Annotated in this window: 36 protein-coding genes and 1 pseudogene; 13 read left to right on the top strand and 24 right to left on the bottom strand. The window is 55.7% G+C overall.

The window, feature by feature from the left end; genetic code table 11:
* Positions 1–57: 57 nt before the first annotated feature.
* The 7 genes from Q0802_RS23055 to Q0802_RS23025 all read right to left on the bottom strand — a co-directional run bounded on the left by Q0802_RS23055 (position 58) and on the right by Q0802_RS23025 (position 8,158).
* Positions 58–1,284, bottom strand: coding sequence for a Tm-1-like ATP-binding domain-containing protein (locus Q0802_RS23055; protein WP_298922276.1), 1,227 nt, complete (start codon positions 1,282–1,284; stop codon positions 58–60).
* The gene (locus Q0802_RS23050; RefSeq protein WP_298922275.1) at positions 1,281–2,225 is read right to left on the bottom strand and encodes a phosphotransferase; all 945 of its coding nucleotides are present in this window, start codon (positions 2,223–2,225) and stop codon (positions 1,281–1,283) included. Before Q0802_RS23050 ends, Q0802_RS23055 begins: the two co-directional genes overlap by 4 nt.
* 35 nt (positions 2,226–2,260) lie before the next feature.
* Positions 2,261–3,505 (bottom strand): aminotransferase class III-fold pyridoxal phosphate-dependent enzyme, encoded by a 1,245-nt coding sequence (locus Q0802_RS23045; RefSeq protein WP_298922274.1) that lies wholly within the window; start codon positions 3,503–3,505, stop codon positions 2,261–2,263.
* Positions 3,506–3,604: 99 nt separating this feature from the next.
* Positions 3,605–5,089: an aldehyde dehydrogenase gene (locus Q0802_RS23040; protein ID WP_298922273.1), complete on the bottom strand. Its 1,485-nt coding sequence runs from the start codon at positions 5,087–5,089 to the stop codon at positions 3,605–3,607.
* A gap of 9 nt (positions 5,090–5,098) precedes the next feature.
* Positions 5,099–6,619 (bottom strand): tripartite tricarboxylate transporter permease, encoded by a 1,521-nt coding sequence (locus Q0802_RS23035; protein WP_298922272.1) that lies wholly within the window; start codon positions 6,617–6,619, stop codon positions 5,099–5,101.
* Positions 6,620–6,626: 7 nt separating this feature from the next.
* Positions 6,627–7,163, bottom strand: a complete 537-nt coding sequence (locus Q0802_RS23030; RefSeq protein ID WP_298922271.1) for a tripartite tricarboxylate transporter TctB family protein — start codon at positions 7,161–7,163, stop codon at positions 6,627–6,629.
* Positions 7,164–7,225: 62 nt separating this feature from the next.
* On the bottom strand, positions 7,226–8,158 hold the full coding sequence (locus Q0802_RS23025) for a tripartite tricarboxylate transporter substrate-binding protein (protein WP_298922270.1): 933 nt from the start codon (positions 8,156–8,158) through the stop codon (positions 7,226–7,228).
* Positions 8,159–8,473: 315 nt separating this feature from the next.
* Between Q0802_RS23025 and Q0802_RS23020 the strand changes: the two genes are divergently transcribed.
* From Q0802_RS23020 to Q0802_RS23010, 3 genes are all read left to right on the top strand, one after another.
* Entirely contained in the window at positions 8,474–9,283 is an 810-nt protein-coding gene (locus Q0802_RS23020) for an IclR family transcriptional regulator (RefSeq protein WP_298922269.1), read from the top strand.
* Positions 9,280–10,626 carry an aminotransferase class III-fold pyridoxal phosphate-dependent enzyme gene (locus Q0802_RS23015; RefSeq protein ID WP_298922268.1) on the top strand — a complete coding sequence of 449 codons (1,347 nt, stop codon included), beginning with the start codon at positions 9,280–9,282 and terminating at the stop codon, positions 10,624–10,626. The genes Q0802_RS23020 and Q0802_RS23015 overlap by 4 nt, the downstream gene beginning before the upstream one ends.
* Before the next feature lie 404 nt (positions 10,627–11,030).
* Entirely contained in the window at positions 11,031–13,223 is a 2,193-nt protein-coding gene (locus tag Q0802_RS23010; RefSeq protein WP_298922267.1) for a methyl-accepting chemotaxis protein, read from the top strand.
* Between the two features lie 475 nt (positions 13,224–13,698).
* On the opposite strand, the gene Q0802_RS23005 is transcribed toward Q0802_RS23010, so the two are convergent.
* Entirely contained in the window at positions 13,699–15,687 is a 1,989-nt protein-coding gene (locus Q0802_RS23005) for a cellulase family glycosylhydrolase (protein ID WP_298922266.1), read from the bottom strand.
* A 281-nt stretch (positions 15,688–15,968) separates the two neighbouring features.
* Here Q0802_RS23005 and Q0802_RS23000 point away from each other — a divergent pair, with 281 nt between their 5' ends.
* The gene (locus Q0802_RS23000) at positions 15,969–17,138 is read left to right on the top strand and encodes a Hint domain-containing protein (RefSeq protein WP_298922265.1); all 1,170 of its coding nucleotides are present in this window, start codon (positions 15,969–15,971) and stop codon (positions 17,136–17,138) included.
* A gap of 59 nt (positions 17,139–17,197) precedes the next feature.
* On the opposite strand, the gene araD is transcribed toward Q0802_RS23000, so the two are convergent.
* Together araD and Q0802_RS22990 are read right to left on the bottom strand one after the other, a co-directional pair.
* A complete protein-coding gene (araD, locus tag Q0802_RS22995; RefSeq protein ID WP_298922264.1) occupies positions 17,198–18,928 on the bottom strand; it encodes an L-arabinonate dehydratase in 1,731 nt (576 codons plus the stop codon).
* Positions 18,929–19,147: 219 nt separating this feature from the next.
* Complete coding sequence (locus tag Q0802_RS22990; RefSeq protein ID WP_298922263.1) at positions 19,148–19,702, bottom strand: hypothetical protein; 555 nt, start codon at positions 19,700–19,702, stop codon at positions 19,148–19,150.
* Between the two features lie 111 nt (positions 19,703–19,813).
* Between Q0802_RS22990 and Q0802_RS22985 the strand changes: the two genes are divergently transcribed.
* Both Q0802_RS22985 and Q0802_RS22980 read left to right on the top strand, forming a co-directional pair.
* Positions 19,814–20,815, top strand: coding sequence for an AraC family transcriptional regulator (locus tag Q0802_RS22985; protein ID WP_298922262.1), 1,002 nt, complete (start codon positions 19,814–19,816; stop codon positions 20,813–20,815).
* A 199-nt stretch (positions 20,816–21,014) separates the two neighbouring features.
* Entirely contained in the window at positions 21,015–21,761 is a 747-nt protein-coding gene (locus tag Q0802_RS22980) for an SDR family NAD(P)-dependent oxidoreductase (protein WP_298922261.1), read from the top strand.
* Between the two features lie 567 nt (positions 21,762–22,328).
* Here the strand turns inward: Q0802_RS22980 and Q0802_RS22975 are convergent.
* The 3 genes from Q0802_RS22975 to Q0802_RS22965 form a co-directional block, all read right to left on the bottom strand.
* Positions 22,329–23,822 carry an aldehyde dehydrogenase gene (locus tag Q0802_RS22975; RefSeq protein ID WP_298922260.1) on the bottom strand — a complete coding sequence of 498 codons (1,494 nt, stop codon included), beginning with the start codon at positions 23,820–23,822 and terminating at the stop codon, positions 22,329–22,331.
* 15 nt (positions 23,823–23,837) lie between these two features.
* Positions 23,838–25,010 (bottom strand): epoxide hydrolase family protein, encoded by a 1,173-nt coding sequence (locus tag Q0802_RS22970; RefSeq protein WP_298922259.1) that lies wholly within the window; start codon positions 25,008–25,010, stop codon positions 23,838–23,840.
* Between the two features lie 137 nt (positions 25,011–25,147).
* Positions 25,148–26,611 carry a PLP-dependent aminotransferase family protein gene (locus Q0802_RS22965; protein ID WP_298922258.1) on the bottom strand — a complete coding sequence of 488 codons (1,464 nt, stop codon included), beginning with the start codon at positions 26,609–26,611 and terminating at the stop codon, positions 25,148–25,150.
* Between the two features lie 175 nt (positions 26,612–26,786).
* Between Q0802_RS22965 and Q0802_RS22960 the strand changes: the two genes are divergently transcribed.
* The 3 genes from Q0802_RS22960 to Q0802_RS22950 all read left to right on the top strand — a co-directional run bounded on the left by Q0802_RS22960 (position 26,787) and on the right by Q0802_RS22950 (position 29,803).
* Positions 26,787–27,827 (top strand): TRAP transporter substrate-binding protein, encoded by a 1,041-nt coding sequence (locus Q0802_RS22960; RefSeq protein WP_298922257.1) that lies wholly within the window; start codon positions 26,787–26,789, stop codon positions 27,825–27,827.
* Between the two features lie 103 nt (positions 27,828–27,930).
* Complete coding sequence (locus Q0802_RS22955; protein ID WP_298922256.1) at positions 27,931–29,220, top strand: TRAP transporter large permease; 1,290 nt, start codon at positions 27,931–27,933, stop codon at positions 29,218–29,220.
* 19 nt (positions 29,221–29,239) lie between these two features.
* The gene (locus Q0802_RS22950; RefSeq protein ID WP_298922255.1) at positions 29,240–29,803 is read left to right on the top strand and encodes a TRAP transporter small permease; all 564 of its coding nucleotides are present in this window, start codon (positions 29,240–29,242) and stop codon (positions 29,801–29,803) included.
* A 94-nt stretch (positions 29,804–29,897) separates the two neighbouring features.
* Here the strand turns inward: Q0802_RS22950 and Q0802_RS22945 are convergent, their stop codons facing one another.
* From Q0802_RS22945 to Q0802_RS22930, 4 genes are all read right to left on the bottom strand, one after another.
* The gene (locus Q0802_RS22945; protein WP_298922254.1) at positions 29,898–30,389 is read right to left on the bottom strand and encodes an Lrp/AsnC family transcriptional regulator; all 492 of its coding nucleotides are present in this window, start codon (positions 30,387–30,389) and stop codon (positions 29,898–29,900) included.
* An 18-nt stretch (positions 30,390–30,407) separates the two neighbouring features.
* Positions 30,408–31,130, bottom strand: a complete 723-nt coding sequence (locus Q0802_RS22940; RefSeq protein ID WP_298922253.1) for a haloacid dehalogenase type II — start codon at positions 31,128–31,130, stop codon at positions 30,408–30,410.
* 12 nt (positions 31,131–31,142) lie between these two features.
* Positions 31,143–31,337: a hypothetical protein gene (locus tag Q0802_RS22935; protein WP_298922252.1), complete on the bottom strand. Its 195-nt coding sequence runs from the start codon at positions 31,335–31,337 to the stop codon at positions 31,143–31,145.
* Between the two features lie 321 nt (positions 31,338–31,658).
* On the bottom strand, positions 31,659–32,534 hold the full coding sequence (locus Q0802_RS22930; protein WP_298922251.1) for a LysR family transcriptional regulator: 876 nt from the start codon (positions 32,532–32,534) through the stop codon (positions 31,659–31,661).
* A gap of 85 nt (positions 32,535–32,619) precedes the next feature.
* Here Q0802_RS22930 and Q0802_RS22925 point away from each other — a divergent pair, with 85 nt between their 5' ends.
* Positions 32,620–33,414 carry a phytanoyl-CoA dioxygenase family protein gene (locus Q0802_RS22925; protein ID WP_298922249.1) on the top strand — a complete coding sequence of 265 codons (795 nt, stop codon included), beginning with the start codon at positions 32,620–32,622 and terminating at the stop codon, positions 33,412–33,414.
* Between the two features lie 192 nt (positions 33,415–33,606).
* On the opposite strand, the gene Q0802_RS22920 is transcribed toward Q0802_RS22925, so the two are convergent.
* From Q0802_RS22920 to Q0802_RS22910, 3 genes are all read right to left on the bottom strand, one after another.
* Complete coding sequence (locus tag Q0802_RS22920; protein WP_298922248.1) at positions 33,607–33,966, bottom strand: cupin domain-containing protein; 360 nt, start codon at positions 33,964–33,966, stop codon at positions 33,607–33,609.
* 14 nt (positions 33,967–33,980) lie between these two features.
* On the bottom strand, positions 33,981–35,288 hold the full coding sequence (locus Q0802_RS22915) for an FAD-binding oxidoreductase (protein ID WP_298922247.1): 1,308 nt from the start codon (positions 35,286–35,288) through the stop codon (positions 33,981–33,983).
* Positions 35,289–35,433: 145 nt separating this feature from the next.
* Positions 35,434–36,198 carry an IclR family transcriptional regulator gene (locus tag Q0802_RS22910; protein ID WP_298922246.1) on the bottom strand — a complete coding sequence of 255 codons (765 nt, stop codon included), beginning with the start codon at positions 36,196–36,198 and terminating at the stop codon, positions 35,434–35,436.
* Positions 36,199–36,371: 173 nt separating this feature from the next.
* Here Q0802_RS22910 and Q0802_RS22905 point away from each other — a divergent pair, with 173 nt between their 5' ends.
* Together Q0802_RS22905 and Q0802_RS22900 are read left to right on the top strand one after the other, a co-directional pair.
* Positions 36,372–37,367, top strand: a complete 996-nt coding sequence (locus Q0802_RS22905) for a dihydroxyacetone kinase subunit DhaK (RefSeq protein ID WP_298922245.1) — start codon at positions 36,372–36,374, stop codon at positions 37,365–37,367.
* Between the two features lie 2 nt (positions 37,368–37,369).
* Positions 37,370–37,969: a dihydroxyacetone kinase subunit L gene (locus Q0802_RS22900; RefSeq protein ID WP_298922244.1), complete on the top strand. Its 600-nt coding sequence runs from the start codon at positions 37,370–37,372 to the stop codon at positions 37,967–37,969.
* Between the two features lie 200 nt (positions 37,970–38,169).
* Here the strand turns inward: Q0802_RS22900 and Q0802_RS22895 are convergent, their stop codons facing one another.
* From Q0802_RS22895 to Q0802_RS22885, 3 genes are all read right to left on the bottom strand, one after another.
* On the bottom strand, positions 38,170–38,619 hold the full coding sequence (locus Q0802_RS22895) for a hypothetical protein (protein ID WP_298922243.1): 450 nt from the start codon (positions 38,617–38,619) through the stop codon (positions 38,170–38,172).
* A gap of 54 nt (positions 38,620–38,673) precedes the next feature.
* On the bottom strand, positions 38,674–39,069 hold the full coding sequence (locus tag Q0802_RS22890; protein WP_298922242.1) for a nuclear transport factor 2 family protein: 396 nt from the start codon (positions 39,067–39,069) through the stop codon (positions 38,674–38,676).
* A gap of 87 nt (positions 39,070–39,156) precedes the next feature.
* A complete protein-coding gene (locus Q0802_RS22885; protein ID WP_298922241.1) occupies positions 39,157–39,696 on the bottom strand; it encodes a peroxiredoxin-like family protein in 540 nt (179 codons plus the stop codon).
* Between the two features lie 70 nt (positions 39,697–39,766).
* On the opposite strand from Q0802_RS22885, the gene Q0802_RS22880 reads away from it, so the two are divergent.
* Complete coding sequence (locus Q0802_RS22880; RefSeq protein ID WP_298922240.1) at positions 39,767–40,381, top strand: TetR/AcrR family transcriptional regulator; 615 nt, start codon at positions 39,767–39,769, stop codon at positions 40,379–40,381.
* Positions 40,382–40,766: 385 nt separating this feature from the next.
* On the opposite strand, the pseudogene Q0802_RS22875 reads toward Q0802_RS22880, so the two are convergent.
* Positions 40,767–40,859: pseudogene (locus Q0802_RS22875) on the bottom strand (taurine transporter subunit); the annotation flags it as partial.
* Between the last annotated feature and the right edge of the window lie 67 nt (positions 40,860–40,926).

The following is a 40,926-nucleotide window of genomic DNA, read 5'->3' as shown; positions in this document are numbered from 1 at the left end:
AAACGAAAACTACGAAACCCTCCTAAACCTCCTCGAAAAAATACTCAAAACAAAAACCTAAACTAAAAACGTGGTAGCCCATTCATCAAACAACGCAAGAACCGCGTCACAGAATGCGGCATCATTTATGTGAGCGTTCACTTCCGTCATCGGGCAACTCCCCGGCATGACCTTGCGCGCTTCGTCAACAAGCGCTGCAAGCCCCTCAGGATCATGCGCCTCCTGACCAACCCGGTCCCATTCTTCCACGCCTTGCACCGGCAGGAAAAAATGCACCGGCCCGCGCGCATTTTTCAGGCGGTCGGCCATTTCACGTATCCACGCGCGGCGCTCGTCAGCGTTGAAAACCGAGCTTGTGATCAACCGGTTATGTTCGTGAAAGGGCCGGTCCTTGTAGCGTTCCGGAATGCCTTGCCAACCGGGGAAATCCAGCAGATCCAGCGCACCGGGTGCCACCATTTGCGGGGTGCCCGACCGGCTGGCACCGGTCAGGCGGTCATCACCGCTTGTCACCATTGATCCCGCCAGCATATTGCCAAATTCCTGCATGCAAAAATCCATCACACAGACAAAAGCGCCTTCTGCCGCAAGCTTTTCAAAGGCCATGCCTCCCATGCCCGTAGAATGAAAGACGGCGACTTCAAAACCACGCTCTTCCAATGCTGGCGTCAGTGTTTTCATATACCGCAAACAGGAGGACCCCAGAGAGGTCATACCAATCAGGGGCCTGTCGCGATCCGGCGGCTCGGCCGCGCGGGCGGCACCAACCACAGCGCCTGCCGCCTGGCTGAGGGAGGATTTACAGATGGAGTTCAATCCGTAAAGTCCGCCCGCCCACAGGATCATCTGGACATCAGGCGCAAAGCGGTGCGGTGGGATCAGCGGGGAAAAACTGACCGTGGAAACGATGTATTTCGGCACACCCAATGGCAATGACTGCGCACAATCCAGCGCAAGATCTGTGCCCAGAGTGCCGCCGGTCGCCAGCATGGCGTCAAAACAGCCATCCTGATATTTCCGGGCAACCAGTAAAGCAGCGCCTTGCGACATGACACGGAATGCCTTGTTTTCATCTCCCTGCCCGATCACTTCGTCGATGGTCATGCCGCCAGCAGCAGCAACGTCATGCTTGCTGATGTCCGTGGGATGCTCTGGATCTCCCAGAACCGAGACATCCATGGATAACACACTCGCGCCCTGCGCGCGGATGCAACGTTCAATAAAACGCAGTTCCGGTTCCTTGGTGTCATAGGTGCCGATCACTAGGATGGTTTTCGTTGTCATGTCTCATTGCCTTGGCTTATGGAAACTGTCTCGGTCACGCGGCGCCGATTGCTCAAATAGATGTCGGCGAATATCACAGCCGTGTCGATGAAACGGCGGTTGCGGTCATGCGCCGCTTGCTCTTGCATGCGGGTGACAATCCAGCCCACATAGGATGCCGCGCGCAATCCCATGAAAAGGTCGAGCGCGCTCAGATCAATATCGCGAACCTGAAGGTATCCTGCGATCAACGCCTGCTTCAGCTGATCGAAATCTCGCCAATCGTGTTTCTTGATCAGGGCTCCCGCGATATCGAACAGTCGATAACCAAAGCCGCCATCATCGAAGTCGATAAGCTGGGGTTGCTGGCCATTGAAGACAATGTTTTCGTCAACAAGGTCCGCGTGGATCAATCCGAAATCCAGACCAGCCGACGGCTTGTTCAAATCTTCAAGGGCCGCATCCCGCAGGTGCCACAGCAAGGCACGCTCAGAGGCCGTTAGCGTCGGGTTGTCCCAGAACCGCCCCCAGATCGGAGCTTCCCCCAAGAGACCTTCTGCGTCCCATGCCCAGCGGCAGAAGGTTTCAGGTGGGGTCCAGGCATCGGAGATTTCGTGCAATTGCGCCATTGCGCGTCCTATCGCGCGATACGTCCCTGAGCGATCAATGGTGCCGCCTTTTCGCGCCATGGCACTGAGTGTTTCACCCTTCAGCCAGGTCAACATGTCGACCTGGATACCATCAACAACATGCAGAAAAGCACCCTCCGACGTGGGAACCGGATTGGGAACCTGCAAGCCGCCCTCGTCAGCCGCTGCCATCCATTGCAACTCAGATTGCAATTCTGCATCCGTCCGTAAACCGCGCCGATGCAAACGCAGCGCATAGAGATCACCCGCGCGATCCACTTTGTAGACGTGGTTTTCCCGGGTCGCCACCAACTCGGTGTGCGCATCTTCCATTCCCCATAGCACCAGGGATTTTTCGGGGATTCCGGTCATGAATTCAAAGGGATTTCTGCGAGAACCGCGTCGAGTGTGTCGAAAAGCAAATCCGCATCCTCCATTGCAAAGGGCATAGGCGGTCGGATTTTGAGGGTATTTTTATGTCGTCCGAGTTTGGAATGAAGAATCCCTCTGTGGCGCATCGCATTGACCACGCGATCCGTGAAGGCTCCGGCCGGGTCCTTTGTGGTTTTGTTGGTGACCAGCTCAGCGCCAAAAACGAGGCCGGATCCGCGAACATCTCCGATGACCTCGTATTTCTCTTGCAGCGCATTTAGCCGTTCCAATGCGTAATCTCCGACTGATTTGGCATGGGCGATCAGATCACGGTCCTGCAACTCGTCGAGTACAGCCATTGCAGCGGCGCAACTTACCGGATTGCCGCCGAATGTATTGAAGTAGCGAAACTGCGAACGAAATGCGGCCATTGTATCGTCACCGATCACAACAGCGCCGACCGGATGGCCGTTGGCCATCGGCTTGCCCAGCACCACGACATCCGGTGTCACACCCTGCTTCTGATGCGCCCAGAAATGCGTGCCCGTGCGACCAAACCCGGACTGAACCTCGTCGCAAATCAACAGCCCGCCCGCTTTGGCCACCACCTGCGCTGCCGGTTTGAGCCAGCCCGGCTTTTGTGTCGGAAAGCCCTCATTGAGGAAGAAGGGGCACACCACGAGGGCCGCAAAGCCATGGGGTGTTTGTTCAAGTTCGGCGATCTTTGCCGCCACTTGCTCGGCGAACCGCTTGCCGTCCGGGTCCGCGAGGCGATAGCTGTCAGGCGCTTCGACAAATCGGAAGAACTGATCCAGACCGAACCCGACTTCAGGCGGATTGCTGCGGCTCAGCTGGCTGACCAGTGCCGTGTTGCCGTGATAGGTGGCATCGGTCGCGATGATCCCTCTGCGACCCGTAACCGCCTCGGCCATGCGCAAGGCAATGTCATTCGCCTCCGACCCCGTACAGGTCAAGATCGCCGACGACAGGCTCTCCGCCATTGTGCCCGTCAGACGTTCGATATAATCCAGAATGCCATCGTGAAGGTATCGCGTATGGGTGTTCAAGGTGCCAGCCTGACGCCGTATCGCCTCCACGACGCGCGGGTTGCAATGCCCCACATGGGGCACATTATTGTAGCAATCCAGATACTTGCGCCCGTCCGCGTCCCAAAGCCACACGGCTTCGCCGCGCACGATGTGCACCGGGTCTTCATAGAAGGTCGATACGTTTGGGCCCATCAACCGTGCGCGCCTTTCCACCAACTCAACATTTCTATGCAACGACCGGTCCCCCATGCTGGAATCCGACAGAACAATCGGGCGGCGCGATAAATTCTCTCACAGCTGAATCCACGCGGTTTTCAGATCGATGTATTTTTCCAATGCGTGCAGCGACTTGTCATGACCGTTACCCGACTGCTTGACCCCGCCAAGCGGCACCGTCAGATCGGCGCCACCATAGGTGTTCACATGGACGACACCTGATCTGATGGCCGCAATCATGCGGTGAGCCTTACCCAGGTTTGACGTCCAGACCCCGGCCGACAACCCGTAAACTGTCGCATTCGCCAAGGCCACCGCGTCAGCTTCATCCTTGAAGGGGGTCACTGCAAGAACCGGCCCGAAGACTTCCTTCTGAAACAGGTTATCCGCGGATTTCACGCCCGTCATGACTGTGGGTGCCATGTAGTAGCCGCCGGTTTCGGTCAGAATCCGCTGGCCCCCGATGCGACACTCGGCTCCTTCTGTCTCGGCAGTCCGGACGAATTTGAGATTCGCATCCAATTCGGTCAAGCTATGAACCGCGCCAACCTGCGTATCGAGGCATAAGGGGTCGCCCACACGGATTTCGCGCGCATGACGGCAAACCTCAGCGACGAAATCGTCGTGGATATCCTCCTGTACCAAAAGCCGCGATCCTGCGACACAGACTTGACCCGAGTTTCGGAATATTGCTGAAGCAGACACTTTGGCCGCCTGCCCCAGGTCCGACGCATCCGCAAACACGATGTTGGGAGATTTCCCCCCCAGTTCCAGATAGCAGCGCTTGAGATTGGAGCGCGCGGCATATTCCAGCAGCCGACGCCCCGTGCTCCCAGACCCGGTAAAGGCCAGAACATCGACGTCCATTGACAGCCCCAGCGCCTCTCCGACCACACTGCCTTTTCCGGTCACCACATTTAAGACGCCATCCGGCAGCCCCGCCTCGGATGCGAGCGCTGCAATCTTCAGCAAACTCAGGGAGGCGCTTTCAGCCGGTTTCAGGACCAGTGAGTTTCCCGCAGCAAGGGCCGGCGCAATTTTCCATGCGCCAATCATCAGCGGGAAATTCCAGGGCACGATGGCGCCGACAACCCCCACAGGTGCATGATGTACCAACCCCAGAACATCCGCTGCTGTGGGCGCGATGTCGCCATAAATCTTGTCAATGGTCTCACCGTAGTACCGAAAAGTACCTGCCGCTGACATCGCTTCGGCCTTTAGGGCCATACCAATCTCGGTGCCATTGTCGCGCACGCCAAGCACGGCAATTTCCAACGCACGCTCTTCGATCAGATCGGCCAGCTTCAGCAGGATTTTCTTGCGTCCGGAGGGTGCCATGCGTGACCAGCGACCATCCTCGAAAGCAACGCGCGCATTGGCCACAGCGCGGTCGATGTCCTCCGCGGTGCCATCGGCGATCCGGGTCAGCAGGGTGCCATCAATCGGCGACACGACATCAAGAAGTCCGCCGTCAGCGGCCGCTTGACTGGAGCCATTGATAAAGTGTCCCTGGATTGGAATATCCTCGACGCGCAACCTGTCTATGGTGGCCTGATCCATGGCGTGGTTTCATCCTTGTTGGGTGGGCTCGTCACCGCCCACCGGTTGCGGGGTGATCCGGTTGCGGTGCTCTGCAATCAAGGTTCGGATATGCAGCGCGATGATCCCGAGGATGGCAATGAACAGCAGCGCCGCGATCGGGCGATCAACGAAATCCAGCGGGGTTTTGACCCGTGCCATGGCGCTGCGCAGCTTCACCTCCATGATCGACCCCAGAACCATCCCCAATATGATCGGGACAATCGGCAGGTTGAGCCGTTTCAGGATCAACCCGAAGACGCCGAAGCCCCCCGCCAGCGCACAATCGGTCACTGAATTGCGTAACGAGTAAACACCAACGAAAGACAGGGTCAGGATCATCATGCCCAAAAACCGGGTGGGTATCTGAATGATCTTCAGCAGCAGGTTGGTGGAAAACAGCAGGAAGATCAGCACAAAGACATTCAGCAAGATCAGGGCGATGTAGAGCGCCATGACGAAATCGAGCTGGGTTTGGAACAACTGAGGCCCTGGGATCACATTGTGGACATAGAACACCGACAGCATCATCGCAGTCAGGGCTTCACCTGGAATACCCAGTGCCAAGAGCGGGATCATTGCCGCGCCTGGCACGGCGTTGTTCGCAGCTTCGGAGGCGACAAGACCTTCGGGCGATCCATCGCCGAACTTTTCGGGGTTTTGGGAGGTTTTCCGGGCATATGTGTAGGACAGAAATTGCGATGTGAACTCACCGACACCCGGGATCATACCCATCATCACGCCAATGCTGGAAGAAACAGTGGCGATCCGTTTGATCCCGATAAGTTCCTTGAGGCCCGTAAAGATGCTTCCCTCCACATGCGCCTCGCCCGGTGTGTGATCCTTGTCCACCAGCAGCAACAACGCCTGAGAGATCGCAAACAACCCCAGAACCACCACGATCAGATCAACGCCTGACGTCAGAAAGGTCTGATCGAAAGTAAATCTTTTGGTGTATTTCACCGGCTCCAGACCAACGGTACTGAGAAAAATACCGAAACAGGCCAGCATTGCCGCAGCGAAGGTTTGACCGCGATGGGCCAGCACCACCAGAAGTATCCCCAGAAATGCAGCGAGGAAAATCTCGCGACTGCCAAAATGTGGTGCGATCAGTGCCAGAACGGGTGACAGGATGATCAGGCAAAGTACCGAAAAAATCCCGCCGAAAAATGACGCCGAGTACGCCAGCGACAAAGCACGGTGTCCTTCACCGCGTTTGGTCATCGGATACCCGTCATAGGTGGTCAGCGCATTGACTGCAGTGCCCGGCGTGTTGATCAAAATGGCCGGGATTGCGCCGCCATACATGGACGATCCGTAGATGCCGAGCAACAATGTCAAGCCAACGATGGGTTCAAACGAAAAGGTGGCAGGCAGCAAAATCGCGATGGCAACCGGGGCGCCGACGCCTGGAAGCGCGCCAATGATAACGCCCCCGATGGAACCGATCAGCAAAGCAATCAGCACATTCCATTGGGCCAGGATTGAAAAGGCTGAGGCTAGGGTTTCCACAGACACCTCACAGGTAAGTCAGCGCAAAAACGCGAATGCTGTCAGGCAGGTAGTCGTAAAGCCGACCCGCCGGGATTTTGACCTGCAAGAGCCCGCGGAACAAAACCGAGACGCAGAACGCAAAGAGTATCGCCAGACCTATGTTGGCTGTGCTGTGAAAGCCGCAACGCAGTGTCAGAAAAACGGCAAAAAGGACTGTTGATGGGAGGTACCCCAGCATGGGCACCGTAACCACATAGATCAGAAAATAGGCCACAAACTCCAGCGAGCGCAGCCAGAATGCCACCTCGCGCCCTCGACCCGGAATTCTGGGTGATAAAACGGAACTCAGATAATGCAGCGCCCCAAAGAACACCATTCCGCTGATCGAGATTGTCGGCCAGAGACCCGGTTGAGCAAACCACTTCGTCCGCTTTGTGATTTTGGTCTGTTCGCCAATCTGGCTAAACAGAAAAACGGCGAAAGTCAGGAAAACAAACGCGAAAACAATATCGCCGGGGCGTCTGTACCTTTTGAAAAGGTCCTGAAGTGTGCGTGCGAGCATCAGCCCCTCCCGATCTGCCGGACCCGCACGTCGCATTTTTGGACGTGCGGGCGGATTGCAGATTACTCGCCGATCAACTCGGCGACCGCTCCGATGACAGCGGCGTCCGCAGCGATCTGCGCCTTAGAAGCTTCAGCGTCTTGCCAATAGATCAACACCCCGGTCTCAGCGATCAGGCCTTGCGCCTTTTCCGACTGAAGCGCCTTTTCCGCAGCTGCTGCAATCTTGTCGCGGGCATCCTGCGGCACGTCCTTGTGCACAAACAGGCCGTTCCACAATGCGAGCGTCAATTCCGGGACAATTTCGCTGACGGTTGGCGTGTCGGACGTGATGGTGATCCGTTCATTGCCAATGCTGGCCAGAATTTTCACATCATCCTTGCAGGGGAAAATCTGTTGCAGCGTTGTGTTGATGACATCGACATCGCCCGACGCCAGCGTGTTGCAGTTCAGTTCGTCAAACGCGGCTTCGCTGGCAAAATCAAATCCGGTTTTAATGGCCGCCGCGAAAGTGATCTGGGTGGGTGGCAGGAATGAACCGAAATGGCCGAGCGCCACGTCATTTTCTTTTCCATAAGCTACCAATTCGTCCCAGTTGGCGTATGGCGCATCAGCCCCAGCCGCGATCACAAAGGGATAGGTCATAAATATCCCGATGGGTTCGAATGGATTTGGCGATAGCTCAGGTATCCCGATTTCCGGGCCGCCAATCGGCACATCAGTCACGAAGGATCCGATCGTGTAGCCATCGGCAGGCGCGGTGGCGACTTCCACGGCACCCGGAAACGGCCCGCCACCGCCGCCGGGTTTGTTCACAACTGCCGCCGGAACGCCATACATGGCCTGGAACTCGTCGGCGATAATTCTTGTCAGGACGTCTTCGAGGTCGCCCGGAGGCCACGGCACCACAAAAGATACCGGTTTCTCAGGATACTCTGCGATTGCCGTTGACGCCATGAGCGCAAAGGCAGCGCAAGTAAGTGCAGGTTTGAACATGATTTCCTCCCATTTATCCAACGGCCTGCGTGCAATTGGATTTTTTATTTAACATCTTTATTGTTGCGTTGTTAAGTTACTCTGTCAAGTTTTGCTCCTTGAAGACCCTTCGGCTTTCGCCTGGTGCCTGACGCACACCGCTGATGCTCGACCTCCCAATCAACGCAAAACGATTGCGATTCAGTGCTTCGAGCACGCGGACAAGTTTCTCCTGTTTCACCGGTTCATATAATGAACCGTCATTTCATATTAAAGATTGTCTTGTTAATTACCATCAATGCCGCTATTTGTGAAGACAGTTTCGAAAGGACAAAAATGACCTCCGCGGTGAAGACGCTCGAACTCTTGACTTTCTTTTCGGCAGCAAGGCCGGAAATTGGCCTGTCGCAGTTCCGCAGACTTACGGGGCGCGACAAGGCGACAACTTACCGACACTTACAAGCCCTTGAAGACACTGGATTTGTTGAGCAAAATCCGGAAACAAGACGTTATCGCCTCGGGCCAGCAGTGCTGCAACTGGCGCAGTTGAGAGAGAGAACTGTCCCTCGCAAAACCTCGGTCGAAATCCCTTTGCGCGCTCTGGCGGAAGCCACCGGAGAAACCGCCCACGTCTCGGTCTTGTCCGGTTCAAACCTTCATCGTCTGCATTCAGTCGAATCACACCAACACAGCACAAGAGTTGTTATTGACCTTCAGATCCTGCCGTTACATGCGACGGCATCGGGTATTTGCGCTTTGGCTTTTGGCCCTGAGGACCTCATGGAAACGGCCCTGCGCAACCTTGAGCAGTTTACCGATCACACGTTGACGACAGCAGAGAGCCTGATCACCGCGACGCGACGTGCGAGAGACACAGGTTTCGGCGTGGCCGACCGCAGCCTCGAAGAGGAGGTCTATAGCCTGTCTGCACCGATCTTTGACCAGAGCGGGCTTCTTGCCGGCGCGGTTTCGGTGGCCAGCGTCGCCACCCGGATCACCGCACGCCTGGAGCGTGTCATTCAAGAAAACCTGATCGCGGCCAGCCGTCAGATCACACTGAACTGGGGTGGAGCCACACCCGAAGACCTGGAGACCCGTTGGGCAGAGACCCTGTCCACGTCCCCTCAGATGGAAAGCGCAACATGAAAGATTCCAACTTTCTGAAAGAACACAACGGTCGCCTGATGTGGCATCCGATGACGTCACCGCAGGACAGCATCGACAACCCGCCAAAGATCATCACCGAGGCACATGGAGTTCGCATCACTGATATCGATGGCCATAGCGTTATCGACGCCGTGGGTGGATTGTGGAACGTCAACCTGGGTTATTCATGTCAGCCCGTCAAAGATGCGATCTGTGACCAGCTTGCCCGCCTGCCCTATTATTCCACTTTCAGGGGGGCTTCAAATGATGCTGCCATCGAATTGTCGTATGAACTGGGTCAGTTCTTTGCGCCGGATGGGATGCATCGGGCCTTTTTCACATCAGGCGGATCGGATTCCATCGAGACAGCCCTGCGTCTGGCGCGCCAATATCACAAACTGCGCGGCGATCCCGGAAGGGTTAAGTTCCTCAGCCTCAAAAAAGGTTACCATGGCACCCATATGGGCGGCGCCAGCGTAAACGGTAACGCCAATTTTCGAACGGCATATGAACCCTTGCTGCCCGGGTGTTATCATATCCCTGCGCCATATAGCTATCGCAATCCCTTCGATGAAACGGACCCCGAACGATTGGCCCAGCTTTGCGCCTCGGCTTTGGAGGATGAAATCGCATTTCAGGGAGCGGGCACGATTGCAGCAATGATCATGGAGCCCATTTTGGGCGCTGGTGGCGTAATCCCGCCCCACAAGTCCTTTGCGCCGATGGTCCGCGAAATATGCGAGCGCAACGGTATCCTTCTGATTACCGATGAGGTGATTACCGCCTATGGCCGCACCGGTGCCTGGTCCGGCGCGCGCCTCTGGGGCATTCAGCCCGACATGATGTGCACAGCCAAGGCCATCACCAACGGGTTTTTCCCCTTCGGAGCGGTCATGCTTGGTGAAAAAATGTCGGACGTGTTTGAAAACAATCCATCCGCAAAGATCGGTCATGGCTATACCTATTCCGGCCACCCGGTTGGTGCCGCGGCGGCGCTTGCCTGCCTGGCGGAAACCAAGCAGCTGAATGTTGTGGAAAATGCCGCAGCCCGGGGCACTCAACTCTATGAAGGGTGCCTGTCCCTGATGGAGAGACATGACATTATCGGAGATGTACGTGGCGGGCATGGCTTGATGACAGCGCTTGAAATGGTGAGCGACCGGAAATCCAAATCACCCATAGGGGGTGCCATTGCGGCACAGGTTCAGGAAGTTGCGTATCAATCGGGTGCCATGATCCGGGTCTCTGGCCCCAACATCATTCTCTCCCCGCCTCTGGTGTTGACCGCAGAAGATGCGGCGTCGATCCTGTCGGCGTTGGACGCTGGATTTGCCGCAGTGTGAAAGGCAGGCTGACGGCAATGAGTGTCAGGTCACCTAAGACTGGCGCCTTTTCGACCTGCGCGATCTAAGTGGTGTTCACAGCCTCTCAACCCTCTTGGCTTTGGCGCATGGTGTGGCATTAATAGTGTCGTTTATAGGGTTTGGCGTTGACTGTCGCAGAGTTCGGATCGCCCCACCGGTTCCACGCTCGCGCAGCCTCCGCAAAGCTCGACCAGTCAAATTATTTCTATTTTCAGCGCAAAAACCCGCAATTGTTAGGGATTTGTAGGGAAATCATACGTCCAAATCAGCATTTGCGGACAGGTCTGATTCGTCCGGCCTGATCGGCTTTGCCCAGGCAAATATCAAAACAGCCACGATCGCCCAGAACGGTGATCCAGTGGCTCGGATTTAAGGAAATGACCATGCTTTTTAGCAAGCTCAACAAGGCAAGCAATCGTGTGGACAGAGACGCCATCGCCATCAAGAATGCTCTCGATAACGTGCAGGCAATGATCTGGTTTAACCTCGATGGAACAATCCTGGACGCCAATGACAACTTCCTTGCAGCCCTTGGATACGAGCTGGATGAAATCAAAGGTCAACACCATCAAATGTTTGTTGACCCCAGTGAGGCCGCCAGCGCCGAGTACAAGGCGTTTTGGGAAAAGCTGGGTCGCGGCGAGTATCATAGCGGCGAGTTTGCGAGAATTGCAAAGGATGGGAACACGGTTTGGATTGAGGCGTCTTACAATCCGATCTTTGACGATGCTGGCAATCCGGTGAAGGTGGTGAAATTTGCCATCGACGTCACCAGTGCCAAACACAAGGCGGCGGACGCCGCGGGTCAGCTTGATGCCATATCGAAGTCGCAGGCGGTCATCGAATTTGACCTGCAGGGAATAATACTGACTGCGAACGACAACTTCCTCTCGGCGCTTGGTTACGAAATCGACGAAATCAAGGGGCAACACCACAGGATGTTTGTTGAAAACGAGCATGCCGCGAGTGAAGAATACCGTAGCTTCTGGGCTGATCTGGCCGCGGGCGAGTTTAAGTCCGGCGAATTCATGCGAATTCGGAAGGACGGCAAGGAAGTGTGGATACAGGCCACCTACAATCCGATCTTCGACGCCAATGGCAAGCCGGAAAAAGTGGTAAAATTTGCTTCAGATATCACGCAACGCAAACTCGCAACCGCAGACGCCAATGGTCAGTTAGCAGCGATCTCGAAATCGCAAGCCGTCATCGAGTTTGACCTCGAAGGCAAGGTGCTGGTGGCAAACGAGAATTTTCTCTCGGCACTGGGCTACACCCTAGACGAGGTGGTGGGTCGGCACCACCGCATGTTCGTGGAGCCTGAAGAAGCGAAGAGCGAAGAGTACACCGCATTCTGGAAAGACCTGAGCGAAGGAAACTTCCATTCGGCGGAATACAAAAGACTGGCAAAGGACGGCAAGGAAGTCTGGATTCAGGCAAGCTACAATCCGATCTTTGACCCCAACGGCAGACCCTACAAAGTCGTCAAATATGCCACCGAGATCACTGACAGAAAACAAGCCATGGTCGCCATGGTTGAAGGTCTCAGCGCATTGGCTGAAGGAGACCTGACCGTTCGGCTGCCTGATAGCCTGATCGGTGAATTCGCCGAACCCCGCATCGCCTTCAACAATACCTTGGGCCGTCTGGACGAGTTGGTCAGGGGAATACTGAAGTCCTCACAAGCAATCGCTGATGAAACCGGCGCTATTGCCTCCAATTCGACGGATCTAGCATCACGCGGGGAACGGCAGGCGGCGGCGCTGGAAGAAACATCTGCGGCGATGGAGGAAATCACAGCTGCTGTCAAAAGCACGACATCCAACGCAAAAACCGCCGCCGACGCCGTCGATGTCGCCGCAAACAAGGCGGAAAGCGGTGGAAAGATCGTCACGCAGGCGGTCGACGCCATGGCGCGGATCGAAGCCAGCACGCAGGAGATCAGCAAGATCATCGAAGTGATAGATGGGATTGCCTTCCAGACAAACCTGCTGGCATTGAATGCTGGCGTTGAAGCCGCGCGCGCCGGGGACGCCGGCCGCGGATTTGCCGTCGTGGCCTCCGAAGTTCGCGCTTTGGCGCATCGGTCATCTGAATCCGCACGTGAAATCAACGAGCTCATTACCAAAAGCAACAATGAGGTTTCGGAGGGATCAAAGCTGGTCAACAACAGCGGCGAAGCGCTGGACGAGATCGTCGCTGGCGTGACGGCTGTTGTGAACAATATCAATGATATTTTGACTGCCAGCGAAGAGCAGGCCAGCGGGATTACGGAAGTGACCCAAGCCGTCTCTGAAATTGACCGCACAACACAGCATACCGCCGCGTTGGCCGAGGAAAGTGCCGCGGCAGGCGTTCAGTTGGCCGAGCGCGCCGCCACTCTGCGTGAACTCGTCAGCTTCTTTCGCCATGGGGAAGACACAGGGGCGTCGAATGTGCACTATTTTGAAGACACTGCGCCCGCTGCTCCAGTTACGGCAGCCCCCACAAACGTGGTTACGAAAAAGTTGGCGTCAGCAGGTCAAGCTCATGCGGAAGGCACGCAGGACTTTGGCGATGATGGCTGGGATGAGTTTTAAACGCTTGAGAATTGCCTCGCCGAAGGTGGGGCATTCTCGGTGCTTTGGTGTGTATTGATGAGGTACAACCGTTGATCGACACCTTTACCGGCGATCCCTCGAAAGCTAGATCCATGAAGTCGGCACTCTACCATCAGACAAATGTTGGAACCCGATTGTAGTGCGGACGTAGTTTGGCGCGGCGCTCGTTGCCGCGCAGATAATTCCCGGTAATACGCGCCATTTCTTGATGCTGAACACCAAAATCCATGTCCTCCAAAAACCAGTTGGCTTTTCCCACGCGGAGAATTGTGGCCCACCGACGATGACGCAAGAATCGTCGCATCACCATTCAACGGCTGACTGAACCTACGACCCACATCACCTTTGTTCGAATGCGCCCGCAGCGTTAGGTATCACCTGAAGGGGGCTGCATCCGTCAAGCCGTGCCGATCGTCCGAAGGCCGAAACCTTCCCGAGTTGTCAGGCCTACGCGTCAGAACTTACCCAACCTTATCCAGCGAAGGTTTGAAATCTCTTCGAGGTCGATCACATACCAACCCTCCACTCTCTTGCTGGGAAGAGGATTCCCCTTCAGGTCTCTCAAGGTCAACCCAGGTGCTGCACGTACGCGAAGCTCTCCCGTGAGAGGTTCGAAAAGAAACAGAGGATCATCGTCGTTAGCGGGTTGAATGCGCGCAGAGAAGGAGATCAGCAAATCGCCAGATTGTTCAATCGCAACGCTGTCCAAGCTTTGCAAACTGACAAAGGCAAGAGGTTGCCCGATCTGCACGGCCAATGCGTCGAGCACGATATCGTGCCCCGCCATTGCACCGGCAATCAGCTGAGAGTTTTCCGTAATAACGCTGAAAACCCCCTCGGAAAAGTTTCGTGAAAAATCACCTGTATCGGCCTCAACAATGCCGGCATCCACATCCAGAAAACTCTGACCCAAATCTTCAACGGGGATCGCCGAAGAGGCCGCGCGGCGAGGTTTCATCCACGTTAGTTCTTTGACCTCCGGCAGTTCGATGACCACGGCGCTTTGCTCATAAAGCGTCCTGAGAGCCATCGACGTATTAGGGGATACCTCCTCGTCAAAAAGCGCATCTGCCGACAGCCGAATGGCATAGGTTTTCCTCGCCGGGCGGACATGTCCCTGGCGAAAGAGCAACGCACTCGCCGGTAACGAAGCCAGAATCGCAGGATCGCTGGCGACGCTCCAGTTACTTGGTTGCAATGGGCCATTCAAGGACTGCTGGGAATACCCGTAGATGATCGGGGCATCCCACCCGTGATGGGCGGCCAGCGTGGCCATGCGCAAAGGTGCAACAAAGCGGTCTTCGACGGGAAACTTGCCGATGTTCCATTCCGAAATGGTCAATGGCATGTCGGCCACCTGCCCGGATGCGATCCAGGACAGCAGATCGCTTTCGACGTGGGGATTCATTCCAAGCCCTGCGTTCGCGCCGTAGGAGTGCACATCTATCATCGACCCCTGCGACAGGGAGGGCAGACTTGACACAGGCATCTTGCCCCAGAAATTGGTCGGCGCGATCAGACCGTCAAAACCTGTCTTTCTCAAATCGGCCGACATTCCATCAAAAAACCGCCGCTCAAGATCATTCAGAAATATCTTGGACGGACCATACTCCCATGATTTCCAGGTTCGTCGCTGACTAAGGCCATGCGCTTTTGCAAAGGCTTTTGCCTCTGACATATACAGCTGGTTGTGTTCAGGCACCTGCTTGTCGGGCAGCAGTCTGTTTCCAAAATGGTGCGTCAGGTCATTCTCGTTGGAAACAAGCACTGCAATGATTGCCGGATCGTCAGCATAGCGTATTCCGGTAAGGTGATTTCTGTAGCCAAGATACTGACGCTGAAACTCCAGCATGCGGGCTTGGATGCTCTGCGAAATGAAGTTGAAACCGCGGACATCGGCGTGGCCATCCTGCGCGATTTCTTCAAACCATGTGATCTGGTCATTCGCGACCATGCGGCGCCCGACGTGCAGATCCAGCCAGATGTAGATGCCTTCCGCTTTCAGGGCTTCAAGCCAAAGGTCGAGCCGCTTCATTGAACTGATGTTCAGGGTGCGCGTGTTTTCGGCAGACGCATCAAAGACATTTGGCTGAACCCAAAGGGAATCGTGGTGGTGGATTCGAACAAGGTTGAACCCAAGTGCGGCAATCCGCTTCGCTTGAGCCTTGATGTGGCGTGGTTCGGTGGCGAACAGCGCGTATGCTTGCAGGTTTGCGCCCCAGAATTTGACCGATGTTCCGTCCTCAAAGGCCAGCTCAGCCCGCTTGGCAATCACCCGACCGCGCTGACCGGAAGGCTTTTCATTCAAGAAGCTCAGGTCCGGAACACTGGAATACGGGTTATGTTGATAACGATGCCAACCTTCCATCCCGTCAGCTTTAGCGGGAGACACCACCATGGCGAGCAGAGACGCGAAGAATATGTTAACTACAACTGATCGCATTATGTCGCTCCGTCGCACGTGTGAGAGGTTCACTCTAAACCGCTACTATCGGTCTTCAAAGCAGCGCGTGTGGCCAAGGTGCTTCTTTCTATCTGGTCGAAAGAACACCGTAGTCCGAAGTACATTCGGAAAATTCGCGTTAGCGGGCTGGCAAAAATGCTGAATCACAAGGAATTCTTGACGGAACCTCGACAAATCTAGGTAAATAGATCGTAGGGTTTTGGGCGAAATTAAGGCCCTTCGCCGCATAGTGCCGTTCGGTTTCACGACGGAGTTTGCGGATGGCTGGATACATCTCCGAGTTTCAATACTACGGCAACACCTCTCAGGAGTTCATTGAGGTCGCTCTGCCTGCGGGCACCGACCCGTCAGGGTATGCTGTCCATATTTATGGCAACGACGGCTCAATCATCCACTCTTTCCCCATCGGGACGTCAACCGGCACCATGGGGGGGCATGATGTCTACGTGATAGATGCCGCGACGCCAGGGTTCAACGACGGTGGATCAGATCCGACCGGCAACATGTATCCTGATGACGCCCTGGCGCTTGTCAATGGAAGCGGCGATGTCGAACAGTTTGTTTCATATTGGGGCAACACGGTCACGGCGACTCAGGGGCCCGCCAGCGGCATGACCAGCAGTGATGTTGGCACCGCCGGCCCCGGGGAATCGCTTCAATCGGACAACGGTGGATCAAGTTATTACACTCAAAGCTCTCCAAATTCAGGCTCAATACCAGCATGCTATGCCCCGGGCAGCCTTATTTCCACCCCAGCAGGTGCCAAGCCCGTAGAGGCTTTGGTCCCCGGTGATCTGGTTTTGACAACAGACGGTGCAGTGCGCCCCATCCGCTGGATCTGGTCCGGCACTCAACCTCTCGAGCAACTGGACCGGGATCAAAAGCCGGTCTTGATCCGTGCGGGCGCTTTGGGACCAGACCTCCCAAGTCGCGACCTGATCGTGTCGGCCCAGCATCGGATCGTTGTCGGGGCTTTTGGCCAGCTGCAAGATATATTTGACGGACCTTATATGGTGCCCGCGAAAGCGCTCACCGGCATGCCAGGAATTCGCTTCATGCCCGGAAAACGCTCGATCGTATGGCATCATTTCCTTTGCGATGATCATTGCATCGTTTTTGCGAATGCGCTGGCGTCTGAATCCTTGCTTCTCGGCGCCGGGATCGTCGGGGCGCTGCGCCCAAATCAATTGGAAGAGCTATCGCAGTTGCTAAGCCGCCCGATAACGTCCGCCACCCGCGAGCAGCCCGCCCTACCCTGCCTGACCGTAGGCCAGACCAAAAAAGCTCTCGCGCGCCGAAAACATATCCATAACTTGGCAGGCGGCCAGCGACATCAAATATTAGCAATGGGCGGCAGGTTAGAATCACATCCTCCTTTGCCCAAAGGTTGCACCCGCCAGAGATTTCTCGATCGAGCAGACGCAGGTTAGTGGTCGAAAAGATCAACGTGAAGAAACAAATATGGTTTACGGTACGCCCTGGCCAACGCTCAATTGATCTCTGGCTCCGAGACGGGCGCGCCGAATTCCGTCCCAAGAAAATCGAAATCGCAACCTTTGTCGGCCTGCTGAATATGCTGGGCGAACATCCAACCATATCCGCGCTCATAACGTGGTTCAGGCACCACCCATGCGGCGCGACGCTCGGCCCACTCGGCGTCTGACAGCCGAACATTCAAGGATCTGTTTGGAACATCCAGATCAATAACATCACCGGTGCGGATCAGAGCCAAGGGCCCGCCCATATAGGCCTCCGGTGCGACATGCAGAATACAAGCCCCGTAAGACGTCCCCGACATGCGCGCATCCGAAAGACGCACCATATCGCGCAGACCCTGTTTCAGCAGCGCTTTCGGCATTGGGATCATCCCCCATTCCGGCATCCCCGGACCGCCCTTCGGCCCGGCATTGCGCAACACAAGGACGCTGTCGGCGGTCATTGGGTAGTTCTCGTCATTGATGATGGCTTTGAGCTCATCATAGCTATCCGCAACAATGGCCGGACCGGTATGTGTCTGGAATTTCGGGTCCATTGCGGCTGGCTTGATCACGGCACCGTCCGGCGCGAGATTGCCGCGCAGAACGGCAAGCGAACCTTCTTCATAAACCGGTTTGTTCAAGGGGCGGATAACGTCCTCATTGTGATTTCTGGCACCGCTTATGTCTTCTGCAAGCCTCTTGCCGGAAACCGTTCTGACCGACAGATCCAGCTTGTCGCCAAGCTCTTTCATCAAGGCCGGCAATCCTCCCGCATAGTAGAAATCCTCCATCAGGTATTCGCTTCCCGACGGGCGTATGTTTGCGAGGACCGGCGTGTTGCGGCCAATCGCGTCAATCTCGTCGAGGCCCAGGGGAACCCCTGCCCGGCGCGCCATCGCAATCAGATGAATAATGGCATTGGTGGAGCAGCCTGTTGCCATCGCGATGGTCACCGCGTTGCGCGTTGCAGCCGGCGTCATTATTTTCTCAGGCGTCAGATCCTCCCAGACCATATCCACGATCCGTCGGCCGCAGGCTGCCGCCATACGTTTGTGACTGGCATCCGGCGCGGGAATGGATGAAGCCCCGGCCAAGGTCAGCCCAAACCCTTCGGCAATCGACATCATTGTTGATGCCGTTCCCATGGTCATGCAGGTTCCGTATGACCGCGCGATGCCGCCTTGTACGCCCTCCCACTCCGATTTGCCGATGGTTCCAGCGCGACGTTCGTCCCAATACTTCCAGACATCCGTGCCGGAGCCCAGCTTTTGTCCGGCGTAGTTTCCGCGGAGCATCGCGCCAGCCGGCATAAAAACGAATGGCAAACCCATCGAAACCGCCCCCATTACCAACGCTGGGGTGGATTTGTCGCATCCCCCCATCAACACAACACCATCCACCGGATGGCTGCGCAGCGTCTCTTCGACCTCGATAGCCCCCAAATTTCGATAGAGCATGGAGGTGGGCTTGAGGAATTGTTCGGCGAAGTCATGAACCGGCAATTCTGCGGGCGTGCCGCCAGCCTGCAAAATACCCCGTTTCACCCATTCCGCCCGGTCTCGCAGGTGGTGATGACAAGGCGAAAGATCAGACCAGGTATTGATGATGGCGATAACCGGCTTGCCTTCCCAATCTTCCGCTGTCCAGCCCATCTGCATCGCGCGGCTGCGATGGCCCATCGAACGTAAGTCATCTGGTGCGAACCAGCGTGCAGAGCGAAGGTCTTCTGGTTTTTTGGGCATGGTCCGACTGGTCCGGGCAATTGATTGGTGCAGGTTCGGAGGTTAGCCTAGCACCTCGCATGCACGCACGCCACAATCAGCAAGCCATATTTGGCACCGCAGCCATCGAGAACTGAATGCGCACGGGTGGCCATTTCGAAGAGGTCGTAACCTTCGATGAAGAGCTACTCAGCCGCGGCAAGAGAGCACCCTCTACGGTCCCCTGTACAACCAGCAACGCTAGCCCGGAATGTAAGGCTCGACAGCAGGTTCCTGGGCTTTCCACAGCGCTTCGAAATCTTGCAAACCAAGCGTCGCAACGGTCTCGTTGTTTGGGCCGAGAATTTCATAAATCATGCCGTCGGTCCCGCGATTGCTGAACCACGCGATGCAATCGACATCGCCCCCGCCTTCGGTGTGCGGTGCGCCGCCGCCCGGTTTTTCCACAAAACTCGCCGTAGGACGTATCTCTGTGAGATCGCCATTCTCATCGTAGAGCCGTAGCTCGCCCTGAATGATGAAGGTGCTGTAATCCGCATGGTGCCGGTGCAGAATGATCTTCTGATTGGCCGAGAATTTCAGCAGCAGGTCAACCACTTTCGCCTCTGGATCAACCTTCAATACGTGGTACCACACATGGTCGATGCCCTCGAGCGTGTTCCATTTAACGTTGGATTGATCAAAAGTTGCGGCCGCTGCAGCTGCCCTGGCAGCGCCAGTCCCCAGGCCCGCAGTCGCCGTTGCGGCCCCCAAGCCTACAAGCCCCTCGCGACGCGTAAGTGATGGCGTTTTCATAGATTTCTCCCCTCGTTTTCAGAACCATATCTTCGTGGCATTCTCTGCTAGCACATCGCGCCTTTTGCTTCTTGCCATTTGGTGCCATCCTCACTGTGGCAAGGAGGCGGGATGACAGGGTACACGCGTGCAAGCGCCCTTGGGCCGATAACAGAGTTTGTCGAGACCCGCGGCGGGTCGATCGAGCGGGTTTTCGATCGCGTTGATTTGCCTTTGGCTCTGCTGGATAACCCAGATCTTCCGTTACCATTGACAGAACAGTTCAAAGTGCTCAGCGAAGCGGCCCATGAAATCGGTGATCCGTTTTTTGGCGCGGCTATCGGGCGTCTGGTAAGAATGGAGAAGCTGAGTGCCTTTGGTGCGTGGGTCACCGGTGCCCCGACGCTGGCGGGCGCAATTGATCGCTCCCACCGTGGATTGAACCGTTTTTTGCAAACGGCAACCGATCTACAGTTTCGCGTTATTGATACGACCGCGCGCTGGTCAATCGAGTTTCAGGATGCAGGCGCTCACGGGCGTTTTCAAAACGAACTCTTGGGGGTCAGCTATCTGATTGACGGTGTGCGCAGTTTTGTCGGGCGATCGTGGACACCAACGCTGGTCAGGTCCACCTGCACCGGGGCAGCACAAGCGGCTGCATTGGAAAAGGTGTTCGAAGCGCCTGTGATGCACAGCGCACCGGTCTCCGCGGTGGAGTTTGACGCAGCCCTCCTGTCAGCGCGGGGTCGACGGCAAACACACGCAGAGCCCGGGATTGAACCGCCTATCCCCTTGCTGCCGGGTTTTCGGGAAGATGTTGCGGCTCTGTCCGCGATTGCCCTGCTTGAAGGACGTCCAAAAATTGACTGGGTGGCGTCCAAACTGCAAAGAAGCCGCCGCTCTTTGCAACGGTCGCTTGACGCAGAAGGCGCGAGCTTCTCACACTTGTTGGACGGTCTTCTGAAGGATCGGGCCATCGCATTGATCACATCGACGAACCGCAACGTCACCGAGATCGCTCATCAATTGGGCTACAGTGATGCTGCGCATTTTTCTCGGGCATTCCAACGCTGGACGGGGCTTGTTCCCTCACGGTTTCGAAAAATAAATCACAACCTGGTTCTGCCAACCTAGTTGAACGCCCATTGTATGCAATTGGTACGGCTGCGAACAACGGACAGGTTGCGGCAAGAATGCGCCACGGTCTGGCCATAGGCATATCACCTTCCAACATAGCGAATTTCAGGCTGGTGCCGCGCCATCACGCATAGGGTTTGACCCGGCCTGTCGATTGTTCGAAACATAAGCCTCCAGACAAGGATATGAGAAACCGATGAATAATTTCGATTTTGAAGGCCGGACAGCCATCATAACCGGTGGCGCCCAAGGCATCGGCAAGGCCGTCGCGGAAGTGTTGGCGAGAGGCGGTGCGCGCGTGGCCCTTTGGGACACCGACCAGCCGTTGGCCGATGATACGGCCCGTCAACTCGGCAACAGGTCACTGGCGGTTGAGATCGACATCGCGGACTGGGACAGCGTGGATGCGGCATATGCACAGACCAAGGACGCCTTTGGACATGTCGACATCGTGGTAAACTCCGCTGGCATCGCAGGCTCGAACAGCCCGGTTTCCGACTATTCCGTCGAGGAGTTCCACCAAATCGTCGCAGTCAATCTGCTTGGAACATTCCACGTCAACAAAGCGGTCGCGGCGGATATGCGCGCGCAGAACTATGGCCGGATCATCAACATCGCCTCGGTGGCTGGCAAAGAGGGCAACCCGAACGCAGCCGCCTATTCGTCGTCCAAAGCGGGTGTGATCGGCTTTACCAAGTCACTCGGCAAAGAGCTTGCCGACTGCAATATTGCGGTAAACTGCGTCACGCCAGCCGCCGCGCGCACGCGCATATTCGATCAGATGAACCAGGAACACATAGACTACATGTTGTCGAAAATCCCGCGTGGACGGTTTCTGGAGTTGAAAGAGGCGGCTTCGATGATCGCCTGGCTGGCTTCTGCAGAAAACAGCTTCACAACTGGTGGCGTGTTCGATCTGTCCGGAGGGCGGGCCACATATTAGGCAACCAAACAAATGCGGCGGTGCTGAAGAACTCTGGTGCTTCAGGCTGGTCTTTTACGCAAGTCTCAATGACCAAGGCAGGCTTATTCGCCCGGTCGTTTGGTTTCGATGCCCCAGATATTGACTACTTCTTCGAACCCGACCCTTTTGTTCGATGAAGATTTGCAAACCGCGTTGCCTTTGCCAATCAGTGCCTGGCGCATCATCAAATTCTATTCGGTTCCGCATTTTCATCCGCTGCTAGTCGCGCAGCAAGGAATGGGTGACCTAGAAATCACAACAATTTCCAACGTGAGAAGTCAGTTTCTAAAAAATAGTCCAGGACGGTGACCTGACGGCAGATTCAACACCCGTAATGCGGCCTCTAGCTGTCCCGCAAATCGCTGACACGTAATATCGAAACACAAGTCTAAAGCGCCGCCATATGAGCTTACACTCATGGCGCACGCGCGACTGTGCACAATGCAAGGTAAGACCAGCACAAGCCGCCCAATTGCCTGCATCTGCTTGATCACCCTGATGAGCCAAAGAATTCAGGTCGGCGTGGGCCGCGCGTATCACGCACGTTCAACCTACTGCCGTCTGCACCCATATCGTTTTGGTCTGGAGGTACTGCTCCAGCGCTTCGGTGCCATTATCGCGGGCGAGAGACCCCGACTGCTTGTACCCTCCAAAAGGCGTTTTGATATCCCCTTCGGAAAATCCATTCACCGATACGGTACCGCATGGCAAAGACCGCGCCATGTGCAACGCGCGATCAATATCCTGGGTGAAGACTGTTGCATGCAGCCCGTAGTCGGTATCACTCGCGACGGTCAGCGCTTCCTCCGCGCTTTTCATCGGCATAATTCCCAGAACCGGCCCGAATATTTCTTCGCGCGCAATCTTCATGTCAGGCGTTACGTTCTGAAACACGGTTGGCGCGATGAAGTAGCCCGGCAGATCGCTGTCGCCGCCTGCTATCATCTGCGCGCCATCATCCATGCCGCTTTGAATATAGTCCATCACCATGTCTTTATGATCCCTGGTGATCATCGACCCGATGTCGGTTTCAGGATCCAGCGGGTCCCCGAGTTGGAAGGCTTTGACCCGGTCCAGGATTCGCCCGGTAAACTCTTCGACAAGGGGGGCGGCAATCAACTGTCGCATATTGGCTGAACAATTCTGACCGCCGTTCCAGAAAGCCGACATGGCGGCATGTTCGATGAGATCGTCGGTGAGCCTGGCATCCTCCAGCACAATGAACGGACTTTTCCCGCCCATTTCCAGACCAACCCCTTTGAGATTGCTGTCCCCGGAATAGCGCATGAACATGCGCCCGACCTCGGTAGAGCCTGTAAACGAGACTGTATCGATGTCATTGTGCAGGCCAATCGCCTTGCCAGCCGTTTCACCGAAACCCGGAACGATGTTGATCACACCATCCGGCACACCTGCTTCCTGCATCAATTCCGCCAAGCGAAGTGTCGACAGGGGCGTCTGTTCGGCGGGTTTGATCACGGCCGAGCAGCCAACCGCCAGCGAAGGCGCAATTTTCCAGGCCGCCATGACAAGCGGAAAATTCCACGGAAGAACAGCACCGGCCACGCCCGCCGGCTCCTTTGTGATCAGGGCCATTGCCCCCGGTCCGGTGGGCGCGATCTTGCCAAATGTCTTGTCGGCAAGCTCTGCATACCACTGAAAGAAATTGGGAACCTCACCGCCGATTTCGTCCAGACAGTCGCTGATGGTCTTGCCGGTGTCGAGACTTTCCAGCACCGCCAGTTCATGGGAGTTTTCGCGCACCAGCCGCGCCACCTTCAGCAACACCTCTTTACGCTCTTCAGGCTCCGCACGTGACCAGATTCCAGCGTTAAAGACCCGTCGCGCCGCGGCCACCGCGCGGTCGACGTCTGCGGCTTTACAATGTGCTACCGCTGCCAGAACCTGCCCGGTTGCAGGGTTGACCGTTTCAAAGACCGACCCATCGGCGGCCTCACAGAACTTCCCGTCAATGAATGCCTTGCCGTTTGGCTTGGTCTTGGCTGCGAGTGCCTGAAATTCGGCGTGCGAAAGCGTCATTGATATCTCCGTCTGTTATCTGCGCAGGGTGCGAGCAAATTTTCGAATGTCATTCACCAGCATCTCGGGCTCCTCCATCGCGGCGAAATGCCCTCCCCGCGGCATCTCTGTCCAATGGGTGATGTTGTAGATGCGATCGGCATATGATTTTGGCGGCCATCGCAGCATTTCTGCCGGAAAGACCGCGCAGCCGGTTGGCACCTCCACGCGCCTGCCCTCGGCGGACAAAATCCGCCCGCCCTCCTCGCGGCGCCCGTAATAGATCCAGGAGGCTGAGTTGAAAGAGCGCGTCACGATATAGATCATGATGTTGGTGAGCAGCTCATCCTTGCTGTGCGCGCTTTCGATCTCTCCCACCGGCACATCCGACCAGTCATGAAACTTTTCCACCAGCCACGCCGCGATCCCGACAGGGCTGTCCATCATAGCGTAGCTGAGCGTTTGTGGACGTGTGGCCTGTTGTGTGCGGTAGCCGTTCTGCATGATCTGATCTTCATCGAATTGCCGCGCCCAGGCGATCTCCTGCGGTGTTTGCGGCCCGTCGGGGTGGCGCATGGTCAGCACATTGATGTGAATGGCGGAACAGGCGGGCGCATGTTCGTACCCAAGCCACGAACAAATCGCGCCCCCCCAATCGCCGCCTTGCGCAAGATAGCTTTCAAAACCCAGATGCCTGGTCATGAGCGATGCAAGAACGCCCGCCATTTTTCGCGGCCCATAAGGGCGCGGCGGCCGTCCGGAGAATCCAAACCCGGGCAAAGACGGGGCAATGACGGTAAAGGCATCCCGGATATCGCCCCCGAAACGCTCAGGATGCGCGAGAGGTTCGATCAGATTGAGGAACTCGGCCACCGATCCGGGCCAGCCGTGACTGATCAACAAAGGTATCGGATTGGGTCCGCTACCAGTTTCATGAATGAAATGCAGATCGATGCCATCCACTTCGACCATAAACTGCGGAAAGGAATTCAGCCGCTCTTCCTGCGCGCGCCAGTCGAATTCATCGACCCAGTAGGCGCAAAGTTCCCGCATGTAATCCAGATTGGTCCCGTAATCCCAACCCCCGTCATCGGGCATCTCGTGCCAGGGGAACTGAGCGACCCGGGTCCGGATGGTGTTCAGCACGTCATCAGAAACCCGACACGCAAACGGGCAAGCCGCATTTTCCCCATGCTTTCGATCTTTCACAGAGAGTTCTCCCGACATGACTACCCCTGTAAGCTGATGCATTCCCGACCCGTCGTTCAATCCAGTTAACTATCTCATGCCAAAAACACCGAGAGACAGGTCACGCAATTCGAAGGGACAGATGGCCCGCCGATGCGCTACAACAGGCGTTTTACTTCTTTGGCGATGATCTGCACGCCGGTCTCAAGCTTTGAAACGGGCACATAGGCAAAGCCCAACCGGAAACTCCGGCAATCATTTTCGTTGAGGTAATAGTCCTGACCGCGGTCCACCAGCACACCTTCGGCCCGCAAGCGCACAGCCAGTTCTGACGCGTCAAAGCCATCCGGCCCCGTCAACCAGAAAGATGTGCCGCCTTCAGACTCTGTACGCTGCAACATGCCCAGGTGTTTGGTGAGCGCACGGTTCATGGCATGCCAGCGCTTGTTGTAGCGCCGCTCGATGTTGCGAAGATGTGAATCGTAGTGGCCCAGTTGAAAGAAAAGCGCGACGATTTCCTGCACAATCGTGGGCGGATGGCGCATCATGACCCCGCGCGCGATGCGCGCCTCGCGAATAATGTCACGATGTGCCACGATGAAGCCAAGCCGGATACCCGGAGAGACGGTCTTGGACAGGCTGCCCACATAGATCACACGTCCTGTCTGGTCGATGGAGCGCATGGACGGAGAAGACTGGGCCACGTAGTTCATCTCGGCTTCATAGTCATCCTCGATGATCAGGAAATCCTTGGACACCGCCGCTTCCAGCAATTCCTCGCGCCGCTGCTGGCTCATGGTGACCATAGTCGGAAACTGATGGCTCGGCGTCGTGAAGACTAACTGACAGCCGGCGGGAATAGCGCTTGGAATGATACCATCACCGTCGATTGCAACACCGATCAATTCGCTTCCCGCCAGACGAAACGCATTGCGGGCACCGAAAAAGCCGGGGTCTTCCAGCGCAATGGGTTTGCCAGACTGTGCAAAGATGGTTCCGAGAATATAAAGGGCGTTCTGTGATCCAAGGGTGATCAATATCTCGTCGTCATCGGCATAGATGCCTCGGGTATTCAACAGTCTTTGGCGCAGTTGCTGAATCAGCTGAGGGCTGTCGCTCTCAACCGAGTCGCTTGCCCAGACCGGCATCTGTTTGCGACCCAAAGCCTGACGGGTGCATTCCCGCCAGCCGTCGACAGGAAACAAGTCGGGATCGATCTGATTGTAGATGAATGGATATGGATAGGCGTTCCAGTCCAGCGGGTTCACCACTGGCATCAGGTTGTTGGGTTGAAATGAGACCGGGCACGCAACGGCCCGTCTGGTCATGCCGCTCTTGCGCGACTGCGCCTGCTTTAGTGCCGCCACCTGCGGTGCCACAAAATATCCCGAACGATCCCGGGATACCAGAAGCTCCAGATCAACCAGACGGTTATAAGCCGCGAAGACCGTGTTGCGGGATACATCCAACTGCTCCGCAAGCTCGCGACAAGATGGCAACGGACGGTCATGCGCAAGAGATTCCGATGTGATCGCAGCACTGATGAGTTCGCAAATCTGGTCCCGAAGACTGAGTTGCGACTTCTCCGGCAGTTTCGGAAATCTGGGTGTGACCGAAGCCATGCGCCGCTCCCCTGTTGACCCCGCGCTTGCACAAACGGAACACTAGCGGCGATGGGGACAGATTGTCAGACCCAAACCGAACTGTCCCCTTCTTTCAAACCATCTGTCACTTTCTTTGCCCCGACCCGCGGTGAAAGATGTTGCCAATCAAGATACAACGATGGGAGTGGAGAAGATGAATCTATTGACGATGGGAAAAGCATTTTGCGTCGCAAGCGCTCTGGCCTTGTCGGCGCAAACCGCTGCCGCCGAAAAAGTTCTCAAGCTGGGAACGGTTGGGTTTCTCGGGATGCCAATCGGTGACGCCATTGACCAGGCGTTGATCCCGACACTCGAAGAGGTCTCGGGCGGTAAGCTCAAGATCGAGCCGCATTACCGCAAATCGCTGTGCAGTGAACAATCCTGCGGGGAGCAAGCCAATCAGGGGCTGTTGGCTCTCTGGACCAGCTCGACCGCAAATTTCGGCAATTTCGGAACAGCTCTGGCGATCTTTGATCTGCCCTACATCTTCAAAAGCATCGAAGATGCCGATCGGATCTCCTCGGAATGGCTGGCCGAAAAGCAATGCCAGGTAGCAGCGGAGGAAGCCGGACATGTCTGCCTGACCGTGTATTCCAGCGGCGGATTTCGCCAGTTGGGCAACGCCCATGGTCCGGTCCATGTACCGACCGATATGGAAGGCATCAAATGGCGCGTCACCAAAAGCCCGATTGAATACACTCTGGTCAAGAACTGGGGCGCCGTTCCGGTACCTTATGACTGGGCTCAGCTCTATCAGGGTCTGCAAACTGGCGTCGTCTCGGGACAATACGTTGCAACGCCTTGGCAACACGTGGCCAAGCTACATGAGGTCGCGCCCTATTTCACCGAAATCGGCGGATCATGGTCCGGCAATCAACTGTCGATCGACAAACGTCAATACGATGCGCTGAGTGACGAAGAAAAGGAATGGCTTCACACTGCAGCAAAGGCCTTTGGTCAGAAAGTACAGGATCTGGATCGCGCCTGGGTCGAGGCCGGTGAAACCGAGATCAAGAAGACCGCCAAGGAATGGTATGTGCCCACCGAAGACGAACTCGCCCAATGGCGCGCGGGCGCAATTGACGCCTGGCTGAACGCAAAAGGCACCTATGATCCGGCGACAGCACGCCGCGTCCTGGAAGAACAGGGCATGGCCGGTTTCATTGCTCAGCTTGAGGACGCCGGCGCGCTATAAGAGACGCAGGCCATTGGTTGACCAACGCAGGCGCGGAATGATGTTCCGCGCCTGTGCATGACGAAATACAAAAAAACGACAAAGCTCACCGGGGGCATTCTGAATGGAAAGCGTTGCGCTACTGATCATACTGGTCGTGCTGATTATGCTGGGCGCGCCGGTTGGTTTCACCATGATCCTGATCCCGGTTGTGTACATCCTGATCACCGATGCCGCGCCAATGATCCTGATCCCAAGCCAGATGTTCAGCGCCATCGATTCCGTACCTCTGACGGCTATTCCCTTCTTTATGCTGACCGGCGAACTGATGACCTCGGCGACGATAACCGACCGTCTGGTCGATCTCAGTCAACGGATCATCGGGCGGATGCGCGGCAGCATGGCTCAGGCGAATGTCCTGGTCAGCATGTTTTTTGCCGGTATGAACGGATCGGTTGTTGCGGATACGGCAACGGTCGGCTCGTTACTGGTCCCGGGTATGAAGAAGGCAGGATACCCGCCTGAATTCGCAGCCGCCATCACCGCTGTCAGTTCGACCATCGGCGGGATCATCCCGCCGTCGATCATGATGATTGTTCTGGCCAACGCTGGCGGCATCTCCGTTGGCGCGCTCTTCGCAGGCGGGATCATCCCCGGCCTCATGATCGGCGCGCTCTTGATGGTGATCAATTACATCATTGCCCGGCGCAACAATTTCGAACGCAGCGATGAGCCCTTCAGCCTAACGGGCATCGCGGTTGCCGGCTATAAATCATCTTTCGCCCTACTGATCCCCATTGTGCTGGTGGGTTCAGTTGTTTTCGGTATCGCGGGCGTTGTCGAGGCCGGAGCACTGACAGCTACAATCGCGCTGTTTGTTGGTCTTTTCATCTACCGCACAATCACCTGGGGGAACTGCAAAAGCGCCTTTGTGCGGGCGTTTCGCAATTCTGCCATGGTGTTCATCATCATCGCCGCCTCCGGCCCTTTCAGTTGGCTTCTGACATCGCTTGGCGCCATCGGGCAGCTTGAGGAATGGTTGCTCGGCTACACCTACAATCCGCTGATCTTTGCGCTTGTGCTTGTGCTGTTCATCTGTCTTCTCGGGATGGTTATGGATTCAGCGGCCAACATCATTGTTGTAGGCCCGGTTCTTGTGGATGTCATGGTTCAAGCCGGATACGCGGATGTGCAGGCCGCCCTTGTCGTCGTTGTTGGCTTTTTGATCGGATCGGTCACCCCGCCTGTGGGTGTCGCTTTCTTTACCGCAGGCGCAATTGCCGAAGTCCGGCTCGAGAAAGTCGCCATCGCTATGCTGCCCTATCTGGCGGCATTATTCGTATTGCTGTTCGTGCTGATCGTCATACCGGACATCACCATGTACTTGCCGCGCGTTCTGGGCTTTGCCGGATAACGGATCGGAGGGATTTGGAATGATTGCAACAATCAAGTTCATCGACAGCGCCGTCAAGAAAACCCTGACGGCCTTCTGCGCCACGTTGCTATTGATGATGGTGGCCTTCACGATCTACTCGGTCGTGATGCGCTACGTTTTCAAAAACCCACCGATTTGGGGCGACCTGCTGACGGTGCTGAGCAACATCTGGCTGGTGTTTTTTGCCCTGGCGCTCACCGTGCGCGACAAAGATCACATCGCGCTCGATCTGATCTACAACTGGCTCCCTTTGAAAGTCGCCTTTTTCATTCAGCAGTTCTGGACGGCGGTCATATTCTGTCTTGGGCTTGTGATGATCATCTGGGGAATTGAGGCCGTGGCAACCATGGGCGGCAAGTATTGGGAAATGTGGCACTTTGCCTGGGAAGAAAACGGTATCGTTTTCAAACCAAACTACATGCCCAAGAAATATGCGGTCGCCATCGTTCCCATCTCTGGCCTTCTGGTCTGCGTTGCCGCCCTTGCCTCGATTGCTGAGGACAGTTTGCGGTTTATTGCCGGTACATACAGGCAGGCAAAAGATCTCGAGCTGAGCGAGTAGCGACGCGCGGTGCGGCTGGCAATCATTTCACTTATCGACAGAGCCATGCCGCATTACCGACAGACGCCACGCATTAGATTTTGACAGCTACTCTTCAACCCCGCTCCACAAGGTCACGTATCGGAACACTATGCCGGCTAACGACCGGTTTGATCGCGACATATGAAAAATACTTGTCGATCCCGAGGTTGCGGTCGAGCAGATCTTCCATGATTTCCTGGTACTGCGAAACGCCGCGTGCAACGAATTTCACCAGATAGTCGTAGCCGCCACTCAAAAGGTGGCACTCCATGACATTTGGGTGTTTGCGAATCTCGATCTCAAATTTCATGAAGTCTTTGCGGCGATGATCCGAGAGGGTGATTTCGGTGAACACGACCACATGTTCAGCGAGTTTCTTGAGATTGATGACGGCACGATAACCTTCCACATATCCCGCTTTTTCAAGCCGTTTGACACGCTGGAGGCAGGGGCTGGGCGACAAGCCGACGGCATCGGCCAGAGCAACATTGGTAATATTGCCCTGTTCCTGAAGAGTGGACAGGATATTGATGTCGATCCGGTCAAGCTTTGGCGAACCCGTCATCTGCCCTCCCCTCGTGCCCTAGCCGCCCAATTCGGCCTGATGCGCTTTGACCATGTCGATCATGCTATTGAATTGGAAGTCATAGCTCGGCATGTCACCAGGATTCATCGTGGCGCCAAACCCCTTTTTGTCGTGGCGACGATATATCCAGCAGTTGGTAAGCCCATGTTTGTTAGCGGGCGCATGATCGTGGAACATGCTTTCAGCTGTATGCAGGATGTCACCCTTTTCGATGCCTTGACGCTCTAACATCTCAAGCATGTAGTCAAAATTGCGATCAAACGGCTTGTAGCTGCCGACGTCTTCGGCGGTATAGACACCATCAAAGAACACACCCAAACGGCGGTTCGCGCCTGAGAACGTCAGGTTGTCTGTGTTCGTCAAAACAATCAGCTTAAAGTGCTTCTTGAGGTAGGTCAGTGCTTCGATCGTATCATCGAAGGCGGGCCAGTGGCGCGCAGACTTGCCATAGGCATCACATTCTTCCCAAGTGACCTCAACGCCCCATTCCTCTGCCAGGCGGCGATACACCACGGGCAACAATTCATAATATTTTTTTGCAGGCGTATAACGTTGTGTCGTGCTTTCGTAATAGGCATGTGCCTCAAGAATATCGTCGCGCGACAACGCGCGGCCCACCCGGTCGGTCAGCGGCTTTAGACCGGTGATCATTCCGGTTTCCCAGTCAATCAGTGTCCCGTAGACGTCGAACGTCAGGGCTTTGTAGTCGCTCAGTTTCATCAGGCTGTCCTTTTACTCTACGGAACATGTGTTCGATGTCGCACGGCGGCGGGTGATCGACAGGTTGATTTCAAACTCAGAAACGCAGATGACGCTTTCCATAGTGTCGGGCCAGTTCTGCGCGATCACCGGGCGAATGCAGTGGGCGGTATTGTTTTCAATATGCGAGCGTGACGACATCGGCATTGCTTCCTTCCAGATATACATCCAACTCTACCTGATTTCCTCAAATGAAAACTGCGGCTTTGGATCGTTTTCAGCACGAAAGACCAAATAAGCTCAAGCTGGCAGCATAAAATGCTGCTGCTATCCATCTGTATTGTAAAGGGCTAAAGTAGATTCTTCTCAAGAAGTTCAGTAGCGCAGCATTTCATAGGGGTACCTGCCATGCCCGTGCCTGTGGTTTTTGTCAGCGTCGCGCGCGTGACGGCTTCGCATGATAACCGAACGCGCTTGGTTTGGTGAGGTTAGTGAATGGCCACCACGCCCTTATCTAGCAAGCGACCCAAATGACCCAGCTTTCCCGCCTCACAGTTGGGACAACGCGTCCAAAACTTCGGAAAAGCGTGGCTCAGGGTTGCGCAGCTCAGACCAAATCAAAGAGATATCCGCCGCAGCCTCCGCCGTGGATATCGGCACCGTAACTATTGGCTTGCCGTCATAGCTGACGTCACCGGGCGGTCGGGCATAGCTGATACCGACGCCCGCACCATGTGCTGCAAGAGATCGCATCAGTTCCAACGATCGGACACGTTGCTTGATGGTCGGACTGAGGCGCAGTTTGTCAAAGAGGCCCCGGACGAAATGCTCGGACAGATCCTCGTCAAACAGGAGGACGGGATGTGTGGCCAGCTCTGCCAGTTCCAGGCTCGACCGGCGGGCAAGTGGGTGATCCCTGGACAGGAACGCGACCGGAGCGATGGTCTGAACGACACGGCGGTCAAACCTTCCTTCAAAACCAACATCATAGGAAATTGCGAGATTCACCCGCCCTTCGGAGAGATCATCGGCAAGATCAGAAAACCGCCCCTCGCGCGCCTTGAAGCGCATCGTCGGAAATTGAAAATGCATTCTTTCCAATGCAGGCGCCAGATACCAAGGCGCAATATCCTCGAAAAACCCGATCACGAAAGGAGGCGCTTTCGCTGGTCCCCGCTCGATCTCTTCAGCCTGTTGCAGAAGCGCGCGGGCGCCCTCGATAACTCCATGGCCATAGGGCGTGATGTTGACCGATGACCCTTTGCGACGCAGGAAAACAGGTTGCCCCAACTGCGCCTCCACCCGGGTGATCGCAACCGAAAGCGAAGGCTGGGAGACGTTCAAAAGGGACGCTGCCCCTGTCAAGCTGCCTGTGTCCGCCACTGCAACGATGTATTCATATTGCCGAAGTGTATTATATAGCATCAAGCTACTAATAATATGAATATCCATTATTAGAAACTATTTTATGGAAGTGATACTCTGGATGAAATCGCAGAGGGGCGCAGCAATGCACGCACTTATCACTCAAGAGCATGTCGATACGTTTCAACGTGATGGAGTTGTCCTGATCAAGGGCCTGTTCGCAGATCATGTGGAAACGATCCGCGCCGGGATTGAACGCAACATGGCGACACCTGGACCATACGCGGCCGAAAACCTCAAAGACGGAGAAAGCGGTCGGTTCTTTGACGACTATTGCAACTGGACCCGCTTTTCAGAATTCGAGGAGGTGATCCGCCAGTCGCCGGTCGCGGAAGTTGCCGCCGATCTGATGAAATCACAGCGCGTTCAGGTTTTCCACGATCATGTTCTGGTCAAGGAACCCGGAACGTCCAAGCCTACGCCCTGGCATCAGGACGGGCCATATTACTTTGTCGATGGCGTCCAGAACGTAAGCTTCTGGTCACCGGTGGATCAGGTAACCTCTGCCAGCCTGCGCTGCGTTGCTGGCAGCCATGCCTGGGAGAAACCCGTGCTACCAACAAGGTGGTTGGCCGAGACCAGCTTTTTCCCGAACGAGGATGACTACATGCCCGTGCCGGACCCGGATGCCGAAGGGATGGAGATCAGGGAGTGGGAAATGCAGCCGGGTGATGCGGTCGCGTTCAACTATGCGACGCTGCATGGCGCGCGGGGCAACACTTCCACCTCTCGGCGGCGCGCATTTTCTTTGCGACTGGTTGGGGATGATGCGCGATACGTTGAACGACCCGGCCCGACCTCGCCGCCGTTCCCAGGTCACAATATGACACCCGGCCAACCTCTGCGCGATGACTGGTTCCCGGTGATCTATCAACGCTGAAAATCTGCGGGCTCAAATTGCGGTACCCCTTGCCGCTTTGGCGGCTCCTCAGACCGGTCGCTCGTCGAGCACGCTGCGTCTCCATACTTTGGCCAGCTGACAGAGAGGGCAAAAAAGGATTGGTTCCCGCCAGGAAACTCTAGGTCGGCAGGTGCCCGGCAGAGCCATGATCAAAAGCACTCCCTCAGTGCACTACGCTTTCGGCTCAACTGCCAAAATAACATAATGCTTACGGACATAGCTTTTGACATGCCAAACGGGTTGCAAACCGTTGTCCATGACAAAGGCATCCCCTGCTTTGACAGTTCTTGATGCACCGTCAGCAGTTTCGATCCGCGCTTCGCCTTCAAGAATATGGCAAAACTCGATCTGGTCGTTCATCGGGCCGCGAAAAACACCGGCTGTGCTGTCCCACATCCCGGATTTGAACGTACCGTCCGCGCCAACAAAATAGCTCCATACATTCTGTTCGGGTGCGCCTTCCAGAATGTCCTCGGCAAATTCTTTTTTGAAGGGTTTTGTGTCGAGTTCCGCGAAGTTCACAAATTGCATGCTGAATCCCTTTTCTAAGACTGTCCGGATCGTGTGGCGCGATCCCAGATCATGCTGGCCTCGTCCTTGGCTGACATCGCAGGCGCCATGAGCGGGACCGCCAGGCGAGATAGAGAATGGAACGGAATAGGCGTCACCGAGGTGACCGGAAAAGAAAGGTCGTTGTTGCTGCCACCCAGAACCTTGCGCGCAAGACTGCGCCCCATCACGGAGGTCATGGCAATGCCTCTGCCGCTAAACCCCAGTCCGGCGATAACGCCTGGAGCAGGTTGATGCATCCTGGGCATCATGTCTTGTGTGACGCCAATGCGCCCCGCCCACGTACATTCGATTTCAATGCCATCGAGTTGTGGGAACACCGCTTTGAGACCTCTTTTCAAGCGCCCGTGCCCACCCAATGTGCCAACATTGTCGCTGCTACCAACGCATCCGAAAATTAACCGGTTATCCGCATCGTAGCGCGCAAAATATATGGCCAGCCTGGTGTCTGCGATGGTTTTCCTGCCGGGCAAAACACTGGCTTGTTGTTCTGCGCTCAGCGGCGCGGTAGCCAATGCAATACTGTACATTGGCAAAAGGGTTTGACGCATCTTTGGCCACAGATCATCCGTGTAGGCATTTGTTGTCAGGATAACGGTATCGGCGGTGATCTCTCCACCCGGCGTCTTGACCCTCCAGCTTTTGCCATTTCTCTCGATACCGATTGCCGGTGTTCTCTCAAACAGGCGCGCGCCCGCAGCCCGAGCGGTCCTGGCAAAACCCCGGGTCAAGCCAAGCGGTTGCACAAACCCGCCTTTGGCATGGTGTAGTGCAAAACCGTAGGCGCCGGACCCGACACCCTTTTGGGTTTGCTCTTTTGAAAGAACACTTATTTCGGCGCCTTCCGCAGACCAGGCCTTGTGTAACCGTTCCAGCCCACGCTTGGCGTTGCGGGTGTGTGCGGCCTGGATCCAGCCATTCTGTTCTGCTTCACAATCGATGCCGTAACGGCGAATATCGTCAAAGAGATCATCAGCGGCCGTGAGCGTCGTCTGGATCAGGCGGTCGCCCTGCCCTACACCGTATTTCTTGCGCAACTCATCCGGCGTCGCACGCCAGATCGGGTTGCACTGGCCGCCGCTGCGTCCAGACGAACCAAAACCGATTTTCTGCGCATCAATGACAATGGTGTCCGTGCCTGCCTCTGCCAGCGAAATTACGGTTCGAAGTCCGGTCAGACCTGCGCCGACAACCAGCACATCCGCATTGTCGCCCCCCTCAAGAACGCCGCACTCGGGAGCAGGTGGTGCTGTTCGATCCCAGTGAACTTCTTGCTTGATCACAAACTTACCTCGGTTATTTCACGACACTATCGTATCGCAATGCAACACATTAGTTTTACATTGCATGACAACGCTTTCTTTGCCAAGGTTATTCTCGGTGATGTCTAGAAGTTCTTGCCAACAGGATTGCGGCTGCTGGCTTGCCTCAGACCATCTGACCAAAACGCGCCGAAATGGCTTCTGTTTTGGCCAGAAGCAAAGGCGTTTGCTTCAACAGATCGGCGAAAGTGGCATTACGCAACGGGACCCAAAGACTGATCGTTGCAAGAATGCGTTGGTCATAATCCAAAATGGGCGCGGCGATACCCGCCACCTGATAGAACTCCTCCCTATCAGAAACTGCGTACCCGTTCTTTCGAATGTTTTTCATATCCTTTTCCAACGCCGCGCGCGTGGTGAGCGTAGTTTCGGTGAATTTTTCCAATTCGGCGACAGCAAAGTAGCTATCAAGCTCCTCCTCGGTCATATGAGCCAAAAAGACCTTGCCTGCCGCTGTATTGTGAAGCTCCGACTGACCGCCCGTTTTGACAGCCAACCGGTAAGGGTGCGGGATACGGGTGCGGACGAATGTGACTGTATGTTCAGTGCGAACAGACAGCGCCACATTCGTGTTGGTTTCTTCAGACAATTCGATCAGGTCCTGATCCTCGATCAGGCTCAAATCCATCTTTTCCCAGGCCGCGTGCGCCCAGTTCAACAATCGTGGTCCCGTGGAATAAGTTCGATCCCTTTCGTCATATTGGACAAGATCCTGCCCCAAGAGAATTGAAAGAATGCGGTGGGTGGAGCTTTTGTTGAACCCAGTGGCCAGCGCAATTTCGGTCTGTGTCAAACGTCCCTTGGTATGCGCCAGCAGATCGATGACCGCGACACTCTTTTCCACGATGGAGCTTTGAACTTCACGCACCATATCAGCTTTCCCGTACTTTCTGTTCCCCTTTGCATCAGACCTCGAATAACCACGCTCGGCAACATGATTGTTGACACTCGGCATCAACAGAAATATTCCGCAATAAGAAACTTATATTCTGCATTGTGAAACACCTGTTCTACCGATCAATTGCGTAAGGGAGGAACCACCTGATGAAAAAACTGATCAACAAACCCGAGAACTATGTCGATGAAGTGTTGCAGGGCATGACCGCTGCTCACCCTGAAACCTACAAGATAGACGGCGCAACCCGCCGGATGCTGAGACGCCCGACAGCGATAGCAGGCAAGGTTGGCGTGATTTCGGGCGGCGGTTTTGGCCACCTTCCGGTTTTTGCCGGCTATATCGGCGATGGCTTGCTTGACGCGTGTGCTGTCGGTGATGTTTTCGCATCTCCCGATATGAACCCGATGCTTGAAGCCATCCAGTTCGCTGATCAGGGAAAAGGTGTGCTTTGCGTTGTTGGAAACTACGGCGGAGACCGCATGAACTTCGACATGGCGTGCGAAATGGCCGAGATGGATGATATCACCGCAACAAAAGTCATCGTTTCCGACGACGTCGCCGCCGCAGGCCCCGAAGAAGCGGAGAAACGCCGCGGCGTGGCAGGGTTTGTCTTTGTGACCAAGATTGCCGGTGCTGCCGCTGCGGCGGGTCGTTCCCTTGAAGAGGTCGCCGCCGCCGCCCAGTCCGCAGCAGACAACGTACGCTCCATCGGTGTTGCGCTTTCTTCCTGCACGGTACCACAAGCTGGCAAGCCAACCTTCGACATCGCAGATGACGAAATGGAAATCGGCATGGGCATCCATGGTGAGCCGGGAGTGCGCCGGGGCCGGCTCCGCCCGGTGGATGAGGTCGCTGATGAGATGATCGACATGTTGCTGGCCGACAAGCCCGTCAAAAACGGCGCGCGGATTGCGGTGCTGATCAACGGGCTTGGGGCCACCCCGATAGAGGAGCTCTACCTTCTCTTCCGCCGGGCAAAGCAACGCTTTGAAACTGCTGGCGCGGTGATCGCGTTTCACAGGGTCGGGAATTTTGCCACCTCGATGGAAATGGCGGGCGCCTCCATCAGCATCCTGCATCTGGACGACGACCTGGAAACGCTGCTCAAGGCGCATGCTGCCTGCCCTTTCTGGAGGAACTGAACATGGCGCTCACTACCGAAACGCTGAAACTGGCAATCGAGAAAATCCACAGCAAAATAACGCCCATCGGCGACGAAATGAACTCGCTGGATGGGAAGCTCGGGGATGGCGATCTGGGCGTTACTCTCGTGAACGGTTTCAACAACCTTAACGGCATAAAGGACGATCTGCCTGAAGATACCGGCATGGCGCTATTTGCCATGGCAAAATCCGTGACGGCCGTGTCCGGCTCCAGTTTCGGCACGCTGCTTGCCACCGCGCTCATGGCTGCGGGCAAGAACGCAAAGGGACAACGCGCAATTGCCTGGTCGGACATCGGCACGCCGCTTCAGGCAGCCCAGGACGCGATGATCGCACGCGGGGGCGCAAATCTTGGCGACAAGACGATGCTGGATGTGATGGATGCTATCATTGCCGCCGTCACAGATATCGATGATCCCGACAGATTGCGCACTGCGGCAATCAAAGCGACCATTCAGACCGTCGAAGAGTTCCGAAACAAACCAAACAAGATTGGCCGCGCGCGGGTCTATGCCGATAAATCGATTGGCATGGATGACCCCGGCATGATGGCTCTTTTACGTTTGCTGGAGTGCCTTTAGCAAATGCGCCACGGCTGGATTTACGCCCAAGGAAAGGCGAACCAGCGGCGCGCTGCAGGTAGCGAGCAATGAAGCCCTGCGCCGTTCAAGAATGGACCGATCTGACGAGAGATCTGCTCAGGCGTGATCGCGCGCATGCCTCGATAGGGCAATAGATGATGCGGGCGAGAGGGCACGGCACCACCAGAGGGCAAGTGGTTTCACTCCGCCTGATGCTGGTTGTACATGTCGACCACGATCTCCCAGCCGTCGCCATTCTTTTCGAGAACAAAGAGGTAGGTACCGGTTGCGGCGACGTCCGCCCGTTCAACGTTTAGATCATAGTCTCCGATCATCACTGCCTGTGTTCTGTCATCGGACAGGAACAAATGATCGAAGCTGTGCGAGAATTCCCCCTCGTTCTTAACAATGAAGCCGAAAGTGCCAGCTGGAACGTCAAGCCCTTCCACAGGCCGCTCGGCTGGCGCGATCCAGAGCGGCGCCTCATTATAGAGCGCCAGGAAGGCCTCGAGGTCGTAGCTTTCCGCGATCTCGTTGAAACGGTCATTGTAGGCCGTGAAGGCTTGTTGGGCTTCTGTATCCATGGTCATGGCAGGCAGGGCCGCTAGCGTGGCGAGGGCCAAGCCTATCAGGGAGGCGTGCAAGCGCATTGCGTTGTCCTTTCAGGTCAATATTTATGTTTGAGAGCATATTGCGGGAGAGCGTCAGGCTGCGGGGCGCAAAAAGATTACCTCGCGCTTGACCTGCCAGCGGCCGTCGTCATGCACCAAATCGATGCTCAAGGTCAGATCCATGTCCACGCCCGAGAGGTCGTTTTTGCGAGACAGGAGCACATGGGCAGTGTCGCCCCTCACATCTATGCTGTGATACTTGGCCCAGGTGTTCATTGGCGGATCACCCGCGTCGCGTTTGGCGGCGAAGAGACCCTTGAACGTGTCTTTATTGGCGGTGTTCAGATTGTGATCGGTGTCGATCATGACGACATGCAGGTTGTTGTGATAAATGCGGTCCAACGTGTCTACATCATAGGTCGTCGCAGTCTGGATCAGATCATCAATAGCGTTCCGGACTTCCCTAATCTGTTTGTCTGTCTGGGTCATCTTGATTTCTTTCGGTTGCAACGATCGGTCACGGCCTGCATCGCGATCGGCGGAAACGCCATGATAGAACTGGCGACGAATGCTGTTTTAGGCCGCAACATGGGTACCTCGAATGGGATAGTTGTTACCGGGATCACGGATAAAGCGCAGACCGCCCAGCAACGTTTTCAAGTCGGGCCGCGCAAAGGGGGCGTTGGAAATGTCGACGATCTGCACAGCACCTTCGGAATTCACGACAAAGATACCGGGTTCGGCAAAGTGCCTATCGGTCTCCTGAGGCGAGCGCGGGTTGGAGACGTAAAGTCCAAGTGCGCGCATCTGCTCTATGCTCAGGTCATAGGCGACGGGAAAGTTCGGCCCGACAAGTGCCATTTGATCGGTGGCCTTGACTTCGGTGTCTGCTGATACGGCGACGACGTCCACGCCCAACGCGTGGAAATCAGGCAACTGCGTATTCAGCTCTTGCAGATAAGCTGTGCACATAGGGCAATGCTTGCCGCGATAGACTGCCACCAATTGCCAGTCCCGCCCGGCCTGCGGTGCCCCGAGCGTTAGATCACCACCGCCCAGTTGCGGGACCGCGATACCGGGAAACGCCGAGCCTGCGATGAGTTTTTGTGAGATCATTTTCGTGTCCTTGATATTTTGTGATGATCATTATAAAATGCAGGTCAATAGATAAGTCAATGGTTTTGTAATGAACGACACAAAAAAGGTCGGAAGACCCAAAAAATTTGACCGTGATCAGGCTTTGCTCGGGGCAATCAGCGTCTTCTGGAAGCAAGGATACGAAGGGGCTTCAATGAAGCTCCTGACCGATGCGATGGGGATCAACAGCCCTAGCCTCTATGCGGAATTCGGCGATAAGCATGCTCTCTATCTCGAAGCGATTGACCGCTATGCTAACAATGACGCCTGTGCACCGCTCGTCGCTCTGGAAAGCGAGCCTGACATTGGCTTGGCCGTACGGGCTTTTTTCGAGGCGGCAATTAACTATTCGACGCATCATGAAAGCGGTGCGCGCGGCTGTTTCCTTGCATCCTGCGTCGCAACAAGCGCCGGTCATGTGGAAGGCACAGCCGAAATGCTGCGCGATGCGATCGAAGCGACAGACATTCGCATTACAGCACGGTTTGATCTGGAAAAGGCACGTGGCACTCTGCCGTCAGATTTCCCCTCGTCGGATCGCGCAAAACTTCTCTTTGATCTACGGCAGGGGCTGGTGTTCCGCGCGCGCGCAGGGCTCAGTGATAGACAACTGTCCAAGGATATCGACAAGAATGTCGCTGCGGTTATGAGCTCAATCGCTTAAACTCATAAAACGGAAATTCAGAGAACCACAAGTTTGTCAGCTGATCAGGAATAGCTCCGCAGAAACATTTGAAACTGCGATTTTTGAGCAGAAGCACCGATCATTTTTGGGTTCCGTTTCAGAGCCTTGGGGGTACGCTGTTTTTAGATGATCGAGCAGACATTCAAGGTACAGGATTACGCAAGCATATTGACCAAAGCTGAACATAATTTGATCTGTCTGTCGTTTTGAAGTTGCTTTTTGGCCCCGGTGCGTCTGGTTCGTGCTGGCGGGGTTGGAAGAGAGCCCCCTGGGGAGGGCCTTTTTCCGTGTGTCGGTACGTGTTTTTGATCGCCGGTAAAGGCTTCGAGCGTGCCACTGGCACCCTCGCCGGGCAAAGCCCGGATCAGCCTTTACCCTTCCACGGCACCAGGATGCGTTCGGCCCATCGCATCAGCATGTCGATGCCGAAGCCGATGACACCGATGAGGATCATGCCGCGTCCTCCTTACCGCCCATAATTTCTTCTTCCATGTCCCAGATCATGTTCAGGATCTCTTCGCGCT

Origin of the sequence: uncultured Roseobacter sp. (genome assembly GCF_947495275.1) — a bacterium.
Taxonomy (GTDB): domain Bacteria; phylum Pseudomonadota; class Alphaproteobacteria; order Rhodobacterales; family Rhodobacteraceae; genus Roseobacter.
This window is presented reverse-complemented; position numbering and strand designations above follow the sequence as displayed.

Excerpts from the sequence above, each read along its gene's own strand:
- Q0802_RS23030 (WP_298922271.1), bottom strand. The coding sequence starts at position 7,163 with ATGCTCGCACGCACACTTCAGGACCTTTTCAAAAGGTACAGACGCCCC.
- Q0802_RS22975 (WP_298922260.1), bottom strand. The coding sequence starts at position 23,822 with ATGACGCTTTCGCACGCCGAATTTCAGGCACTCGCAGCCAAGACCAAG.
- Q0802_RS22895 (WP_298922243.1), bottom strand. The coding sequence starts at position 38,619 with ATGCGCTTGCACGCCTCCCTGATAGGCTTGGCCCTCGCCACGCTAGCG.
- Q0802_RS22935 (WP_298922252.1), bottom strand. The coding sequence starts at position 31,337 with ATGTATATCTGGAAGGAAGCAATGCCGATGTCGTCACGCTCGCATATT.
- Q0802_RS22900 (WP_298922244.1), top strand. The coding sequence starts at position 37,370 with ATGGCGCTCACTACCGAAACGCTGAAACTGGCAATCGAGAAAATCCAC.
- Q0802_RS23005 (WP_298922266.1), bottom strand. The coding sequence starts at position 15,687 with ATGCGATCAGTTGTAGTTAACATATTCTTCGCGTCTCTGCTCGCCATG.
- Q0802_RS22890 (WP_298922242.1), bottom strand. The coding sequence starts at position 39,069 with ATGACCCAGACAGACAAACAGATTAGGGAAGTCCGGAACGCTATTGAT.
- Q0802_RS22910 (WP_298922246.1), bottom strand. The coding sequence starts at position 36,198 with ATGGTGCGTGAAGTTCAAAGCTCCATCGTGGAAAAGAGTGTCGCGGTC.
- Q0802_RS22985 (WP_298922262.1), top strand. The coding sequence starts at position 19,814 with ATGACAGGGTACACGCGTGCAAGCGCCCTTGGGCCGATAACAGAGTTT.
- Q0802_RS22930 (WP_298922251.1), bottom strand. The coding sequence starts at position 32,534 with ATGCTATATAATACACTTCGGCAATATGAATACATCGTTGCAGTGGCG.
- Q0802_RS22925 (WP_298922249.1), top strand. The coding sequence starts at position 32,620 with ATGCACGCACTTATCACTCAAGAGCATGTCGATACGTTTCAACGTGAT.
- Q0802_RS22955 (WP_298922256.1), top strand. The coding sequence starts at position 27,931 with ATGGAAAGCGTTGCGCTACTGATCATACTGGTCGTGCTGATTATGCTG.
- Q0802_RS23040 (WP_298922273.1), bottom strand. The coding sequence starts at position 5,089 with ATGGATCAGGCCACCATAGACAGGTTGCGCGTCGAGGATATTCCAATC.
- araD (WP_298922264.1), bottom strand. The coding sequence starts at position 18,928 with ATGCCCAAAAAACCAGAAGACCTTCGCTCTGCACGCTGGTTCGCACCA.
- Q0802_RS22980 (WP_298922261.1), top strand. The coding sequence starts at position 21,015 with ATGAATAATTTCGATTTTGAAGGCCGGACAGCCATCATAACCGGTGGC.
- Q0802_RS23045 (WP_298922274.1), bottom strand. The coding sequence starts at position 3,505 with ATGGGCCCAAACGTATCGACCTTCTATGAAGACCCGGTGCACATCGTG.
- Q0802_RS22940 (WP_298922253.1), bottom strand. The coding sequence starts at position 31,130 with ATGAAACTGAGCGACTACAAAGCCCTGACGTTCGACGTCTACGGGACA.
- Q0802_RS22960 (WP_298922257.1), top strand. The coding sequence starts at position 26,787 with ATGAATCTATTGACGATGGGAAAAGCATTTTGCGTCGCAAGCGCTCTG.
- Q0802_RS22880 (WP_298922240.1), top strand. The coding sequence starts at position 39,767 with ATGAACGACACAAAAAAGGTCGGAAGACCCAAAAAATTTGACCGTGAT.
- Q0802_RS23050 (WP_298922275.1), bottom strand. The coding sequence starts at position 2,225 with ATGGAAGATGCGCACACCGAGTTGGTGGCGACCCGGGAAAACCACGTC.
- Q0802_RS23025 (WP_298922270.1), bottom strand. The coding sequence starts at position 8,158 with ATGTTCAAACCTGCACTTACTTGCGCTGCCTTTGCGCTCATGGCGTCA.
- Q0802_RS22885 (WP_298922241.1), bottom strand. The coding sequence starts at position 39,696 with ATGATCTCACAAAAACTCATCGCAGGCTCGGCGTTTCCCGGTATCGCG.
- Q0802_RS22905 (WP_298922245.1), top strand. The coding sequence starts at position 36,372 with ATGAAAAAACTGATCAACAAACCCGAGAACTATGTCGATGAAGTGTTG.
- Q0802_RS22950 (WP_298922255.1), top strand. The coding sequence starts at position 29,240 with ATGATTGCAACAATCAAGTTCATCGACAGCGCCGTCAAGAAAACCCTG.
- Q0802_RS23015 (WP_298922268.1), top strand. The coding sequence starts at position 9,280 with ATGAAAGATTCCAACTTTCTGAAAGAACACAACGGTCGCCTGATGTGG.
- Q0802_RS22920 (WP_298922248.1), bottom strand. The coding sequence starts at position 33,966 with ATGCAATTTGTGAACTTCGCGGAACTCGACACAAAACCCTTCAAAAAA.
- Q0802_RS22945 (WP_298922254.1), bottom strand. The coding sequence starts at position 30,389 with ATGACGGGTTCGCCAAAGCTTGACCGGATCGACATCAATATCCTGTCC.
- Q0802_RS23000 (WP_298922265.1), top strand. The coding sequence starts at position 15,969 with ATGGCTGGATACATCTCCGAGTTTCAATACTACGGCAACACCTCTCAG.
- Q0802_RS22965 (WP_298922258.1), bottom strand. The coding sequence starts at position 26,611 with ATGGCTTCGGTCACACCCAGATTTCCGAAACTGCCGGAGAAGTCGCAA.
- Q0802_RS23010 (WP_298922267.1), top strand. The coding sequence starts at position 11,031 with ATGCTTTTTAGCAAGCTCAACAAGGCAAGCAATCGTGTGGACAGAGAC.
- Q0802_RS23020 (WP_298922269.1), top strand. The coding sequence starts at position 8,474 with ATGACCTCCGCGGTGAAGACGCTCGAACTCTTGACTTTCTTTTCGGCA.
- Q0802_RS22990 (WP_298922263.1), bottom strand. The coding sequence starts at position 19,702 with ATGAAAACGCCATCACTTACGCGTCGCGAGGGGCTTGTAGGCTTGGGG.
- Q0802_RS23055 (WP_298922276.1), bottom strand. The coding sequence starts at position 1,284 with ATGACAACGAAAACCATCCTAGTGATCGGCACCTATGACACCAAGGAA.